The 57,671-nt window shown below is 38.2% G+C and carries 62 protein-coding genes, 3 tRNA genes, 1 other RNA gene and 1 other annotated feature (1 of these 67 running past the window's edge); of the genes, 26 read left to right on the forward strand and 40 right to left on the reverse strand.

Going from position 1 to position 57,671, the window contains the following annotated elements; genetic code table 11:
• Positions 1-251: 251 nt before the first annotated feature.
• The 6 genes from AC5WOC_RS10675 to ffs form a co-directional block, all read right to left on the reverse strand.
• Entirely contained in the window at positions 252-524 is a 273-nt protein-coding gene (locus AC5WOC_RS10675; RefSeq protein ID WP_496055408.1) for a pro-sigmaK processing inhibitor BofA family protein, read from the reverse strand.
• 366 nt (positions 525-890) lie between these two features.
• Entirely contained in the window at positions 891-1,487 is a 597-nt protein-coding gene (gene recR / locus AC5WOC_RS10680) for a recombination mediator RecR (protein ID WP_496055409.1), read from the reverse strand.
• Between the two features lie 14 nt (positions 1,488-1,501).
• The gene (locus AC5WOC_RS10685; RefSeq protein WP_496055833.1) at positions 1,502-1,813 is read right to left on the reverse strand and encodes a YbaB/EbfC family nucleoid-associated protein; all 312 of its coding nucleotides are present in this window, start codon (positions 1,811-1,813) and stop codon (positions 1,502-1,504) included.
• A gap of 18 nt (positions 1,814-1,831) precedes the next feature.
• Positions 1,832-3,424, reverse strand: a complete 1,593-nt coding sequence (gene dnaX, locus AC5WOC_RS10690; RefSeq protein ID WP_496055410.1) for a DNA polymerase III subunit gamma/tau — start codon at positions 3,422-3,424, stop codon at positions 1,832-1,834.
• Positions 3,425-3,504: 80 nt separating this feature from the next.
• The gene (locus AC5WOC_RS10695; RefSeq protein ID WP_496055411.1) at positions 3,505-4,659 is read right to left on the reverse strand and encodes an ATP-binding protein; all 1,155 of its coding nucleotides are present in this window, start codon (positions 4,657-4,659) and stop codon (positions 3,505-3,507) included.
• A gap of 314 nt (positions 4,660-4,973) precedes the next feature.
• Positions 4,974-5,238, reverse strand: an RNA gene (gene ffs, locus AC5WOC_RS10700) — signal recognition particle sRNA large type.
• Positions 5,239-5,371: 133 nt separating this feature from the next.
• Here ffs and AC5WOC_RS10705 point away from each other — a divergent pair.
• From AC5WOC_RS10705 to AC5WOC_RS10715, 3 genes are read left to right on the forward strand one after another with little or no spacing between them, the layout of a single operon-like run.
• Positions 5,372-5,974, forward strand: coding sequence for a winged helix-turn-helix domain-containing protein (locus tag AC5WOC_RS10705; RefSeq protein WP_496055412.1), 603 nt, complete (start codon positions 5,372-5,374; stop codon positions 5,972-5,974).
• Positions 5,971-6,204: a hypothetical protein gene (locus AC5WOC_RS10710; protein ID WP_496055413.1), complete on the forward strand. Its 234-nt coding sequence runs from the start codon at positions 5,971-5,973 to the stop codon at positions 6,202-6,204. Before AC5WOC_RS10705 ends, AC5WOC_RS10710 begins: the two co-directional genes overlap by 4 nt.
• A 26-nt stretch (positions 6,205-6,230) precedes the next feature.
• Entirely contained in the window at positions 6,231-6,821 is a 591-nt protein-coding gene (locus AC5WOC_RS10715; RefSeq protein ID WP_496055414.1) for an ATP-dependent Clp protease proteolytic subunit, read from the forward strand.
• Between the two features lie 482 nt (positions 6,822-7,303).
• Here the strand turns inward: AC5WOC_RS10715 and AC5WOC_RS10720 are convergent.
• Positions 7,304-7,393 (reverse strand) — tRNA-Ser (locus AC5WOC_RS10720).
• A gap of 171 nt (positions 7,394-7,564) precedes the next feature.
• Here AC5WOC_RS10720 and AC5WOC_RS10725 point away from each other — a divergent pair.
• Positions 7,565-7,900: a hypothetical protein gene (locus tag AC5WOC_RS10725; protein WP_496055415.1), complete on the forward strand. Its 336-nt coding sequence runs from the start codon at positions 7,565-7,567 to the stop codon at positions 7,898-7,900.
• 71 nt (positions 7,901-7,971) lie between these two features.
• Here the strand turns inward: AC5WOC_RS10725 and tadA are convergent, their stop codons facing one another.
• The 8 genes from tadA to asnB form a co-directional block, all read right to left on the reverse strand.
• Positions 7,972-8,454 carry a tRNA adenosine(34) deaminase TadA gene (gene tadA / locus AC5WOC_RS10730; RefSeq protein WP_496055416.1) on the reverse strand — a complete coding sequence of 161 codons (483 nt, stop codon included), beginning with the start codon at positions 8,452-8,454 and terminating at the stop codon, positions 7,972-7,974.
• A gap of 10 nt (positions 8,455-8,464) precedes the next feature.
• Positions 8,465-8,881 carry a Fur family transcriptional regulator gene (locus AC5WOC_RS10735; RefSeq protein ID WP_496055417.1) on the reverse strand — a complete coding sequence of 139 codons (417 nt, stop codon included), beginning with the start codon at positions 8,879-8,881 and terminating at the stop codon, positions 8,465-8,467.
• Between the two features lie 2 nt (positions 8,882-8,883).
• Positions 8,884-9,750 (reverse strand): metal ABC transporter permease, encoded by an 867-nt coding sequence (locus AC5WOC_RS10740; protein WP_496055418.1) that lies wholly within the window; start codon positions 9,748-9,750, stop codon positions 8,884-8,886.
• 14 nt (positions 9,751-9,764) lie between these two features.
• Positions 9,765-10,520 (reverse strand): metal ABC transporter ATP-binding protein, encoded by a 756-nt coding sequence (locus AC5WOC_RS10745; protein WP_496055419.1) that lies wholly within the window; start codon positions 10,518-10,520, stop codon positions 9,765-9,767.
• The gene (locus tag AC5WOC_RS10750) at positions 10,513-11,412 is read right to left on the reverse strand and encodes a metal ABC transporter substrate-binding protein (protein WP_496055420.1); all 900 of its coding nucleotides are present in this window, start codon (positions 11,410-11,412) and stop codon (positions 10,513-10,515) included. The genes AC5WOC_RS10745 and AC5WOC_RS10750 overlap by 8 nt, the downstream gene beginning before the upstream one ends.
• Before the next feature lie 179 nt (positions 11,413-11,591).
• Positions 11,592-11,667, reverse strand: a tRNA-Arg gene (locus AC5WOC_RS10755).
• Between the two features lie 594 nt (positions 11,668-12,261).
• On the reverse strand, positions 12,262-13,752 hold the full coding sequence (gene gltX, locus AC5WOC_RS10760) for a glutamate--tRNA ligase (RefSeq protein WP_496055421.1): 1,491 nt from the start codon (positions 13,750-13,752) through the stop codon (positions 12,262-12,264).
• Positions 13,753-13,862: 110 nt separating this feature from the next.
• Entirely contained in the window at positions 13,863-15,707 is a 1,845-nt protein-coding gene (gene asnB, locus AC5WOC_RS10765; protein WP_496055422.1) for an asparagine synthase (glutamine-hydrolyzing), read from the reverse strand.
• Between the two features lie 216 nt (positions 15,708-15,923).
• On the opposite strand from asnB, the gene AC5WOC_RS10770 reads away from it, so the two are divergent.
• Both AC5WOC_RS10770 and AC5WOC_RS10775 read left to right on the forward strand, forming a co-directional pair.
• Positions 15,924-16,238 carry a DUF3817 domain-containing protein gene (locus AC5WOC_RS10770; protein ID WP_496055423.1) on the forward strand — a complete coding sequence of 105 codons (315 nt, stop codon included), beginning with the start codon at positions 15,924-15,926 and terminating at the stop codon, positions 16,236-16,238.
• A gap of 118 nt (positions 16,239-16,356) precedes the next feature.
• The gene (locus tag AC5WOC_RS10775; RefSeq protein ID WP_496055424.1) at positions 16,357-16,602 is read left to right on the forward strand and encodes a hypothetical protein; all 246 of its coding nucleotides are present in this window, start codon (positions 16,357-16,359) and stop codon (positions 16,600-16,602) included.
• Positions 16,603-16,786: 184 nt separating this feature from the next.
• Here the strand turns inward: AC5WOC_RS10775 and AC5WOC_RS10780 are convergent, their stop codons facing one another.
• The 5 genes from AC5WOC_RS10780 to AC5WOC_RS10800 all read right to left on the reverse strand — a co-directional run bounded on the left by AC5WOC_RS10780 (position 16,787) and on the right by AC5WOC_RS10800 (position 20,514).
• Complete coding sequence (locus AC5WOC_RS10780) at positions 16,787-17,023, reverse strand: hypothetical protein (protein WP_496055425.1); 237 nt, start codon at positions 17,021-17,023, stop codon at positions 16,787-16,789.
• 235 nt (positions 17,024-17,258) lie between these two features.
• The gene (locus AC5WOC_RS10785; protein ID WP_496055426.1) at positions 17,259-17,891 is read right to left on the reverse strand and encodes a response regulator; all 633 of its coding nucleotides are present in this window, start codon (positions 17,889-17,891) and stop codon (positions 17,259-17,261) included.
• Complete coding sequence (locus AC5WOC_RS10790) at positions 17,888-18,934, reverse strand: sensor histidine kinase (RefSeq protein ID WP_496055427.1); 1,047 nt, start codon at positions 18,932-18,934, stop codon at positions 17,888-17,890. The genes AC5WOC_RS10785 and AC5WOC_RS10790 overlap by 4 nt, the downstream gene beginning before the upstream one ends.
• Positions 18,935-19,627, reverse strand: a complete 693-nt coding sequence (gene liaF, locus AC5WOC_RS10795; protein WP_496055428.1) for a cell wall-active antibiotics response protein LiaF — start codon at positions 19,625-19,627, stop codon at positions 18,935-18,937. It abuts the gene before it with no gap.
• 11 nt (positions 19,628-19,638) lie between these two features.
• Entirely contained in the window at positions 19,639-20,514 is an 876-nt protein-coding gene (locus AC5WOC_RS10800) for a DUF4097 family beta strand repeat-containing protein (protein WP_496055429.1), read from the reverse strand.
• A gap of 247 nt (positions 20,515-20,761) precedes the next feature.
• Between AC5WOC_RS10800 and AC5WOC_RS10805 the strand changes: the two genes are divergently transcribed.
• The 3 genes from AC5WOC_RS10805 (at position 20,762) to AC5WOC_RS10815 (ending at position 21,590) form a co-directional block, all read left to right on the forward strand.
• A complete protein-coding gene (locus tag AC5WOC_RS10805; RefSeq protein WP_496055834.1) occupies positions 20,762-20,908 on the forward strand; it encodes a hypothetical protein in 147 nt (48 codons plus the stop codon).
• Between the two features lie 118 nt (positions 20,909-21,026).
• Entirely contained in the window at positions 21,027-21,374 is a 348-nt protein-coding gene (crcB, locus tag AC5WOC_RS10810; protein WP_496055430.1) for a fluoride efflux transporter CrcB, read from the forward strand.
• Positions 21,375-21,455: 81 nt separating this feature from the next.
• Positions 21,456-21,590, forward strand: a complete 135-nt coding sequence (locus AC5WOC_RS10815) for a hypothetical protein (RefSeq protein ID WP_496055431.1) — start codon at positions 21,456-21,458, stop codon at positions 21,588-21,590.
• 65 nt (positions 21,591-21,655) lie between these two features.
• Here AC5WOC_RS10815 and AC5WOC_RS10820 read toward each other — a convergent pair whose 3' ends face one another.
• On the reverse strand, positions 21,656-22,309 hold the full coding sequence (locus AC5WOC_RS10820) for a DUF2306 domain-containing protein (protein WP_496055432.1): 654 nt from the start codon (positions 22,307-22,309) through the stop codon (positions 21,656-21,658).
• Between the two features lie 21 nt (positions 22,310-22,330).
• The gene (locus AC5WOC_RS10825) at positions 22,331-23,110 is read right to left on the reverse strand and encodes a TrmB family transcriptional regulator (RefSeq protein WP_496055433.1); all 780 of its coding nucleotides are present in this window, start codon (positions 23,108-23,110) and stop codon (positions 22,331-22,333) included.
• 250 nt (positions 23,111-23,360) lie between these two features.
• On the opposite strand from AC5WOC_RS10825, the gene AC5WOC_RS10830 reads away from it, so the two are divergent.
• On the forward strand, positions 23,361-23,897 hold the full coding sequence (locus AC5WOC_RS10830; protein WP_496055434.1) for a PadR family transcriptional regulator: 537 nt from the start codon (positions 23,361-23,363) through the stop codon (positions 23,895-23,897).
• A gap of 4 nt (positions 23,898-23,901) precedes the next feature.
• Complete coding sequence (locus AC5WOC_RS10835) at positions 23,902-24,108, forward strand: hypothetical protein (protein WP_496055435.1); 207 nt, start codon at positions 23,902-23,904, stop codon at positions 24,106-24,108.
• A 115-nt stretch (positions 24,109-24,223) separates the two neighbouring features.
• On the opposite strand, the gene AC5WOC_RS10840 is transcribed toward AC5WOC_RS10835, so the two are convergent.
• Together AC5WOC_RS10840 and AC5WOC_RS10845 are read right to left on the reverse strand one after the other, a co-directional pair.
• Positions 24,224-24,808, reverse strand: a complete 585-nt coding sequence (locus tag AC5WOC_RS10840; RefSeq protein WP_496055436.1) for a hypothetical protein — start codon at positions 24,806-24,808, stop codon at positions 24,224-24,226.
• Between the two features lie 1,230 nt (positions 24,809-26,038).
• Positions 26,039-26,197 carry a hypothetical protein gene (locus tag AC5WOC_RS10845; protein WP_496055437.1) on the reverse strand — a complete coding sequence of 53 codons (159 nt, stop codon included), beginning with the start codon at positions 26,195-26,197 and terminating at the stop codon, positions 26,039-26,041.
• Positions 26,198-26,501: 304 nt separating this feature from the next.
• Between AC5WOC_RS10845 and AC5WOC_RS10850 the strand changes: the two genes are divergently transcribed.
• Positions 26,502-26,729, forward strand: a complete 228-nt coding sequence (locus AC5WOC_RS10850; RefSeq protein ID WP_496055438.1) for a hypothetical protein — start codon at positions 26,502-26,504, stop codon at positions 26,727-26,729.
• Positions 26,730-27,158: 429 nt separating this feature from the next.
• Here the strand turns inward: AC5WOC_RS10850 and AC5WOC_RS10855 are convergent, their stop codons facing one another.
• Positions 27,159-27,857: a MarR family transcriptional regulator gene (locus AC5WOC_RS10855; RefSeq protein WP_496055439.1), complete on the reverse strand. Its 699-nt coding sequence runs from the start codon at positions 27,855-27,857 to the stop codon at positions 27,159-27,161.
• Positions 27,858-28,070: 213 nt separating this feature from the next.
• Between AC5WOC_RS10855 and AC5WOC_RS10860 the strand changes: the two genes are divergently transcribed.
• Positions 28,071-29,657, forward strand: a complete 1,587-nt coding sequence (locus AC5WOC_RS10860) for an FAD-dependent monooxygenase (RefSeq protein WP_496055440.1) — start codon at positions 28,071-28,073, stop codon at positions 29,655-29,657.
• A 131-nt stretch (positions 29,658-29,788) separates the two neighbouring features.
• On the opposite strand, the gene AC5WOC_RS10865 is transcribed toward AC5WOC_RS10860, so the two are convergent.
• Positions 29,789-30,499 carry a tyrosine-type recombinase/integrase gene (locus AC5WOC_RS10865; protein ID WP_496055441.1) on the reverse strand — a complete coding sequence of 237 codons (711 nt, stop codon included), beginning with the start codon at positions 30,497-30,499 and terminating at the stop codon, positions 29,789-29,791.
• 95 nt (positions 30,500-30,594) lie between these two features.
• Positions 30,595-30,684 (reverse strand) — tRNA-Ser (locus AC5WOC_RS10870).
• Positions 30,685-31,007: 323 nt separating this feature from the next.
• Between AC5WOC_RS10870 and AC5WOC_RS10875 the strand changes: the two genes are divergently transcribed.
• A complete protein-coding gene (locus tag AC5WOC_RS10875) occupies positions 31,008-31,295 on the forward strand; it encodes a hypothetical protein (RefSeq protein WP_496055442.1) in 288 nt (95 codons plus the stop codon).
• Positions 31,296-31,480: 185 nt separating this feature from the next.
• Here the strand turns inward: AC5WOC_RS10875 and AC5WOC_RS10880 are convergent, their stop codons facing one another.
• The 6 genes from AC5WOC_RS10880 to guaB all read right to left on the reverse strand — a co-directional run bounded on the left by AC5WOC_RS10880 (position 31,481) and on the right by guaB (position 37,720).
• The gene (locus AC5WOC_RS10880; protein WP_496055443.1) at positions 31,481-31,648 is read right to left on the reverse strand and encodes a hypothetical protein; all 168 of its coding nucleotides are present in this window, start codon (positions 31,646-31,648) and stop codon (positions 31,481-31,483) included.
• Between the two features lie 124 nt (positions 31,649-31,772).
• Positions 31,773-33,047, reverse strand: coding sequence for a serine--tRNA ligase (gene serS, locus AC5WOC_RS10885; protein ID WP_496055444.1), 1,275 nt, complete (start codon positions 33,045-33,047; stop codon positions 31,773-31,775).
• A gap of 39 nt (positions 33,048-33,086) precedes the next feature.
• Positions 33,087-33,283, reverse strand: a binding site (T-box leader).
• 28 nt (positions 33,284-33,311) lie between these two features.
• Positions 33,312-33,908 carry a pyridoxal 5'-phosphate synthase glutaminase subunit PdxT gene (gene pdxT / locus AC5WOC_RS10890; protein WP_496055445.1) on the reverse strand — a complete coding sequence of 199 codons (597 nt, stop codon included), beginning with the start codon at positions 33,906-33,908 and terminating at the stop codon, positions 33,312-33,314.
• Positions 33,898-34,782 (reverse strand): pyridoxal 5'-phosphate synthase lyase subunit PdxS, encoded by an 885-nt coding sequence (gene pdxS, locus AC5WOC_RS10895; RefSeq protein WP_496055446.1) that lies wholly within the window; start codon positions 34,780-34,782, stop codon positions 33,898-33,900. Before pdxS ends, pdxT begins: the two co-directional genes overlap by 11 nt.
• A gap of 129 nt (positions 34,783-34,911) precedes the next feature.
• Entirely contained in the window at positions 34,912-36,138 is a 1,227-nt protein-coding gene (locus tag AC5WOC_RS10900) for a D-alanyl-D-alanine carboxypeptidase family protein (RefSeq protein WP_496055447.1), read from the reverse strand.
• Between the two features lie 118 nt (positions 36,139-36,256).
• Complete coding sequence (gene guaB / locus AC5WOC_RS10905; RefSeq protein WP_496055448.1) at positions 36,257-37,720, reverse strand: IMP dehydrogenase; 1,464 nt, start codon at positions 37,718-37,720, stop codon at positions 36,257-36,259.
• A gap of 260 nt (positions 37,721-37,980) precedes the next feature.
• Between guaB and AC5WOC_RS10910 the strand changes: the two genes are divergently transcribed.
• Both AC5WOC_RS10910 and AC5WOC_RS10915 read left to right on the forward strand, forming a co-directional pair.
• Positions 37,981-38,913 (forward strand): YaaC family protein, encoded by a 933-nt coding sequence (locus tag AC5WOC_RS10910; RefSeq protein ID WP_496055449.1) that lies wholly within the window; start codon positions 37,981-37,983, stop codon positions 38,911-38,913.
• A gap of 117 nt (positions 38,914-39,030) precedes the next feature.
• Positions 39,031-39,513: an NUDIX hydrolase gene (locus AC5WOC_RS10915; protein WP_496055450.1), complete on the forward strand. Its 483-nt coding sequence runs from the start codon at positions 39,031-39,033 to the stop codon at positions 39,511-39,513.
• Between the two features lie 530 nt (positions 39,514-40,043).
• Here the strand turns inward: AC5WOC_RS10915 and gyrA are convergent.
• From gyrA to dnaA, 7 genes are all read right to left on the reverse strand, one after another.
• Positions 40,044-42,476: a DNA gyrase subunit A gene (gene gyrA / locus AC5WOC_RS10920; RefSeq protein WP_496055451.1), complete on the reverse strand. Its 2,433-nt coding sequence runs from the start codon at positions 42,474-42,476 to the stop codon at positions 40,044-40,046.
• Between the two features lie 64 nt (positions 42,477-42,540).
• The gene (gene gyrB, locus AC5WOC_RS10925; protein ID WP_496055452.1) at positions 42,541-44,445 is read right to left on the reverse strand and encodes a DNA topoisomerase (ATP-hydrolyzing) subunit B; all 1,905 of its coding nucleotides are present in this window, start codon (positions 44,443-44,445) and stop codon (positions 42,541-42,543) included.
• Entirely contained in the window at positions 44,442-44,672 is a 231-nt protein-coding gene (gene remB / locus AC5WOC_RS10930) for an extracellular matrix regulator RemB (RefSeq protein WP_496055453.1), read from the reverse strand. The genes gyrB and remB overlap by 4 nt, the downstream gene beginning before the upstream one ends.
• Before the next feature lie 14 nt (positions 44,673-44,686).
• Positions 44,687-45,802, reverse strand: a complete 1,116-nt coding sequence (gene recF / locus AC5WOC_RS10935) for a DNA replication/repair protein RecF (RefSeq protein ID WP_496055454.1) — start codon at positions 45,800-45,802, stop codon at positions 44,687-44,689.
• Positions 45,803-45,817: 15 nt separating this feature from the next.
• The gene (yaaA, locus tag AC5WOC_RS10940) at positions 45,818-46,027 is read right to left on the reverse strand and encodes a S4 domain-containing protein YaaA (RefSeq protein ID WP_496055455.1); all 210 of its coding nucleotides are present in this window, start codon (positions 46,025-46,027) and stop codon (positions 45,818-45,820) included.
• A 17-nt stretch (positions 46,028-46,044) separates the two neighbouring features.
• Entirely contained in the window at positions 46,045-47,178 is a 1,134-nt protein-coding gene (gene dnaN, locus AC5WOC_RS10945; RefSeq protein WP_496055456.1) for a DNA polymerase III subunit beta, read from the reverse strand.
• Positions 47,179-47,415: 237 nt separating this feature from the next.
• On the reverse strand, positions 47,416-48,801 hold the full coding sequence (gene dnaA, locus AC5WOC_RS10950; RefSeq protein ID WP_496055457.1) for a chromosomal replication initiator protein DnaA: 1,386 nt from the start codon (positions 48,799-48,801) through the stop codon (positions 47,416-47,418).
• 983 nt (positions 48,802-49,784) lie between these two features.
• Between dnaA and AC5WOC_RS10955 the strand changes: the two genes are divergently transcribed.
• The 10 genes from AC5WOC_RS10955 to rsmG all read left to right on the forward strand — a co-directional run.
• Positions 49,785-50,432: a peroxiredoxin-like family protein gene (locus AC5WOC_RS10955; RefSeq protein ID WP_496055458.1), complete on the forward strand. Its 648-nt coding sequence runs from the start codon at positions 49,785-49,787 to the stop codon at positions 50,430-50,432.
• Between the two features lie 230 nt (positions 50,433-50,662).
• Entirely contained in the window at positions 50,663-50,923 is a 261-nt protein-coding gene (locus AC5WOC_RS10960) for an NAD(P)-binding protein (protein ID WP_496055459.1), read from the forward strand.
• A gap of 116 nt (positions 50,924-51,039) precedes the next feature.
• Complete coding sequence (locus AC5WOC_RS10965) at positions 51,040-52,083, forward strand: RNA polymerase sigma-70 factor (RefSeq protein ID WP_496055460.1); 1,044 nt, start codon at positions 51,040-51,042, stop codon at positions 52,081-52,083.
• A gap of 304 nt (positions 52,084-52,387) precedes the next feature.
• A complete protein-coding gene (gene rpmH, locus AC5WOC_RS10970) occupies positions 52,388-52,522 on the forward strand; it encodes a 50S ribosomal protein L34 (RefSeq protein ID WP_028778273.1) in 135 nt (44 codons plus the stop codon).
• A gap of 75 nt (positions 52,523-52,597) precedes the next feature.
• A complete protein-coding gene (rnpA, locus tag AC5WOC_RS10975; protein WP_496055461.1) occupies positions 52,598-52,969 on the forward strand; it encodes a ribonuclease P protein component in 372 nt (123 codons plus the stop codon).
• Positions 52,969-53,178, forward strand: coding sequence for a membrane protein insertion efficiency factor YidD (gene yidD / locus AC5WOC_RS10980; RefSeq protein WP_496055835.1), 210 nt, complete (start codon positions 52,969-52,971; stop codon positions 53,176-53,178). Before rnpA ends, yidD begins: the two co-directional genes overlap by 1 nt.
• A 38-nt stretch (positions 53,179-53,216) precedes the next feature.
• On the forward strand, positions 53,217-53,969 hold the full coding sequence (locus tag AC5WOC_RS10985) for a YidC/Oxa1 family membrane protein insertase (protein WP_496055462.1): 753 nt from the start codon (positions 53,217-53,219) through the stop codon (positions 53,967-53,969).
• A 264-nt stretch (positions 53,970-54,233) separates the two neighbouring features.
• Entirely contained in the window at positions 54,234-55,610 is a 1,377-nt protein-coding gene (mnmE, locus tag AC5WOC_RS10990) for a tRNA uridine-5-carboxymethylaminomethyl(34) synthesis GTPase MnmE (RefSeq protein WP_496055463.1), read from the forward strand.
• 48 nt (positions 55,611-55,658) lie between these two features.
• Positions 55,659-57,536 (forward strand): tRNA uridine-5-carboxymethylaminomethyl(34) synthesis enzyme MnmG, encoded by a 1,878-nt coding sequence (gene mnmG, locus AC5WOC_RS10995; RefSeq protein ID WP_496055464.1) that lies wholly within the window; start codon positions 55,659-55,661, stop codon positions 57,534-57,536.
• Positions 57,533-57,671, forward strand: partial view of a 16S rRNA (guanine(527)-N(7))-methyltransferase RsmG gene (rsmG, locus tag AC5WOC_RS11000; protein ID WP_496055465.1) — the 5' end (the start) only. Its footprint extends 557 nt past the window's final position; the window shows 139 of its 696 coding nt (coding positions 1-139); its start codon is at positions 57,533-57,535; its stop codon lies off the right edge, out of view. The genes mnmG and rsmG overlap by 4 nt, the downstream gene beginning before the upstream one ends.

A 57,671-nucleotide genomic window follows, 5' to 3' on the forward strand; every position in this document is an offset into this window, starting at 1 on the left:
CAAGCTTGAAAGCTCATTTTGCTATCGCTAGCTTTTTTAAAAAATTAACAGGTTTGTGATCTCACTCTTCAGTTTTCAAGGAACAACTTTGTTTTTTGTGTCTGTCCGCTACTGTCGCGGCGACAAGAAATAATATAACATGCTCCATTATAATAAGTCAACACTTTTTTTAAATTTATTCTTCCCTGTTCTTTGATAGATTACTCCGACAATGGAAAATCCCGCTTCTCGATTGAAACGGGACGTTTCGTCTACGGCAAAACAAGCAGTTTTACTGCAATGAGATATAGAATCCCTGGGATACGTAACAAGCCTAACACTGTTGCTGTCATTACGTTAATAGGTAATTCAAAATGAAAAGATTGTCCAATATAATTGATTAAAAAAATAATCAAACTCCCGATAGCAGAATAGAGAAGCCCTTGCCAAATCCATACCATTGGTTTCTTCACTGAACGAGTGATTATCATAAACAATACCACTCCACCAACACCTGCAAACACCCACCATTTTATATCTAACACTTACCCATCCCTCATCCCGATAATCACTTTACTCTATCTTATGGGACAAGAATCAAATTCATTACATCAAAAATGAAAAGAACCAGTAGTACCACTACCTCCAAGAAGTTGTAGTGACTGCATGGACTGGCATCCGCTAAGTCATCCAGATACCAAAAAACCTCAGGACCCTATTAAACATTGACTCTTCCCATCCAATCCAAGTGTAAGTCCACATGACACTGAATACTATCTTCACCTTGTTGATGAAAACCTATCTTACTCTCAGTACATTCACCTTTGATCTGAGAGCCTCTGCTCCCTATGCAAATCACTAGTTTATATTGTTTTAAAACAAAAAAGCAGGGATATCCCCTGCTAATACCACTATACTTCTCTTCTTCCTTCTAATGCTTTTGTTAATGTGACTTCATCCGCATATTCCAAATCTCCGCCAACCGGCAGACCATGTGCAATTCGTGTAACTTTTATCCCAAATGGTTTTACAAGGCGAGACAAATACATAGCAGTTGCCTCTCCTTCCATATTTGGATTGGTCGCTAATATCAATTCTTTTACTTTTTCATCTGATAAACGTTCTAACAATGAGGGGATTTTCAACTGTTCGGGGCCAATACCTTCAATCGGAGATATGGCTCCTCCGAGTACATGGTACAGGCCATTGAATTCTTTCGTACGTTCCATCGCTATTAAATCCTTTGTCTCTTGTATCACACAAATGACGGACGTATCTCTGCTTTTATCTTGGCAAATATCACATATATCCTGATCAGAAATATTTTGACAGACAGTACACACCTTTAGATCTCTTTTTACTTGAATCAGTGCCTGAGCGAATTCAGCAACATCTTCATCATCCATTTTGAGAATGGTAAATGCTAGTCGTTGTGCTGTTTTAGCCCCAATACCTGGCAAACGTTGAAACCCTTCTATGAGGTTAACAATAGGTTCAGGCAAATACAATGTTATTCACCATCCTAAAAAAGTCCAGGAATATTCAATCCGCCAGTCAATTTTCCTAAATCTTTGGATGCAACGTCATCCACTTGTTTTTGCGCTTCATTAAATGCTGCGATAATGAGATCTTGCAGCATCTCTACATCATCTGGATCTACTACTTCAGGCTGAATTGTCAGTGTAACTAATTGTTTTTTTCCATTAACAACTACTTTTACAACGCCCCCGCCAGCTGTTCCTTCGAATTCTTTTGCTTCTAATTCCTGCTGAGCTTTCATCAGTTGATCTTGCATTTTTTTCATTTGTTTCATCATTTGATTCATTTGTTTCATATCCATAATCCTCTCCAGTTATTTTTCTACAGAAACTAACTCTTCACCAAAAATATCAATCGCTTTTTTTACTATATCATCCGTCGACTCTGGTTTCGAGGTCGTGATGGAGATTTCATCTTTGCCTCGTTGTCCTTCCCATTCTTCCTTTGTAAATGCTTTAATTTCGTAGGAATTATGTAAAAACTTTTCTAATTCTTTTTCAATCAGCTGTTTATTTTCCGGTTTTAATACCGTATCGCGGTGAAATGCACCAATGAGCGCGATCGAAATTATATTGCCAGTTGTTTCTACAATTTCCCCGTCTGCTAACCATGCATATAAAGTAACCCGCTGTTGTTTGATTGATTGTAAAACAGATGGCCATATTTGATTAACAGCAGAATTTACATCTGTCTGTTTATTATTCGACGGTGTAGTAGATGAATGATTTTCGACTGCTTGTTTTGGCGCTTTTTTTCCGCCATCACTTTTTTGCGGAGCAGATGGTTTTAATGTCTGTGGTCTAACTTCAGGTATAGATGTTTGTGTATTTTGCTGAAATCTGTTATCACTTGTTTGTTGAAAAATAAACAATTCGAGTAATATCTGAGGATGATTTACCCATTTTAGTTGCTGTTGAATAAGGATAAGCTGATCTATCCAGCTCATTAATTCTTCTATTTCAAACAAAGACGCTTTACTTTTTACTGCATCTGAAATACTTGCTCTTTCTACAGATGTTTTTGTCAGCAAACTGTCTCTTATTACTAACAAAAGATCTTGCACAACTTGATCCATTTCAATTCCATACACCATAAATTCTTCTATTTGCTTTAACGCTGATGTTCGATCTTTGTGATGGAGATGTTCCAACAAAGCAAGTAAGGAGTGCTCTGATACCCCTCCGATAATAGAAAGTACTACTTCTTCTGTCAAACCTTCCTCGGAAAATGAGATGGCTTGATCTAACAGACTCAGTGCATCGCGGAGCCCGCCATCTGCAACTCGAGCAATTTGTTCCAATGCTGTTTCTTCTGCTGTAACGCCTTCTTGTTCCACTACATGTTTTAACCTATCTACTACTCGTTGATGGGGAATTCTACGAAATGGAAAACGTTGGCATCTGGAAATAATAGTGGCAGGTAATTTATGAGGTTCGGTTGTCGCCAATATAAAAATAACATGGGCAGGAGGCTCTTCTAGCGTTTTCAATAGTGCATTAAAAGCTTCCGTTGTTAACATATGGACTTCATCGATAATATATACTTTGTAGCGAACCTCTGTTGGAGAATACTTGACTTTGTCACGCAGATCACGAATTTCGTCTACACCACGATTGGATGCAGCATCAATTTCAATTACATCTAGTAATGATCCTTCTGTAATAGCCTTACAAGCCTCACATTCATTACACGGTTCCGCAGCGGGGCCATGAACACAGTTTACTGCTTTAGCAAATATCTTAGCTGCACTAGTTTTCCCTGTACCTCTTGGACCACTAAACAAATAAGCATGTGAAATTTGCCTACTTGTTAGAGCGTTTGCTAATGTTGTGGTAACATGCTCTTGACCCACTAAATCGCGGAAATGTTGCGGTCTCCAAACACGATACAATGCTCGATAGGACATAGGGAACACCATCCTATTATTTTAAAGTCAATACCAATCATACTACATAATGCAAAAGGTTTTCAAAAAAACAACCCATCTCATGAAGAGCGGGTTGCAAGTGGTAAATAAATATGGAAAGTCGTTCCATCATCATTTGAATTCACTTCCATCTTACCATTTAGTTCTCTCAAGATCTGTTTACATATTGGTAAACCTAAACCTGTCCCATTTTCTTTTGTAGTATAAAATGGATCGAAAACTTTTTCCATCATACATTTTGGTATCCCCGGACCTTGATCTGCTATTTTGACAACAGCATAAGTGTCTTCATCATCCAGTCCTATCGAGATGGTTAACAGTCCGTCTTCTTCCATTGCCTCTATTGCGTTTTTACATAAATTTAAAAATACCTGTTTAATCAATTCACTATCTGCATCAACTACAAGCGGGACCGCTACCGCTTCATAAAATTGCACCTCAATATTATGTAACGTCGCTTCCCCTTGTACAATTGGCAACATATCTTCAATTACATCTTGTAAAGAAATAGTTGTTGTACTCCGAGAGACCAATCTTGGTTTGCTCAATAAAAGAAATTCACTGACTAGACTGTTTATTCGATTTAATTCCTTTAACATGATATCAATATAAGCCTGCTCTTTTTGTTGGCCTATTTCTTTTAATTTATGACCGATCACTTGTAAAAATCCACGAATGGAAGTCAATGGATTTCTTATTTCATGTGCCGTGCCTGCTGCTATTTGTCCGATTGTGGCTAGTCGATTACTCAGCTGTGCTTGTTTAGCTAAAAAATCGACCTCTGTTTTATTTTCCATCATGAAGAAATCACCGGAAAAACCGGATTCTTTATTATTTATTCGTCTCTTCCGAATCAGAAAAAGATGTCTACCTTCAGCAGTTTCCCATTCTAGTTCCATTTCATTTTGCTGTGGATGTGTATTGGTAAGGAAAGAAATAAAAGTATTGTAGTTTATTTGAGAGGGATCGAGTTGTGAAATGACGTAGTCAATGGGACGATATAAAACTTCATCACGTTCTAAACCGAGAAATCGACAGGAAATACTATTCAATTCTACAAGAGAGCCCTGATGATCGATTAACCAAATACCAATCTGCATCTGAGTAAATAAATCAGTTATATGCTCATAGTGCGGAAATGGATAGGAATCCATCATTGAATAAGCAGGATGATCATCTGACCTCCTCACTACACTAGCGTCTAAATGGAGCATTGATTCCACCACACTATCACTTTCCTTGAAACCATACGAACAACCACCAGTCCAGAAAAGAAATTATTTATCACTATTGATAGATGGATCATGACAGAGGATTTTTCTACTAGTTAATTTCTCTATTTTTCCTATACTTCCTTCTTTTTTGTATATTTTTCCCAATAAAAAAGAGAAACAAGTATAGTTTATTTTGCTAATGACATCATTTTCGATGAAAAGAAATTATTGTGTGAACAACTTTATTACTACTGCTAAAGAAAATAAGAAAAGGAAGGCCAGTATCTGGCCTTCCTTTTCTTAAAATATGTAAGCCGGCACCTATCTTTGACTTATCTGTCCAAGCGGTAACTTCCCTTTCAGCTCAAATCAGGCAACCCTACGGCACACGAGTGATCTTCCTTAGTGCTGCTTCCGTCAGGACCTGACACGGTTCAGAAGTACTCGTTGCGTAGGACCCAATCGTCAACACTGTCCAGCAAGACCAGTCCTTACACAGAATAAGCCTCAGATAGGAATTCAACCCCGCTAAGGCGGATTGCGAGTTACAGGGCACCGCCACCTCCCCATCTAGCACGGCAAAATTCATCATACCATAATTCGAGATAAACAACAACATGGAACAAATTGCATATCATTTATTGACAAATTAATTTTTATGTAATAAATTATTTTTACGTAGAAGATATATTGTAAAGAAGGTGATCAAAAATTGAAGCAATCGATCCAAGAAACTTATTTGGTTGAATCACCTGAGCAAGCCTCTGCATTAATCAATCCATTACGTGCTGAAATAGTGGCTCATTTAAAAGAACCAAGCTCTGCAACCGAAGTTGCAAAGAAAATGAGCGAAACACCACAACGAGTGAATTATCATCTGAAGACATTAGTAAAAGTAGGACTTGTCATAAAAGTAGGAACTCGACAAGTCAGAAATTTGGTAGAAGTACTATACCAAAGCATCGCTCGTACATTTCTACTAGCAGAATCACTTTCCATCGGAAAAGAGACCATTCAAAAAATAAAAGACCAAGGTTCCTTACTACACCTTATCCATACTTCCGAAAGAATAAAAAAAGATGCGCTGCATTTAATGGAGCGTTCAGATGAAAACGAAACAATACCAAGCGCTTCACTCCAAATGCGAGTAAACCTTGCAAATGAATCCGTTAGAGAACAATTTGTTGAAGATTATGTCATGTTAGTTGAAAAATTAGTTAAGAAATATCAAACCAAACCAGCACAACTTCATCCTTATCAAGTTTTATTGTCCGTTTATCCTGATCCAGATCATGGGAGTGATGATACAAAATGAATAAAAAACAAGTTTCTTCTGAGAAAGTCAACTCTACTATTGTATGGCAAACAACTGCCAAATCGAATACAGCTGGAAATGTAGTTAAATTTCCAGTAAAACTTCAAGAAGCTGTCTACCAGGAATTAGTCATTCAAACAGAAGCTGAATCAGTAAAACTAAAAGTCATTTCTTCTGGATTTGGCAGAACACAAAACTATTCTTCTGCCTTTATGCAACTTGCTGCATAAACAAGCAAAAGGGAGGGTGAGAAAACATGCAAATTCCTTATATTATTGAGCAGACGAAGTATGGAGAAAGAACTTATGACATTTACTCCCGAATGCTAAAAGATCGAATTGTTTTTATCGGGTCAGCAATTGATGATCAAATAGCAAATGCCGTTATTGCTCAATTACTTTTTTTAGCTGCTGAAGATGAGGAAAAAGACATTCAGATGTTTATCAATTCACCAGGCGGTTCTGTAACTGCTGGACTTGCTATTTATGATACGATGCAATATATCAAACCTGATGTTTCGACCATCGCAGTTGGGTTTGCCGCATCAATGGGTGCAACCATTTTAATCGGCGGAGCAAAAGGGAAACGCATGGCACTGCCAAACACAGAAATTTTGATTCATCAACCTTGGGTTCAACAAATACAAGGTCAAGCAACAGATATTGAAATTCGGGCGAAAAATATGATGAAAACAAGAAATACATTAAACAAAATTTATGCGGAAAGATGCGGAAAGACGATCGAGGAAATTGAACGAGACACTGATCGGGATAATTATCTGGATACGGAACAAGCACTTGCATATGGGATCATCGATAAAGTGATCGAACAAAAAGCAATTGCATAACAAAAAGCGGCTTACACATAGCCGCTTTTTTTGTGCGCAAAAAATGTCTGCACTATCTTAATAAGAGAAGTATAGATATTTATAACTGCATTAACTACAATAAAATTAGGTTTACAAGAAAGGAATAGACATGCATTACAAAATAAAGCAGTTGCAAGAGGCAAAGACAAGTGAGCAATAATTTAACTTTTTGAAAATCTCCTGATCAGCACAAGTTCGCTATAAAAAATCTACTGAAAAACCCAGCACTATGTCATTGCACTACAAGGGGCAGAGGTACATTTTCACAGTGTTCCACAACATGAATCAGAGTCATGTTGCGAAAATAACTGGAGCGCAACGGAGCAAACAAACACAGAACTGGGAATAAATAAAAGAGGAGCTATCCCCCTAGCAACTGATACCTTTCATGTACCTTTTTGATTTATTAATTTGATCTAAAAATCCCCCTTTTTCATCGAAAAGGGGGGCAAAGGTTTATATGGCAGAGAGGGTGGGATTCGAACCCACGGTAGCTTTGAAACTACACTGGATTTCGAGGCCAGCTCCTTCGACCACTCGGACACCTCTCCATAAAATTTATGTTGTTTATAAATCAATAGGCTTTAAAGCAAGTATATTATACTATTGTCTATAGATTTGTCAAGATGTCGCCAATAGCTACTTGCTCTTAGCTATGTCAACAGCTACTATAAAAATAAGGATGAAACAGCATTCATCCACAAATCACTTAGGAGAAAACATTGACCCAGAAACAGCAGTTTGAGGAACAGATGAACACAGCGATCGAAACACTGAAGAGAGTAAAGTTTAAGGACAACTATGACTCAGGTATTGAGTATGCGATACTTGAAGTTCATGATGAGTTCAAGAAAGCTTTTAGAAAAATCACCCCTATTCCACCTGTCATCGCCAAAGATATAAAAGAAGCGATGGGTATCCTCTTTGCTCTTGGAGTCCTTCATCTGCGCAATGAGCTGCCGATTTATGGACACTATTCGATGGGAGAGCGTCCCCAGAGTGATCTTGCAAAGTTGATCGAACGATTTGAAAAGATCAAGGATTCACTCCTCACATAGTCTACTAGGTGATTGTGGGGTGTTGCGTAGTTTTTCACCAGCATCCCACCCTAACTATTGAGATTAGGATATTATGATAACGTTTTTTTAGTTCTTTTTTTCTGTTCCCGTAACTCTCGAAAAAAAGAAGTCAGCATGGTACTGCAAGTTTCCTGTAAAATCCCTGATACAACTATTGTTTGATGATTGAATCGCTCGTCTTGTAAAAGGTTATACAAACTGCCAACACAACCAGCCTTTGGATCTGTTGTAGCATACACCAGAGTAGGAATGCGTGATTGTAAGATCGCTCCTGCACACATCGGACATGGTTCTAATGTTACATATAGAACACAGTCCTCCAATCTCCATGTTCCAAGACGTTCAGCGGCTTCCCGAATAGCAATTATTTCTGCATGGGAAAGTGGATCTTGATTTGTTTCACGCAAGTTATACCCTCTGCCTATGACTTCGTCCTGATAAACGATAATTGCGCCAATTGGCACCTCTTTCAATAAAGCAGCTTTCTTTGCTTCTTCGATCGCCAGGAGCATATAATCTTCATGATTTAGCATATATTCACTCCTAGCTTTTCATGCAATCTCCACAATTCCCATAAATCTCAAATTTATGTCCTGTGATTTCAAAGTTCTTTGGTTCACCTAAAATAGCATTCATCGGACAAAGATCGATTGCGGTTGTTTTTCCACATGTCGTACAGATCAAATGATGATGATGGGAATTCGAATTGCACGCTAAACGGTACTTTTTTTCTCCAGACCACTCCGTTACTTCTAATATTCCATATTGTTCGAACAAGGAGAGGTTACGATATACCGTATCAAAACTGAGTCCTGGGTAATCTTTTTGCATGTATTCCAACATTTCTTTTGCACTTAAATATCGACCTTCTCGTTCAAAAATATGAACCATTTGTTCACGTTTTCCAGTGTATTTATAGCCTTTTTTCTTTAAAACTTGTAAGGCTGTTATTGTATCCATTATCATTCGCCTCGCACATTTGCTTTCCTATATTGTATCACAGAAAATAATCGTTTACCGCCGATTACACATAACAACAAAGCAATAGAGACTAGGACAATCGCCCCTCCTGATGCAATATCTAAAGTATAAGCCAACAGTAGACCAAACATTATAGAAACTTCTGCTAAAACAACAGATAAAATAGCGGTTTTACGAAAACTAAGGGACAGCTGCATACTTGTAGCAACGGGCAATGTCATCAGTGCAGATACGAGCAATATCCCAACTACTCTTATTGCAACAGAAATGACCATCGCCACTAAGATAATAAACACAAGATGCAAAAATCTACCGCGAATTCCAGTCAGCATCGCATGCTCTTCATCAAACGCAAGAGCAAATAGTTCTTTGAAAAATACAAGTAAAAAACCGATTACGAATATAGCAACCATACCAATAAGCCATAGATCTTGAACTTGGATAGCCAAAATATTCCCAAACAATAAACTCGAAATATCCGTGCCGAATCCATTTCCTAAACCAATCAAGACAACTCCTACAGCAATTCCACCAGACAAAAGAATAGGGATAGCCAATTCTTGGTAGGAACGATAAAATTGCCTGATCCGCTCCATGAATACAGAACCAACTACAGCAAAACTCATGCCCGCAAAAAGGGGGCTAATCCCCGCAAATATTGGGAAATTTTTTTGCAAGAGCAGACCAGCTGCTACTCCTGATAACGTAATATGTGATAATGCTTCCGCTATTAAGGATAAACGACGAACTACCAAAAAGATTCCTACAAGAGGTGAAACCAATCCGATAATCACCCCAGCAATGAGTGCGTGTTGCAGGAAAGCATACTGAATAAAATCATGAAACAAGTTCTTCTCCCCTCTCAATGCTGATGATTCATAATTTGAACATCATAATGATACGATTTTGATAATAGAGCATTTTCCTGCCGGGCAAACTCTGATCTTTCCCCATGAAAGAATAATGTTTTATTCAAACAAGCTACTTCATCAACTAAAGTAGAAACAGCCCCAATATCGTGAGTAACCATAATCAATGTAAGACCCTGTCTTTGATGTAATTGATGCAATAAATCATAAAATTGCTTAGTCGATTCTTGATCAATCCCAACGGTTGGTTCATCGAGAATGAGCAATTTTGGATTACTAATCAGTGCTCTGGCGATAAATACTCGCTGTTGCTGTCCTCCTGATAGTCTGCCTATGCTCCTATCTTTTAGATTCCTTACGCCAACTTGATCTAACACTTGTTCTACTAGTTCGAAATCCTTTTTATTATATCTGCGGAGAATTCCTTTTTTCGATGCAAGGCCGGCCGCCACTACTTCTTTTACTGTAGCAGGGAAATCCCGTTGAAAACTATTTGATTTTTGTGAGACATAGCCAATATTATATTTCTTTTTTTGATTTCGAATAGAAGTTCCAAAAATGGATACTTTTCCGAATTGCGGGTGCAGCACACCCAGTGCAATTTTTAACAGAGTAGACTTACCTGATCCATTGGGACCTACAATTCCTAAAAAAGTCCCTTCCCTAACAGATAAAGATACATTTTCTAAAACAGATTGCTGCTCATAAGAATAAGATACATTTTCCAGTTTCAAAACTACATTACTCATTTTTACCAGCACCTAGAGCTTTCTTGAGATTGGATAAATTTGCTCTCATCACAGAGAAATAATCTTCTTTTTTTGCTAATTCTTGATTTGACAACCCTTCTAATGGATTTAACACCTCTGCTTGAGCATGAATTTCGTTTTTGACTGTATTGGCTAATTTATTATTAACAAGTGTTTCGAAAAAAACGACTTTCACTTGATGTTTACGCAGTAAATCTACTAATTTGCTCACTTCTTTCGGGCTTGGTTCATCTTCCGGACTCAATCCAGAAATTGCAATTTGATTGAGGTTATACTGCTTCGCCAAATAGTAAAAAGCAGCATGCGCTGTTACAAAATCATGTTTAGGCGTTTTACGAAGGCTTTCATATTCCTTTTCTAAAGCAAGAAACTGACTATTAAGCTTTTGATAATTCGCAGTAAATTCTTTTTTGTGGGTCGGATCAATCTTCACCATCGATTCATAGATTGTTTTTGCTTGTTGATGTGCTAAATATGGATCTAACCAAATATGTGGATCTTCACTAGTTGGATCTACTTTATGTAGTTTCAACTTTGCAGACGTATTAACAACAAGCGTTTGCGATTGATCTATATTTGGAATGGTTTGATTAACCCATGCTTCCAAGCCGGCACCATTGTATAGAAATAAGTCAGCTTGACTCAGTTTGATCATGTCTTTTGGTGACGGTTCAAAATCATGAGGTTCTGTTCCAGGAGGCACGATATTGATCACATCTACATTTGAACCACCGATTTTTTGCGCAAAATCTTGGAGCGGATACAAAGAAACAACAATTTGGGCTTTCGATGAATGGGACTCATTTCCGCATCCAACCAAAAATAATAACAAACAACTAATACCAAGAAGCGTAATTATTCTTTTTTTCATCTCCATCCTCCAAGCAATATACTTATTATTTCCTATCTAAATACAATTATAACGACAAGCCTTGATATTGTAAATCGTAAATATTACGTTTTATGATTTTAATAAATATATTCCTTATCAGTATAAAACCAAAAAAAAGAGCAGCTTGAGCTGCAACTAATGATGTACTCTTCCAATTGTGGCGCACCCGAGAGGACTCGAACCTCCGACACATCGTTTAGGAAACGATTGCTCTATCCGCTGAGCTACGGGCGCATAATCGTAACTTTTATTATACATTGGATTGACAAAGAAAAAAAGAGGAGCTTTTCCCTTTTTCACGGCATATCAAATTATGATGTCACTGCAAAGTAATTCGAAGATTTATGATTTATTAACCAGATTCTTATCAACAAATCGTCAAAAGTCTTGCTGTGATATATGTAACAAACTATTATTAACTTGTATCCTAAAATACTCTAGGGTCGTATCATGCCAATTTCAAGGATGAACTTCTTCGTAAAATCAATAGGCATATTGACACTGAACAAATGCATTTCAATCGTATCTATCTCCCTGATCGAGAAGTTAGTGAACTGCATGGGAATGAAATGATTTTTTATCAAGTTATTAAAGATCTAATTGAAACATCTGTTCCCTGACAAGGAATTCCTCACGCCAAAAAGATGTACAAACTTTTCTCAAAGGCCGTGTTAAAAACAAGAAAGAATCTCAGAATCCGTTGGAGAATGAAACTGCTGAATATTTGAGGAACCTCAAGCAGGAGAACGGATGTAATGCGATTAGTGCATTACACCCGCCGTATTTAAAAAACCGCTCCCAAAAAAAAAGCTCCCGCAGGAGCTTCTCTTATGACACCACTTGCTTTAATACATGATCAATGCGAGCCAGCACTTTTTCTTTCCCTAGTAAATATAAGGTCTGATTGAGGTCTGGTCCATGAATTTGACCAGTAGCTGTCGCGCGAATAGGCATAAACAGTTGTTTCCCTTTAAAGCCTGTCTCTTTTTGTACAGCTTTTAATGTCTTCTTGATTTCAGCAGGACTATAATCAGCAAGCTGTTCTATCTTTTCAGCAAATGCGGATAAAACTGTTGAAACTTGTTCTTGCCTTAAGACTTCACTAGCTTCTTCTTCATATACAGCATCTTCTATCGTAAATAGTTTAATCAGAGGGACAATATCTCCAAGTGTGGCCATGGCAGTTTGGAATAAAGCTACTAATTCACGAGTTCGGTCTTTTGCTTGTTCTCCATCCAACTCATTCTGTTGCAAATATGCCTGATAATCAGCATCATTATCCAAATACGGTTTAGTAAGCTCGATTAACTTATCCAAATCCATCGCTTTAATATATTGACTATTGACCCAGCTCAGTTTTTCTTGGTTAAAAATAGCTCCAGCTTTGTTAATCCGATCAAGAGAGAACAGCTCAACTAACTTTTCAAGCGAAAAGATTTCTTCCTCATTGTACTCTCCACCTGGTGACCAGCCGAGCAAAGCCAAATAATTATTCACAGCTTCCGGCAAATAGCCAAGATCATGATACTGCTCAATGAATTGCAAAATGGTTTCATCACGCTTGGACAATTTTTTGCCGTTTTCATTTAAAATCAAAGGAATATGAGCAAATTCAGGGATCTTATAACCAATTGCCTCAAATAGCAAAACATGTTTTGGGGTATTTGATAAATGCTCTTCTCCTCGAATAACATGTGTTATTTCCATCAATGAATCATCAATTGTCACTGCAAAATGATAAGTGGGAATGCCATCTGATTTACATATAACGAAATCTTCGATATCCGTTCTTTGGAAGCTCATATCTCCACGAATGTGATCATGGAATGATATTTCATCATCACCTGAAACCGCAAAGCGAATGGTATAAGGCAGACCTGATTCTATTTTTGCTTGCCGTTCTGCAGAAGTAAGATGGCGGCACTTGCCTGAGTATCGAGGTGTTTTTCCTGTTTGCTGTGCTAATTCTCGTTCTGCTTCTAATTCTTCTTTTGTACAAAAGCATGGATATGCTTTCTGTTCAGAAAGGAGTTTGTCCAAAAAAGGCTGATAACTATCCAGTCTTTCCATACTTCTATAGGGTCCGTATTCTCCTCCTACATCCGGGCCTTCATCCCAATCTAATCCAAGCCAACGAAAAGCGCGAATCAATTTTTCTTCGGCGTCATCTTTATTCCGTGCAGTATCTGTATCCTCAATTCTTAGTATGTACGTACCACCTGTTTTTTTAGCAAATAAATAATTAAATAATGCGGTCCGCGCCCCACCAATATGCAAATGTCCAGTAGGACTAGGCGCAAAACGGACTCTTACAGTCATCTTGAAACCCCTGCTTTCTGCTCTATGAGTGCTAAAAGTATACCATTTTCATTTGGATAGTTCCAATCTACTAAAAATATCCCCTCTGTTGAAGGGGATAATATAATTATTTATTTAATGGAGACTCTATATTCCTTGAACCATTCATTCAATTGATACCAATAGGCTAAAAGTGCTGGGACATTCATTAATTGACCAAACCAAGGAATATGCCTGCTTTTCAGATCCGTTTCTAAAAATTGTTTTACTTTACTCCTGTCAAGCAACTGAAAAATTGGTGCATTTGCATTCGTCAATAATTCTTTTATCTTCTGTATTCCAAAAGTCAAATATCCAGGATGATGGGTTTTGGGATATGGACTCTTTTTGCGTTCCATCACTTCTTGCGGAAGTAAATGGGAAACAGCTTGACGAAGCAGTCCTTTTTCTCGATTTCCAATAAATTTTATGGACCATGGTACATTCCAAACATACTCAACCAATCGATGATCACAGAAGGGAACACGTACTTCTAGACCTGCTGCCATACTCATCCGATCTTTTCGATCCAACAACGTCGGCATCCAACGTGTTAAGCTTAAGTAAAAAATTTCCCTCATTCTCGCATCTTTTGCACTTTCTTCTTGTAAACGCGGGACTTCTGATAGGGCTTCTTGGTAGCGATTATCGATATAATCAAGTGGTTTTATGTGTTCTACAAGTTCATTTTTTAAAAATGGAATCCGTAAATTCGTTAATCTTGCCCATGGGAATGTATCCGCATTCACTAATTCATCGCGATGAAACCAAGGATAACCGCCAAATACTTCATCTGCACACTCACCAGAGAGTACAACAGTCAAATCTTTTTTTATTGCTTTGGAAAATAGATACAACGAAGCATCCACATCTGTCATTCCTGGTAAATCCCTAGCACGCATGGCATGTATAAGCGATTCATATAATTCCTCATTGTCCAACATCACATTTGTATGATGGGATCCAATATGATCTGTCATCACTTTTACCCATGGTGCATCCGGATTTGGCTGAAATTCATTTTGTTTAAAATATTTATCATTATCTATATAATCTACAGAAAAGGTTTGCAGTGTACCACGGTTTTCTTGTTCAAAATACTTAGCAGCATACGCAGAGAGTGCGCTAGAATCTAAGCCGCCCGAAAGCATTGTTCCAATTGGCACATCAGAGACAAGCTGTCGTCCTACTGCATCTTGGAAAAGCTCTCTTACCTTTGCGATAGTTGTTGGTACATCATCTTGATGGAAGTCGCTAACCAGTTCCCAATAGGGGCGGATCGTCAATCCTTCTCGATTAAACCGAAGCCAATGTCCCGGTTTTAACTCATGAATATTGCGAAATACACCAACACCAGGTGTACGGGACGGCCCCATTACCAACAATTCATTTAGTCCTTGATCATCGATTTCCCGTGGCACATCCGGATGAGCTACTATCGATTTTAACTCTGATGCAAACAAAAAAGAGTTTCCTATCTTTGTATAAAAAAGTGGCTTTACGCCAATACGGTCCCTTGCAATAAACAATTCTTCTTTGGATTCATCCCAAATAGCAAATGCAAAAATACCATTTAGTTCTTTTGGAGCACCTTCACGCCAAGCTGAAAACGCAGCAGGCAGCAACTCGGTATCACATTTCGTAGCGAAATTATATCCTTTTATATCTAATTGATCTCGTAATTCATTCATGTTATACAACTCACCATTGTATACCACCACATATTTTCGATCTCCGATTTGTTTCACCATCGGTTGAGTCCCATTAGCTGGATCGATGATAGACAGTCGACGATGTCCAAGCGCTACATGCTCTGCAATCCATGTACCAGTTGCATCCGGTCCCCGATGTTCTTGCTGAATATTCATTGCATCCAATATTTCTTTTTGTTTGCTTATATCTTCCTCGAAATTCACCCACCCCGTTAATCCGCACATCTACGTCCCCACCTTTCGCAATAGGCAACTGTCTATACAGACTATGACAAAAAAACGGATTGGTGACCAACACTTTTAAAAAGACTGCGGTTTACCACTTCAATATTGTAATTTGTCTTCTTTCGTAACTTTTTGTGTTTTTCTTTCAAACGTTTTTTATTGTGTTACGATCCAAGTGAAGACATCTCAAACTGGTTACGATCGGAGTAGATCACAATGCTAAAAACAGCTCTTGGAAGATTTCGCATAACTGGGTTACTGGAAGGTATTTCTTATCTTTTGCTGCTAGGTTTCGCTATGCCGCTCAAATATTTAGCTGATATTCCAATAGCAGTGACAATTGTTGGGTCCATCCATGGTGTATTATTTATTCTCTATCTCGTTACACTCGCGAATGTTTATTTTGCAGATAAGTGGAAATTCAGCCAAGGTTTTTTCGCTTTCCTCGCTTCCATCATTCCATTTGGAACTTTTTATTTGGATGCAAAAATAAGAAAAAATGAAAAACCAATGGCTGTACTAAAACATTGACAATGTAAACAACCCAGCAAATTCCAAGGATATGTTGGGTTTCTATTTTAAAATTTTCTTAAAAGCAGGATTATTTTATGATACAATTTTATTCGCAGTCACAAGAAAGGTTGCTTCCATGACTAGTATCTCATCATTGACTGATGATCTCTACACCATCAAAAATATATCGAGCGGGCCGTATCATCACCGTAAGACCGGGGAACATCTAGCTCCGCCATATGACCCAGATGAGATTGCTTATATAGAAAATGGAGAGGTGCGTAATCTTCCAAAAGAGGAGAAAAATGTTTTCCTCGTTGTTGATCCTGTCGTATATGAGAAACTTAAACGTCAGCGAACTGATTTGGTAAACAATCCGTAAAACCAAAGAATGACTGTAAAAAATAGACGCCACTGACAACCAGCAGTGAGCGTCTAAAAATATTTTTTCTTCTTGAGATATTAAACATCCCCATCTAGTAATTGATAAAATAGTCCCACAATACGAAAAAAGCGCTATTCTTTTACAGGATTGGAATCGGAAAGATTCTGAAAACCGAAGTGACTCAATGCCTTCTTCTTCTGATAAATTTTGCAGCAACATAAACTAAAACAATGAAAGCAAGAAAAAAATATACAATTATACCAGTAATTCCACTATCCCCATCGATGTCATTGCCATGAGAAATACTAGAAGTATGATGGGAGTGATGATGTGATGCAGCATAGCTGTGTTCTGTTTGAAACAAAAATAGAACAAAGACAAGAGTTAAGGAGAGCAACAAGGATGTAATTCGTATCAATAATAAACCTCCCATTAAATAGAATATAACTATTCTACATGAATAAAGGAAAATAAAAAGCCATAAGAACATCATTATATAGAAATTTCTATTCAAATAGATCCATGCAAAGATATCAAACAAGAACGGTTGAATTTCCATTTGTAGCTTGATAATGAACAATGGCTCCTTCTTTTATCCCAAGTAAAAAGGCTTATCTCTTTTTTAGAAATAAACCTAAAGTGATTTCTTCCATTTATTTCACCAAATTATTGCGGTATGCATAAATGGCTGCTTGTGTTCGATCATCTAATTCTAATTTTGATAAAAGATTGGTAATATGCGTTTTTACTGTTTTTACAGTAATAAATAATTTATCAGCTATTTCTTGATTGGTATTGCCGTCTGCAATCAACTGTAACACTTCCATCTCGCGAGCAGTCAGTGATTCATGCGGTTTTTCTTTATCCGATCCACGCATTTTAGAAATCACTTTATTAGTCACTTGAGGCTCTAAAACCGATTCCCCTTTGGCGGCACTCCGAATTGCAGCCGCGATTTTGTCAGCTCGAGATGTTTTCAGAAGATAACTGAGAGCACCTGCTTCTAGAGCAGGGTACACTTTATCATCATCAAGAAAACTAGTGAGAACAATGATTTTCGGTTTTTTCACTACTTTTACTATCTCTCTGGTCGCTGTTATACCATCCATTCCTTCCATCAATAAATCCATCAATATCACATCAGGCTGGGTTTCCATCGCAAGCTGAACTCCTGCTTTTCCATCTGAGGCTTCTCCTACTATTTCGATATCTGCCTGTGTAGTAAGATAAGCAGATAAACCCATGCGCACCATCTCATGATCATCGATTAGTATTACTCTTATCATTTTTTTCCTCCTTGCTGCAAGATGGGGACTTTTACATTGATTTGAGTACCTTTGCCAGGAAGTGATAAGACTTCTCCTATCCCTCCAATTTCATTTGCACGTTCAGCAATCGATTTAAGCCCATAGCTGGACATCTTCATTTTCGATTCATCAAATCCAATACCATCATCAATAATTTTCAAATGCAGATATTTTCCACGAATAACTAAACGAATATGAACTTTCGTCGCTTTGGAGTGACGCAATACATTTGATAGAGCCTCTTGAACAATTCGAAACAAATGATCTTCAATTCCACGCGCTAATTCGGGCATTTCTTCCAATTCCCAAGATACGAACAAGGACTGTTTATCTTGTAATTCTAACAACAATTCTTCCAGACCTTGCTTTAAATTCTTTCCTTCTAGGGTAACAGGCCGTAAATGCATCAATAATGCACGCATTTCTTGTTGGGATTCACCTGCTAACTTTTCAATAAAGCCTACTTGTTTTGCAACTTCACTTGTATTTTCTAAATTACTTGCAGATATAGCAGAAGACATCATCGATATCGCAAATAATTGCTGGCTGATCGTATCGTGTAACTCTCTTGCCAAACGTCCTCTTTCCTCTGTTATCACTTCTTGTTTCATTTCTGTCTGCCACTCGGATCGCTCAGTAATTAGTTTTTGCAAAGACGCAGCTTGTGCTTCAACTCGTTCCGCTACTTGATTCATTCTTGAAGTAATCTTTCCTATCTCATCATCTTTTGTCAGAGGAATTCGATAGGAAAAATTTCCCCTTTCCCACTGGATTAAAGATTCTTTTATTGGCGAAAATCGATGGTTTATTTTATTACCATATAAAAAGCCTATTACCCACGCCACAAATAATACCCCGATGATAGGGGCAATTGTCCATCCAAGCGCAAACAGAATAACGAGATGCAAATGATAATGCAGAAGAATGGTTGCAACCATCACAACCAACACTGCTAATGCAAGAAAAAAAGAGTACCATGCAACATTCCAATTTGTAGTATCAAAACGCTTGTTTTGTTTCATTTAAAGATACCTCACCTGAATATCTGCTATTAAAAATGAAATAGATATCTTTACTTTTCGATTTGCTTCTTCATATGTTTGGGAAGATACCTGTACTTGATTGCGAATACCATGCTGTTTTTTTTCTAGAACATCACATTCTCCTAATGTAGTCGAAGCTGCGATCGATACATCTAGGTCTGCCGGGAGATACAAACTTACCTTCCCTGCTATACCATTCAAAATAATATTAGTTTCCCCTTCAGGAATAATGGCTCTAGACAAATCGATGTATATATTTTGTATTTCATTTGTCGCATGAATATCATATAGCTCATACTGTAAATCACCCAGACGGAGCTTTCGGATGAAAGATTGATTTTGAATGGCAAATGTTTTATCCCAATTCAAGTTATGATGGCCCTTATCATCCGGTACTTCTTTGGATAATTTATTATTTTTCGACCACAACAGTTTGTATCCAACATAAAAGAGAAGCAGTGAGAATAGTAATGCCCACAATTTAACGTCAATCATCGCAAGAGCACCAATAGTGAGAAAAAAGACAGCAATTCGGCGATAATAAAACCACCAGCATACCATGCCTGCAAGTATCAAGATGACAGGACTGACGAGTAGATCGTTTAGGCCTAGTGCAGTGAAAAGCAATAGAAATGCTACAACAAAAAATATAATTCCGCCTGTCCGACGCATGAAATCACCACCTAATCATGAATGATCAAATCACCACTCATTATTTCTGAATTAATTTTGTATTTTCCACTTCCTGCTGTTCCAGTTATTTTGGAAGCACTTGTTTTTTTATTTTTTAATGGATAATCGACATTCATTTTCCCGGACTGCACTTCCGCATTCAAAGCAAAGGATGCCGCGTCGGGAAGATACATGCTGATATTCCCAGATAACATTTCGGTTTTTAAATTCCCTACTAGTTTATCTATTTGCATACGTATATTACCACTAGTCGATGATATGTGTAAGGGACCAGTGTAATGGCTTATATTGATATTTCCTGAAAAAGTATTAATTAATGATTGTTTGGATTCAACCCGATCTACAATCACATCTGTTGATGTTCCATCGTATACCAAATTGTTCACAATCACATTTTTTAAGTAAGCTGAACCATCTACAATTTCGGCTTTCAAATCTTCAATGTTCCATTTTAACCCTTGGTCAGTACCAATTTGTACTACTCGAGAAGTCGCATTCACATCTAATCGAACTACTTGTTTTCGAGGGACATAGACTAGTAGTTTTAGTTCGTTTGTATTAGAAAAAGAATACCATTTTGGAGATAAATCAATTTTCAAATCATGATGTTCTCTATTCATCGTAAAATTTACGTTGTTTAAATCTCTCCCAGTAACAACAACACTTACTTTTTCATCGTCTGTTGGTAAAATAGTAACATTCTCGCTTGTTATATTCATTTCAATCAAATCCCCATCGTCTATGGCAATCTGATTTTTTAAATTTGTCGTATGAGGTACAAAAAAATTAAATGGACTCCACCAAATAGCATGAGCAAATAACATAATTCCTAAAATAACAAGGATAATTCCTGCTATTTTTTTCATAAAAAGCCTCTCCCTATTCAAACTGTAACTACAGCATACACAAAGACTGTGAAAAGTGACAGAAACAATAGAAGGAAATAAATCTAAGACTAGAGTCGTATATGTAATCCACAATAAAAAGGGAACAGTAATTGATTTATATTTTTATAGGGATTTTGGAAATAATCGGCTCCTTGCTTCAGTATGAAAAACGAGTTGTTTATTCCTTCAACTTATTATAATGGTTTTCCTGTTAGTACATTAAGTAATTAATCTCGCAGCATGTTTATTCTTATGTTGGTTCTTCACTTTGCTCACTCGTTATCCTAACTTCCCCATTTGGGCTAGTGGTGCGATTAGCACTGGATTTATTGGAGCATTTACTACTTTTTCAACCTTTCAAGTGACCTCATAAAGCTTGTTGAAACAAACAAATGGTTATATGCTTCTCTTTATTTTGTATTGAGCATAGCAGGAGGGTATCTATTTACCTTTCTCGGTTATCGATTTGTTCAAAAAGGTGGGAGCGAAAGGTGATTTATATAGCTCTTGGAGGGGCTTTAGGGGCTGTATGCCGGTATCTGATCAGTAGAATATTAAACAGGACAGCAAACTCTTTTCCATATGGCACTTTTTTTATCAACATGATAGGGACGCTGTTACTAGGGGGATTAGTTGGAATTCATGCAAATGAAACTTGGATGTTATTGCTTGGTGTCGGCTTTTGTGGTGCTTTCACCACATTTTCTACTTTAAATTGGGAACTATTTCAACTGCATCAACAAAAACAGCAGGGTATTTTTTTTATCTATGGTTTACTGACCTATTTGGCAGGAGTTTTATTTAGCATTACTGGATATTTCATTGGAAAGGCTCTGTGATTCTTAAATAACTCATCACAACTTCCATAAAAAATCATAAAATAAATTAGCGATATATACAGATAAAGGAGGACAAATCCTATGTTCATTCAACGTCAGCGAAGAAAATGGGACTTTGTTGCTCGGGTTACAGCACTTTGGGGCTCGGCTTTGTTTTTTATTAGTTCTGTTATTCTTTTTATCTTATTCATGTCAGAAAGAAGAAGTTTTGTTTAAAAGCCAGCAGATTTTCGGCTGGCTTTTATCCTTAATAACAAGTAATGAAATACCATAAAGACGAATCAAATCGCTGATACTGGTTGTCGCTTTTTCTTTCTATTTAAAATAAACCACTCTACTACGATTACATGCAGTCCAATTGCAAGCCAGACTCCTGTCTCCAATAAACCATCAAAAACAGCTGGAGTAGCTGCTACATCACTGGAAACATCACGCAATAAGCAATATACAGGTACTAATAGCTGTGCTAAAATTCTTGCACTAATCGCAACAACTGTAAGAGCATAGTTACGGATCATCCATTGCTGGTGTTCCTGTACTCTTTTTTTCCGAATAGTAACATAAGCCATCCAAGCAGAATACAACCAACAAATATTTAGAAATATGAAACCAAGCTCTCTTGTAAATGTTTCTGTATATAAAGCAACGCCAAAACCAGTAATCCCGCCAGCTAAAATACCAATGAGATATATTCGCCCAAGTACCCGATGCAACTTTACCTTTTTTACCCGTATATTTTTGGAAAACTGAAACGGCCCGATCGCCATTGCTAGAGCTGCAAAAAAGATATGCACGATTAACAATGGATATTGAACATCAATGGAAGTAATTACTACGCGACTTTGACTATCGTCCAATAATACATAAGGTTGAATAAAAAAGACAGTTAAAGCAAGTATCGCCAGTATTGCCAATGATCCCAGCACTTTTTTCATATGATCATCCCTCTGTAAATTCTATGGTGTGAAAAATTTCTTTGCTTCTTCGTCTATCCAATTTTCAAATCCATTTTGTTCTTTCATTAATCGATTAACTAAAATGTCATGCCAAATATAATCTTCCAACAAGTAGGCATGTGTTGGATCATTTGTATAAAAAGCTTTTGCATCATGATGACTGGTGTGACCATAGAAAATTTCTTCTCCATCAATAGATAAAATAAACCAGTTGTATTCTTTTCTCTCCTCCAAAAAGGAAGTTTGCCGATGTATAGTCAGCTCTGGAATTACTTTTTCTTTTCCAAATATAATCCCCTTTATCTTGCATGTATCCGATTTATCCAGTAAAAGTTCAGCTAATTGATCATACATAGAATCCCAAAGCGAAACGATAATCCTTTGCTTCGCTTTTGAAATTAGATCTTTCGCAAATAATAGAACCTTCTCTTCTCCTGATATGGAAGTAACATAAAATTCCTTTTTAGGTAGATCATTTTCGATTTTATTTAATTCGCTTTCTACATAAGAATAGGAATCTTTCCAAAAATCGTTAATTGATCGGAGAAATACATCTACCGGTAAGGAAGTATATTGAACGTCTCCATTTATTTCTTCTTTTAAAATCATTCCCTTAGTTACGAGATTCTCTAATACTTCATATATTCTTGACCTTGGAATTCCAGAATCTTTGCTAATCCCGTAACCATTTGATGTTCCAAGCCGTAATAAAGCAATATAAGTTTTTGCCTCGTATTGTGTTAATCCAAACTGAACTAGGTTTTTTATTAATTCCTCCACGAATAACCTTCTCCCTCACCCATTGTAGTAACTACTATAGTAGTTACTACATTTGATAGTTACTATTATAGTAGTTACTAAAAGAAATCGCAACATATTCCGATGTATTTATTAAAAATAAAATAATCTATCTATTTTGTTGATCTAATAATATTTATCTGGATTTTAATTCGTGAAAAGTATTGTTCAAATAAAAAAATAAATGTACCATTATGATAGATCACAATGAACTATTAAAAAAGGAGATACCATGTACGAACTCATTATTTTAGGATTCTTGTATCATCAACCTACTCATGGCTACACGATTGTAAAAATCATTAATGCAATTATTGGGCCTTTCGCGAAGTTTAGTAAGGGACGACTCTATCCACTATTAACGAAATTAGAACAGGATAAAATGATCGAGATTGTACTCCTTCAAGAAAACCTAGGAAAACGAGGTCAGAAAACTTATCGCATTACGGAAAAAGGAGAAGAACGCTTTCATGAATTAATGCTGGATACAGCGGCAAATTTAGGAGAATACCAAAAGTTATTTTGGCAAAAAGTTGCTTTTTTTCAATACTTAAATGCGGAAGAGCGATTGTTTTTAATCGATCATTATATCCATTACTGCCAAGCGCATATCTATCATGACAGGAAGCAGACAATTGAATTTAGACAAGGATTTATGAACACAGGCAGTAAAGATACTGCAAATTACTATAAAAATTTTTGGAAATTTGAACTATCTCAAGTCCTCGAATTACGTAAAAAAGAGACGAATGCACAGCATGAGGAGTGATTATATGAGACATCAAACGGGAGTCGAATTTTTTAGTCGCCGCGTAAACCATCCCGAAATACAAAAAAATTTATACGAACCATTTTCTTGGTATCGTCATATGAGAACAAACTACCCAGTTTTCTATGATGAAGAACAGCAATTTTGGGATATATTTTTATACGATGATGTAAAGGAAGTATTACAGAATAGTCGTGTTTTTTTCGTCTAATCGACAGGGGAATGACCCTATCTCACAAAGTATGATCAGTTTGGATCCACCAAAGCACACTTATTTTCCTACATCGGTCAACATAAAAACAGACTCATCTCCCAGAGCATAGACTTTAATGTTCGTGGCAGCTTTGAAGCATCATAACCCAAAACTTCCGATCATCCCCAATGCTCATGCTATGAATGTGTTTCCAATCCCTTACCTGAGGATTAAAGCAAAGAATGTTTGTGTCGTAGTAGATGTATGGCAACACAAGATACAGTAAACCTAAATTTCCAATCTTTCTGCCTGTTCCGTATTCCTGATATAGTGCACGAACACTATCAACGAAAGCTCTGGAATAAGATATCTTGCCTTTTTTAGCTTCCTTGTTGAGCTCTCCTTTATTGAAATAGTCCTTATTAAAAAGAATGTAATCACCACAATCTCTCATGATGCCAAGCTCAGTTACAGACTTGTAAAAAGTTCTGTATGTCTTATCAGATACAGATAAAAGCTTTGCTAAGCCTTTTTTCTTAATTGGTTTAGAGTTATCATACATAAGTTTATTGTCCTCATAATCAAGGTACGTTGCTAAAAATAGGAGCCTTGCAATATCACTATTTTTTAGTTTTGTAGCCTGTAATCTGTAATATGCAAAGACAAAGCCTCCATTTTCTGATGCAAACTCTTGAACATCCTTAATATGGTGATACATCTTTACTTGCTTTTGAGTTGTCTTGATTTTAGGACTAACATCATATATTTCTGTCAGTCTTCCCCGGTTTCTCTATCAACAACAATCATCTGGTTCATTTTTTTCTTTGATTTAGGTGTTAAACTACTCCAATGTTTAGAACTCATAGGCCTCATCATTCCTTTGCAAATTAGTGTTTATTTCGTAATTTTTTTCACCCTCACTTATATAATCGTTTATTGCATTCGTAATATTCTTACTTTTTAAGGCCTATTTCAATTAAATTCAATGTTTACAGGAGTTTTTCAAAGATTAACTAAGGAACGAAACAAAAATGACAAAAAGAGATATTTATCTTTTTTGAAATGTTCCTTTATAGAATAAGTACTTTTCAGAGTTTAACTTAACTTTTATTACCGCTTTTTTGCCTTAAACTTGACTTTTCGTACCAACACAAAAAACGTAAAAACACTTGATATATAAGGGTTTACCAAGCGTTTAGGAAATTTGGTGCCTATAATATAGTGGTCTTTTTAATTGAATCTTTTAAAGATAAAACATTGCTCTAAATCAAAGATTTATCGCTATCTTTCTTACTGCTTCGCAGACACACAGAAGAAGAGCACTTCTGTATGTGTAGATATTTTTCTTTAATGATTTATTCTTTCAGTAAAGGCTTTTCAGAAAAAGAGTATGTATTACTATATCTATCTGATTATCTTTTATTGAAAAGAAATACTTATAAAAAAATAGTATACAGACGCAGAGCGTTCTTTGCTCTGTGGATGTTCACCTGAAAGGTGATAAGGAATACAACAGACAAAACCGCTCTTTGTTTTGGATGTAATGTTTTTAAAGTAATTAATAACTTAATTGCTTAAAGAAGATTAATCCCCTCAAGTTATTTTTAGAGGGATTTCTTTTATTTGGATGGTTAAGAATCCTAGTATCAAATTTTATATTTCATTTATCTGCTTATCTACTAAGTATGAAACAAATTCCTTTAAATTACGTGTATTATACTCGCCCTTTGGAGAGATTACTTTATAATCAAACCCATACAATGAAGTACCTTTAACTAGTAATAAACATACATTTTCTTCTTTTTTTATTTCTTCAATTGAAGATACTTTTTTATAGTCTATATATAGTGTCCATACTCTATCCTCCAGCGTTATTGAACATTCCAAGTATAAAGTTAGAATATAGGATTCGAGCCTGATACTTGGGTAGCACCAGACTCATCCTTAGTTACGGAATAACTACAACCGTTACCCCGATGTCCAGAAGCCGGAACTCGCTATAAGAAGTAGTCCTTGCATGGGCAATGGCATTCCCATCCTTATCGTGAATCCAAATACCGTCTATTGAATCGACAACGATTCTCAGAATTCCATCAACGTAGTACATTTCAATAGAGAAGGACTCATTGCCATCTTTCTTGACTCTGTATCGGTGAGTTGGAAGGTTCCTCACTCGGACGCTGGGATTAAGCTTGGACGGGCGGTACGGCATGGTAGGCTCCGATGCTAGGAATTAATAACTTACCTTAATTTAAAAAGTATCAGAGTGAGGGGTTTAAATCAATGGAAAGGGGGTGTTTTGATGAAACGACTTGAAGAAAGGCAAAGTATCGATTTATGGAAAAGCCTTAACACAATAAAACGTTATATCAGTAGATATCATTTTTGATAATGAAGGGAAGTGACATGCGATGAATGCTCGAACAATAAGTACCTTTGCAAGCTTCTTAAACAAGGATAAAAAGAAGAAAACAAAGGAACAACCCTTGTCATATAGTAGAAAAAAGTTTAACAAACTGGTCCTTTTTCTAGAAGCAAAGAGACAATCTGGCCAAGAGTATTGTAATTTGACAGAGCTACTCCTATTCATTGCCCATGAATACAAAATACCAATGCAAGAAGACAAAAAAAACAATTAAAGAGGATGATGTGAAAATGGATGAATTACAACAGGACTTAAAGAGAGTCAAATTAAATGAATTATTAGAAAATAATGGAACAGTTACGAAAACGGACCTTGTGCATGCAAAGCATCTTGCGAAAAATAAATATAGTAGCAATATCACTCAAGATGGGGTCCCCGTATCATTTCGGGAAAATTGTACGTTTAGACATATTTTAGACACAAAAAATCGACTACCTGTACGCTAAGCAGTTGGTTGTTTGAGATTACTTTATAAACGAGTAAAAAATTGCCTTAAAATCAGCAGGGCTCCTCGTAATGTCTTCGAATGGAGGATCAGAGGACACAACCGACATCAGCACATGTGCAGTATTAGGGTCCTTTTACCTCTAGTAGGTTATATAACTAACAAGCCACCATGAAATTTCACCAACAGACCTTTAGATTAATCCTCGTACACTGAAAAAAATACATCATTAAGAATCGCTTTTGCTTTCTTTAAGTTACCGGAATCTAACTTATCAAGCATCTCATTAACTTCCTTCATTTCTTCGGATACTTCTGTTTTGTCAGTGTCAACCTGTACTTTAATATACATATCTCTCTTACTTAGTGCGATTGATTCTTCGTCTGTCACCGCATGAATCCACGATGTATGCAAAGTCTCCTGAAGGGTATTGACGAGAAATTGCAATTCATTTTCGTTATACCTATGCAAGAAATGTTTGACCCCAATATCTATTTGATCATGTAAAGCTTGATGCACACGGTTAATCTCTCTTCCTAATGGAGTAGTGCGGAACAGAACTTCTTTTTTATTATCAGGGATATATTCAAAATTAATAATATTTTTATCTGCAAGTCTTCTCGTGATTTTCGAAACATTCCCTTTTGAGAAACCGAATTGCTTTGAAATAGTTATACCGTTGACGGGCTCAAGCTTACCAATGGCACTAAGTACATGCAACATGTTAACAGTCATATCTTTCATCAGCTCAGCAATAAGTGGTGTAGGACTATTCTGGATGAGCCATTGTTTCTCTTCGTCATTTTCTCTTTGGAATTTATGTTGTAAATCGTTTACTGACAACATCAAAGCCTTTATTAAGCGATCCTTATTTAGCTTTCCTAAATCGTTGTTCATCTCTCTCCTCCGATAATTTTCAACTTAAAGTTAGTATATCAAGGTAAGGGGGATAAATAAAGTTTCGAGGAAACGATATTGACACAAGAGTAAAGTTATTATATTATTGTTTCTAAGAAACATAATATTTCCTAGAAACAATATTGCGTTTTGTTGAATCCAAAAGACAAGTAACTATATGAATTATATATTTCCCTAAGAGGAGAACAAACAATGACAGACAGATTATCCAATCAATCAAAAAGCAAGTCATCGATTCTCTTTGCCGAACAATTAGAAATTGATGTACTAATCGCCGGGGCGGGTCCTACAGGATCCACGCTAGCTGCAGACCTACTCCGACGCGGCCTTCGTGTCCGTATAGTTGATAAGTCACCTCATGCCTTCAAAGGCTCTCGTGCTAAAGGGGTTCAACCTCGGACCCAGGAGGTTTTCGAGGATCTGGGAATACTTGGTGAGGCACATAATGAAGGTGGCCCATACCCGCTTGCAGGACTTCATTTTGGACCGATTATCGTGCCATGGCGTATGCAAAGCCAGAATAAGAAGACACCTGACATACCTTATCCAAACATTTTGTTGCTGTCTCAACATCGCACGGACGCTATCTTACATCGCTTGATAGAACGACAGGGTCTAAATATCGAGTATAATACAGCGGTGGAAGGTTTCGAACAGGATGATGACGGAGTGACGGTTACTCTCTCATCAGGGGAGCAGGTTCGCAGTAAGTATCTGGTCGGCGCAGACGGTGGTTCGAGTACAGTCCGGAAAGCAGCAGGCATTCAGTTTGTCGGAAAAACGGATGACTCCGACCGCATGCTCATTATCGATGGAACAATCGACGAACTTTCGCGCAATCGCTGGCATATGTGGCCTCGAGCTCACGGCAAGTCGGTCGCAGCATGCCCGTTGCCCCACTCCAACCAGTTCCAAGTCATGATCAAGCTGTCACCAGGAGAGACGCCGGACCTTGACGAAAACGAAATAGCAGCCTATTTTCACAAGCTCACCGGTTTCAGTCTTTATGACATCACTTGGAAATCGGTTTTTCGGCCAAACGTTCGGCTTGCTGAGCACTATCGTGTAGGGCGAGTATTCATAGCTGGCGACGCTGCTCACGTCCACACTCCAGCTGGCGGACAAGGCCTCAACACTGGTGTTCAGGACGCGTACAATCTTGGTTGGAAACTCGGTCAGGTCATAGCTGGCACCTCAGACAGCCTGCTTGAAAGTTACGAAGCCGAACGGCAGCCAATTGCAGCACATGTTCTCGGTAAATCCAGTGAGCTGTACGCTGGTCTCAAGAAGCATCGCCTGTCCGGTCTCAAGAGAGGTGACGAGGAGCGACAGCTTGGAATCACGTACCACGGTGGACCTCTCGCGCCAGACACTACGCCTGTTACCAAGACTTTGCGTGTGGGCGACAGAGCACCAGACGCACCTTGTATCGGTCCAAATGGGGCACGACGACTTTTTGACGTATACCAAGGACCCCATTTCACTCTTCTTGCCTTCGGAGAAAATGCAGCACAGGCTCTATCCGAGCTGACTTGGCCATCTGCAGGTGCCGAATTGCGCAGCTACATTGTAATCACCGAGGGTAGGGTTGACGTTAATTGCATTAATGACAGCACCGGTAAACTGACCAGAATCTACGGTATTACCAACGACACGTTGGTATTGATCCGACCTGACGGTTACATTGGAAACATCATCACGACAAACTGGTTGACAGCTTTCGAAAATATGATCAAAACAATTACCCCGAGACAGTCCAATGCGATCCACTCAACCTAGGTATCCTCAGAACTTCATTTCAATACCCTTGATTTAAGGTACTTTCATTACATTAAGAAATATGTGAACGATTCTGGTAATGAGAGGCCACATCTGAAGATTTTCCAAAAAAACAGTAAACTCGTCATAGTCTATAGAAGAATATGACGAGTTTTTGTATAATAGTGATATTGGGCCCTATCAAGTTCTGTAATTAATCTCATTACTTTTACTGAGAGAGGGATTGTTCTACTTCTTCGATTCTTGGCGATAGGTGCAGGGATTGTTAAAGTAAGGCGTTTTTCGTCTATATCTTTCATCCTTACATTTACTAACTCATTTACACGAATACCAGTATCTAAGAATAGAGATATAACCACCTTGTCACGAAAGCCACTGTATTGCAGTACATCCAATGAAAGAAAAAACCTCTTTAGTTCATCCTCTGTGTATCCTCTCAAGTTGTCTACATTGTCAATTTTCAACAACTTAATCAAACTCATAGGATTACTATTGATATACCGTTCTTCTGCCCAAAATCTACACATGACTCTCAATGTACGAAGTCTTATATTAATCGTGTTTGGGACCAATCCCTTAGTTGTTATCATGTAGTTGATATAGTCTCTAATTACATCTGGGGTTAATTCTTGAATGGTTGTTACTTTGGGGTATGCATTGGCTAAAAATCTTCTAAACCAGTCCATATGACGGTAGTAATCATATATGGTTCTATCTCGCATTCCTTCTGCTTTCTTCACATTGACAAAGAGTTCTAGAGCTTCGGGAATTGGAAGTTTGGGGGTATACTCGGAGGTAACTATATGTCTATCTCGAATTTGGTTCTTACCTTTTCTACGCAAAAGAAAACACCTGTCTTTCCCGTTAATTCCAACGGTTTAGACAAGTGTTTTCCACAAGTTTAATATATAAACTTTTGAGTTTTCGTTCAAACATTTGGCAGAGAGGGTGGGATTCGAACCCACGGTAGCCTCACGACTACGACGGTTTTCAAGACCGTTGCCTTCAACCACTCGACCACCTCTCCAAAATTCAAGACGAAACATATTTCATTATACATTTATATTAGGAAATGTCAAGAACCTGATATAGTCCTATTCGATTTATATATTCGAATAGGACAGCTTTACTATAAGATCTCTACAAAAAAGCCTTACATAATAATTGGTGTATATCCCTCCTTGATATGTTCTACAAAACTGAAATGTCCATCTTTTGCTCCACCTACCATGAATACTCCAGCTGTGTTTACGTCTTCTTCTATATCAAAGAAACTTGTACAATATCCACATGCTCCTTTAATAATTCCTAACTTTTGAACTTCTTTAAATACAGAATGGAAAATATGTGATGGATTGTCAAACTCCTTTATCCATTGAGTTCCCATCCCATAATAAGGTCGAAGTTGAAGGTAAGTTCGAAGTTCGAGAGGTCCGAACAGACACATCTCGATCAAATGATGAAAAGTTGGGAACCGCTATTGCTGTTCTGACGGGATTTGCTACTACTGAAGACTGTGATATCGTAACTTGGGGTCGGCATAAACTCGAAATCTATCGTGAACGGGTAGTTTTTGACGGAAAGCAACTCCGACAGGTCGCAATGAAAATGGAAGAAGTAACTTTCTATATTCGGTGAGGAAGGCCTCAGTATGTGGGATACCCCATGTACTGGGGCCATAATTTTATTGTATAAAAGTTAGCTGCCCCACCCTTCACAAGAAGAGTGGGGCATTCGGACTGGAGATAGATAACGTTGCCGTTATTAGAGCTCCACTCGCCAGCAGCATTCTGCTACTTGCGAATCATCCGAGATGGAAAGAGTTACTTACTGGCCTTTCGCAGAACAGCACGAATCCATTCAGGATAGTGCCTGCTCTTCGAAAGATCCTTCAGCGTCTTCTTGTCGGTGTTCATGGCGAAACTTTCAAGAGCCTCCATATCCCCACTGGCAAGAATACTATCCAGTGCGGTGTGCCGCTGAACTGCCATTTTACTCCCTTTCCTCGTGGATCCTGGGTAAGAATCCTCACTTCTATTTTACCAAAATTCACATAGAATTCAAATAATAAATAAATTCTTTGTCCAATACGAACAAAGAATTTATAAGTTACTTTTATTGAATTATGTCTCTTCCCATGTACGGTACTAACGCCTCTGGAATGCGAATACTTCCATCTGCTTGTTGATTGTTTTCTAGTATCGCAGCAACAGTTCTCCCAATCGCCAGACCAGATCCATTTAATGTATGAACAAACTCCGGTTTGTCTTTAGCACTTCTGCGAAACCGAATATTTGCCCGTCTTGCTTGGAAATCTTCAAAGTTACTACAGGAAGAGATTTCTCGATATGCACCAGAACTCGGCAGCCATACTTCCAGATCATATTTCTTTGCTGCAGTAAACCCAAGGTCACCTGTACACATCGACAATACACGATAAGGCAATTCCAATAACTGCAATACTTTCTCTGCATTCTGCACAAGTTTTTCCAGCTCATCATACGATTCTTCTGGACGGACAAACTTTACTAATTCAACTTTATTAAATTGATGCTGACGAATTAATCCTCTCGTATCACGGCCGGCCGACCCTGCTTCAGAACGGAAGCAAGCGCTATAAGCTGCATAGCAGATAGGCAGTTCCTGATCAGCAAGAATTTCTCCTGAATGAAAATTAGTAACTGAAACTTCTGATGTGGGGATTAAATAATAACCATTTGTATTAGCAAGTGCAAAAGCGTCTTCTGCAAATTTGGGAAGCTGCCCTGTTCCCGTCATGCTTTGGCTGTTGACAATATACGGCGGAATCATTTCTTTATAACCATGCTCAGTTGTATGCAGATCAAGCATAAAGTTCATCAAAGCACGTTCTAAACGAGCACCCAAGCCAGTATAAAATACAAACCGAGAGCCTGTCACTTTACTTGCACGTTCAAAATCCAAGAGCTTAAGATTTTGTGCCAAATCCCAATGAGCGACTGGTTCAAAATCAAAAGAAGGGACTTCGCCCCAATGGCGAATTGGCACATTTTCCTCTTCTGTAAGCCCAATAGGTGTAGATTCGTGTGGGATATTCGGTAAAGACAACAGTATTTGTGAAAGCTGCTCATCCAATTCACGAATTTCATCGTCCAATTGTTTTATTTGTTCGCCAACTTGACGCATGTTGGATATTAAGTCTTCTGCATCTTCTTTTGCTTTTTTCTTGCGCGCCACCTCTTGGCTTACTTGGTTACGTTCGCTTTTTAATTTTTCGTTTTTGGTGATCGCTTCTCTGCGTCTTGCATCGACAGCTTCAAATGAATCAAGTCCACTGATATCTTCGTTGCGGGAGGCCAATTTCTCTTTTACCTCCACAAAATTACTTCGCAACAATTTGATATCTAGCATAGAAAATCCTCCTCAAAATAAAAAATAGGAACCCCATCCCTAAGGGACGGAAGTTCCGCGTTGCCACCCTTGTTGACCATTTTAGAAGAAAAAAACAGCCCACTCCATACGTAAATAACGGCACGCAACCGTGGTTCGCTCTGAGGCGGATTCTCATAACAAATCTTAACGATTTTCACCAACCATCGTCTCTCTAAAAAGATTTGTTTTGATACTTTTCTCTTCATCGCAATCCTATTTGTATTATCGCTCATTATACAGAGCTTACCTTTGCTTTTCAATCGATTTTTCCACCATATCAAGAAAAAAAGCATGCAATCGCTTATCATCTGTCAGTTCTGGATGGAAAGAAATACCTAATAAATTCCCTTGTTTTACTGCAACGACTTGATCATGAATCGTGGCTAAAACTTCTACTTCATCTCCAATTGATGTAATCAGAGGGGCGCGAATGAAAACAGCATGGAAATCTTCCGCAACTCCCTCGATTGGCAAGTCTGCTTCAAAACTATCCACTTGTCTCCCAAAAGCATTGCGTTGCACCGTTACATCCAATAATGGTAGATGAGGTTCATCATTTTCTTGAATATGCTTTGCAATGAGAATAAGACCTGCACACGTTCCAAAAACAGGATTACCAGCATCATAAAAATCGAGAATCGGCTGTCTTAGATCATATTGACGAATCAATTTACCAATGGCAGTTGACTCCCCACCAGGAATGACTAGTCCATTTATTTCTTCCAGTTGTTCTTTTCGTTTTACTGTAATGGTATCTACACCAAGATTTTCTAATATTTTTTGGTGTTCTCGAACAGCTCCTTGCAGAGCCAAAATACCTACTTTTCGATTACCAGCCACGTTCTTGCATCCGTTCATGTGCTTCTAGTTTTGAAATTTCAATCCCTGTCATTGGACTTCCTAGATCTTTGGATAACTCCGCAATCAGTGCAAAGTCTTCGTAGTGCGTAGTTGCTTCTACAATTGCTTTCGCAAATTTTGCTGGATTCGAAGATTTGAAGATACCAGATCCAACAAACACCCCTTCAGATCCCAAATGCATCATCAAAGCAGCATCTGCTGGAGTAGCAACTCCACCTGCAGCAAAGTTAACAACTGGTAATTTACCTGTTTCATGTATTTGAAGTAAAAGCTCATAAGGTGCACCTAATTCTTTCGCTTCTGTCATCAGCTCATCTTTTGACATTCCTGTCACTTTGCGAATCTGACTTTGCATCATTCGCATATGACGTACCGCTTCTACAATGTTACCTGTTCCTGGTTCCCCTTTGGTACGAATCATAGAAGCTCCCTCACCTATTCTGCGTAGCGCTTCTCCTAAATTTCGAGCACCACAAACAAAAGGAACGGTAAAAGTAGACTTGTCAATATGATAGACTTCATCTGCTGGTGTCAAGACTTCACTTTCATCGATATAGTCAACACCCATTGATTCTAATAGACGAGCTTCTACAAAATGACCGATTCTTGCCTTTGCCATAACGGGGATAGAAACAGCTTTTAAAACTTCTTCTACAATGGTAAGATCAGCCATTCTAGCTACTCCACCTGCAGCACGGATATCAGAAGGAACACGTTCCAGAGCCATTACAGCAACTGCACCAGCTTCTTCTGCGATTTTTGCTTGTTCTGCGTTTACGACGTCCATGATGACGCCACCTTTTTGCATTTCTGCCATACCACGTTTGACGAGATCTGTTCCTGTTTGTGTCATTCTATATCCTCCTAGAAAAGCATGTGAATGTCATTTCATTTTAGTCAATTAGCCAATAACATTGTAATAGAATAAATGTAAATTTACAACATAAGCCAAATAAACAGCTAGGATTGTTTGAAAACAACTTTAGTTCATCCAAGCATTTATTGTGTCCCATGTACTACGAAAAAATAAGCGAATAAAGCTTCCTTTTTCCATTGTCTGCTGAGCAACAAGAGGAACGGCTTTTACACCTGCTATTGGTTTTCCTCGATAATAAACAGATACTTCACCTACAACTGTTCCTTTTGCAATGGGTGCTTGTAAATTCTTTTTCAACGAAACTTTGTATGTATAGGATTGTCTATCTGTTTTTTGCTCTGCCAATTTTAACGAGTCCCCTGCAACCATTGGCACAGTACGATTTACCCCATTTACCACTGGGTAATTTAAATGTCCAACGATTGGTTTTCCGTTTGTTACTGCTTGCACCATCTCATAATTATCATACGTATATTTTAATAGCTTTTCGGTTTCATGAAAACGAGCATATTCGGAATTAGTCCCCATTACTACAGAGATAACACGCAGACCATTGCGATCAGCTGTCCCTGTAAAACAAAACCCTGCAGCATTGGTATGACCTGTTTTTAATCCATCTACTCCTTGAAAATAGTATTTCAAAGTCGGTAACATCAAATTCCAGTTTGAGATGTTTTGTTGATTTGTTTGATTCTTATGAAATGTATACTTTGGAATACTTGTATATTGTAAAACTTCTGGATATGTTTTTAAAAGGTATCTGGCCACAACAGAAGTATCTTCCGCAGACATAACATGCTCTCCTATTTTTATAGTGCTAGGAGGGTCTGGATAAGACTCTGTATTTAGACCAGTACTATTTTGATAATGAGTATGTTTTAATCCTAATTCTTTGGCTTTCTCATTCATTTTTTCAACAAAACCTTCTTCGGAACCACCAATATGTTCCGCTAAAGCAACCGTTGCATCATTTGCTGATTGCACAAACAAAGCAGTAAACAGTTCTTTGACTGTTTGTTTCTCCCCACCGACCAAACGTATTTCAGCCTCATTGATAGCTGCGGCTCTTTGGCTGACCTGAATCTCATCATCCCAGTGAAGATTACCCTTTTTTATTTCGTCCAAAATAATAATGGCACTCATCATCTTCGTCATACTAGCAGGAGGTCTTGGGTCTTGCGCATGTTTTTGAGCAATAATTTCCCCTGAAGTAGTATCTACTAAGAAATAAGATTTGGCATTAACTTTTTCTAGTTCATCAGCAAAAGCAGGAGTTGCAACTATAAATAGACTGACAATACTGAATAAAAAAACGAAATATTGACGCATCATCTTTTGCTCCTCCGATTACTCAATCCTACTCATTTTCACATTTTCCCAGAAACAATACAAGCTGTTTTATGTTAAAAAAAAAGAAAAATAGCACCCATCGAAAGGGTGCTATTAACTATTAACCACCTAACTGATAGTTCGGTGCTTCTTTTGTGATTTGCACATCATGTGGATGGCTTTCGCGTAGAGAAGCAGAAGTGATACGAATAAACTGTGAGTTATCTTTTAAATCCAAAATTGTTTTTGATCCAGTATATCCCATTCCGGAACGAATCCCTCCAACCAACTGGTAAACTATATCTACAATCGGCCCTTTGTAAGGGACTCGTCCTTCAATGCCTTCAGGGACTAGTTTCTGCTCATTTTCTTGGAAATATCGATCTTTACTCCCTGCTTGCATCGCCCCAATGGAACCCATTCCACGGTAAACTTTGAAACGGCGTCCCTGATATATTTCAGATTCACCAGGAGCCTCTTCTGTACCTGCAAATAGACCGCCAAGCATGACAGCATCTGCCCCAGCTGCTAATGCTTTTACAATATCACCAGAAAAGCGAATTCCACCATCAGCAATAATCGGCACACCATAAGCTCGAGCTACACTAGCAGCATCATATATCGCTGTTATTTGCGGAACACCAATTCCTGCAACGACACGAGTTGTACAAATGGAACCAGGTCCAATCCCTACTTTGACAATGCTCGCTCCAGCTTCAATTAAATCCCTTGTACCTTCTGCAGTTGCAACATTCCCAGCAACAATTGTTAAGTTTGGATAATTTTGTCTTACTTTTGCAACTGTCTCTAAAACACCTCTAGAATGACCATGAGCAGTATCGATGACTACCATATCCACTTCGGCTTCGACTAATGCTGCGATTCGTTGATCTGTATCTTTGGATACCCCAACTGCTGCTGCAACCAATAAACGACCTTGATCATCTTTTGCTGAATTTGGAAACTGAGTTGCTTTCTCAATATCTTTAATTGTAATTAATCCTTTGAGTACACCATTCTCATCAACAAGTGGTAATTTTTCAATCTTATGAAGCTGCAAAATATGTTCTGCTTCTTTCATTGTGGTACCAACAGAAGCAGTGACAAGGTTATCTTTTGTCATTACTTCAGAGATAGGAGTACTGTAGTTATGGACAAAGCGCATATCACGGTTTGTAATAATACCGACCAAACGTTTTTCCTTGTCTACAATTGGCACGCCAGAAATCCGATATTTTGCCATTAGAGCCTCGGCGTCATGTACTTGGTGTCCAGGATGTAAGTAAAACGGATTGGTAATGACTCCACTTTCTGAACGTTTTACACGATCTACTTCCTCTGCCTGCTCTTCGATCTTCATATTTTTATGAATAACACCAATACCGCCTTGTCTTGCTAGAGCAATAGCTAATGAGGACTCAGTAACGGTATCCATTCCTGCACTAATTAACGGAATATTTAACCTTATTTTTTTTGTCAACTGTGTGGCAACACTAACATCACGAGGTAAAATCTCTGATCGAGCTGGTAACAATAATACATCGTCAAAAGTGAGGCCAGTTTTACTAAACTTCTCTTCCCACACGGCGTATCGCCCCTTATCATTGGTCTCCAGTTTTTTGCAAGTGTATCAAAATAAAAAAAGCGAATCAAGAAAACCGCTATTGTTAAATAAATTATTATTTTTAAAGCAAACTTTCTATTTGCAAACATCAACGAAGCTGAACACGAAAAAACGATCCATCATAAAATTATCTACTTTTTCGGTTATCCACAGTTTTTCTGTGTATAACTTGTGAATAATTGTGGATAAGTCACGAATAAGTCATATTTTTCGGAGGAACAATGAGCATTTCCACATTTTCTTTACTAAAAAACGAAAAAACCGCAATTAATTATTTAGAAAAAAAATATACAGGACCAGATACAAAAACATTGGCATATCGCAATGTATATGCGTTTACTTCATATGTGAAGCAAGGGCTGGCCTTATTTCAAACTGCTGAGCAAAGTGACTTTTGGTCTAAACCGCTGTTGGTGTATTATGGAATGATGAGTTTACTTAAGGCATACGCATTGAGTATAGACTCTAGTTATCCACAAAGCACACTCGTCCTGCAACACGGTTTGACAAGTCCAAAACGAAAAAAAGAACCTTACCGTTTTTATCGTGATGAAGTAAGAGTCCAAAAAGATGGCTTTTTCCCTTATCTTTGTCGTTTATTCGATCATCCAGTGGCTACTGGTGAACGTTTCAAAATGGAACAACTATGTTCTTTTTTGCCTGATTTAGAACCGCTATTCAGGCGGCTTGGACAAGGATCCTCTTTCTGGAATGTAACACACCAGCACGGCAACATCATCCTTGAAGATAACATATTAGATGAGCTCTGTATCTCAGCAAATTCCTTTGTCACTTATTTGAACCAAGCGCAACCAGCTATTCAGTTAACGTTACATCAACAAATAGATAAGCATATAGTATTGGATTATAAAAAAAATATATTGCAACATCCATGGTTCGTGCGAAACAAACAAGGCGAATTGTTACTCTGGAAATGGAATCAGACAGCTCAAAATCTCTTGCCTGAAGTACTTACTTATTATGCATTGTTATTTTCTCTGAGTATGCTGTGCCGGTATGATCCGCCTGTTTGGCGAGAACTATACAATGATTCAGAGAAAGAACAACTCATTATAGAGGAAAGCATTTCCCTTGTAATAAGCAATTTTCCAAGCTTAATCTTAGCCTTATTGTTCGACAATAGTACTCAATAATTATCCTATTTTAACACATTTTGTAGTTTTGTCTATGGGACTTATGTTCTTTTTCTAAAGTGTTTTGGTAAACTAGAGATATATTCCGTTTCATCCCCGACATCTGAGGAGATTGGTATGGCACGGAAAAGGCAAGTTGCGATTGTCATCGTGATCGACCCGAACACCGAGAAAATCCTCATGCTTGAGACTAAACCACCAGAGCTGCCTCGGGATTACCCTAAATCCTCAATCAAAGTAAGGGATCCTCATGAGTTCCCTGGTGGAGGCAGAAGGAATGGGGAAACTGGACCTGAAGCTGTAGTCCGTGAGACATGGGAGGAGACGGGACTCCGTATCACCCTTCTTCCTAAGCCAATTTCCGAACTCAGCAATGAGTCGATGGAATGGTATGTCGGACTTGCAGAAGAACAGGAAGTAAAACTGACAGATGCCCACATCGGTGCTGGATGGTATCTCACACCAGATGATGTACCTCTTACCGATGGACGGGTACTCCCCCGTTCCTATGAAGGACAGTTCCCGCCAAAAAGTATGTATAAGGAATTCGCATTGACAAAGGATGCTCTGAGGAAGTACAAGACAAGCCTCACGTCCTGATTGATTCCATCGGGCAGTTTGAACATCGTTCTTGCTGCCTGCCAAAAATGATATACATTTATGATAAAATAAAAACTCCTTACAACAGTATAAGGAGTTCGATGCTTTGACGACTCCATACGGCTAAAGCCGTTGGATTCTTGGGACGTTAGCCTCATGACTATTTCATTACAAGCTAACCCCGTGCGCCCCGCGGTTTATGTTTGTTGATTTCTTCTTTGCCGCGAGCAAACTTGGTTTTCGTCTTCTAAAATCAATCTATGTTAACCGATAATTTACGATTCCCTCTCACAGGAATATCATAAATTTAATTAGCTTTTTGGGACAACAGTCCTATGAGAGGGGATGACCCTTAGGTCATCGGCGGCAGCCAAACGCACGACGGGGCCAGCCGATGTCACGCTTCTTGTTGTTGATCTTCACAAGATCCTCCAAAGGGGACAGTAGGGTCAATTACTCCCATATTATAGATTAAAGAATAATATTATTCAAATAACAAATACCCCTGTCTCTTTCGACAGGGGTATTTGTTATTCTTCTTCATCTGTAATCTGGACTCTAGCAACGGTTGCAACCTCTTCATCTTTCGCTAACTTAATCAAGCGCACACCTTGGGCATATCGTCCCAATGTGGAAATGCCTGAAATATTCATGCGAATGACAATACCTGCTTGGGTCACAATCATCAAGTCTTCTTCTTCTGAAACCATCGTATGACCAACAACTGGACCATTTTTCTTCGTGATATTGAGCGTTTTGATACCTTTTCCACCACGAGATTGCGAACGGTATTCTCCGATCGGAGTCCGTTTTCCATATCCTTTTTTCGTAACAATCATTACGTCTTTACCAGGTTCAACGATATCCATATCGATTACATAGTCATTGTCCGATAGGGTAATTCCTTTGACACCTGTTGCAGAGCGTCCCATTTCCCGAACGTCCAATTCTGGGAAACGGATAGACATACCAAGACTTGTACCAATAATTACTTCTTGATCTCCATCGGTCAGACGAACACTTACTAATTCGTCTCCTTCACGAAGATTGATCGCAAACAACCCATTTTTACGGATATTTTCAAAATCCGACAACTTCGTCTTTTTCACAACACCATTGGAGGTGGCGAAGAATAGATTAAAGTCGTCCGTAAATTGCTTAACAGGTATAACTGCCTGTATTCGCTCATTTTGCTCGATTTGTATTAGGTTGATGATCGGTGTCCCTTTTGCAGTTCTTCCTAATTCAGGAATCTCATAAGCTTTTAAGCGGTATACTTTTCCTTTATTGGAGAAAAACAAAATATGATTATGACTGCTGGTGACAAACAAGGTCTGAATAAAATCTTCGTCTCTTGTGCCCATTCCTGATACACCTTTCCCACCTCGACGCTGGGCACGGTAAGTAGATAAAGGCATGCGCTTCACATAACCGCGATGTGTCAGCAGTACAGCTACTTCTTCCTCAGGAATCAAGTCTTCATCGACGATACTGTCCACATTGATCATAATGGACGTTCTTCTGTCATCACCAAAACGCTCTTTTACCTCATTCAATTCTTCGCGAACAACTCCGCGTATCTTTGCTTCATCTGCAAGGATCTCTTTTAACTTTTTGATGGTGATTTGCAGCTCTTGGTATTCATTTTCGATTTTATCGCGTTCCAGCCCTGTCAAACGTTGCAAACGCATATCCAAAATCGCTTGTGCTTGTTTTTCACTCAATCCAAACTGCTCCATCAAACCGTCTCTTGCCTCAGAAGTGGTTTTAGATCCACGTATTAGTGCAATGACTTTATCAATTTGATCAAGAGCAATTCGATATCCCTCTAAAATATGAGCACGTTCTTCTGCTTTGTTCAAATCAAATTGTGTTCTTCTGCGTATAACTTCGATTTGATGGTCAAGATAATGAGACAGCGCTTGATGTAAATTAAGAACTCGTGGTTGTCCATTCACTAATGCAAGCGTATTTACACCAAAGCTAGTTTGGAGCGTTGTATGCTTATAGAGATTGTTTAAGATAATTCGAGGATTCACATCTCTGCGCAGCTCAATTACTACACGCATTCCGTTTCGGTCTGATTCATCCCGAAGATCAGTAATACCATCAATTTTTTTATCGCGAACCAATTCAGCAATCTTTTCTACTAGTTTGGCCTTATTCACTTGATATGGAAGTTCTTCCACGATAATACGCATTTTGCCATTTTGAGCCTCTTCTATTCGCGTTTTGGCACGAATTTGAATGCTCCCGCGACCAGTCCGAAAAGCTTTGCGAATCCCTTCATATCCTAAAATAATTCCACCGGTAGGGAAATCAGGCCCTTTTACAATCGGCAAAAGGTCTTCCACTGTTGTCTCCGGTTTATCGATGATGAGCAGCAATCCATCAATAATTTCTCGTAGATTGTGTGGTGGGATATTCGTCGCCATTCCTACTGCGATCCCTGATGCACCATTAACTAACAGGTTGGGGAATCGTGCTGGTAATACATGAGGCTCCAACTGCTGACCGTCATAGTTAGGGCCAAAATCAATGGTGTCTTTTTGGATATCTCTCAGCAATTCTAGCGTGATAGGAGCCATTTTTGATTCTGTATAACGCATCGCAGCTGGGGGATCACCATCTACAGAACCAAAGTTACCATGTCCGTCTACCAACATGTAACGATAGGAAAAATTTTGTGCCATTCTGACCATTGCTTCGTATACCGCTACATCTCCATGCGGGTGATATTGAGCAGTTACATTTCCTACCGTCCTTGATGATTTTTTGTATTGTTTATCAGGAGTCATCCCCAGTTCATACATGGTATATAAAATACGTCGGTGTACTGGTTTAAGTCCATCACGTACATCAGGCAATGCTCGGCTAACGATAACACTCATAGCATAGTCAAGAAAAGATGATTTCATCTCTTGGCTAATATTCACTTCTTCTATACGTTCTATATTTGCCATCCGTTTCATCAACTCCAACTAACGGACTAGATTTATTCCTGATTCATTTTTTGGTCTCTTACTGTTAAACATCTAATGTTGCCTGTTTCGCATATTCTTGAATAAAATCCCGTCTTGGTTCAACACGATCACCCATCAACATCTCCATCACTTGATCTGCATCCATTGCATCTTGGAAAGAAACTTGACGAAGAGTTCTGCTGTCAGGATCCATCGTTGTTTCCCACAACTGTGTAGCGTTCATTTCACCTAAACCTTTGTAGCGCTGAATTTCAATTTTCCCTTTTCCTTCTAGTTCTTTCACAATTTTATTTTTCATCGCATCAGAATAAGCATAGCGGATAACCTTGCCTTGAGATACTTTGAACAAAGGAGGCTGCGCAATGTACACATATCCCTCTTCAATCAAAGAGCGCATGTAGCGAAAGAAAAAGGTAAGCAGTAAGGTACGAATATGAGCACCATCAACATCCGCATCTGTCATGATAACTACTTTGTGGTAGCGGGCTTTATCGATCTGAAAATCATCTGCAATTCCGGTTCCAAGTGCTGTAATGATTGTCCGAATCTCTTCATTGGACAAAGCCTTATCCAAACGTGCCTTTTCGACATTTAGAATTTTTCCGCGTAATGGGAGAATCGCTTGGAACATTCGGTCACGGCCTTGCTTTGCTGTGCCGCCTGCAGAGTCACCCTCAACAATAAATAATTCACTGATGGAGGCATCCTTCGTTGTGCAGTCTGCTAATTTTCCAGGCAAAGAACTTACTTCGAGAGCACTTTTTCTCCTCGTGAGTTCTCTTGCTTTTCGAGCAGCTTCTCTGGCACGAGCGGCTGTCACAGATTTATTAATTATTTTCTTTCCAACTGCTGGATTTTCATCCAGATACGATTGAAAATAATCAACAAACAATTGCTCTGTTGCAGAGCGCGCTTCACTATTTCCGAGCTTCGTTTTGGTTTGACCTTCAAATTGTGGATCTGGGATTTTTACACTAATAATTGCTGTAATACCCTCTCGAACATCGTCTCCAGTCAAATTACTTTCGCTATCTTTCAACAAATTATTGCGACGAGCATAATCATTGATTACTCTGGTAAGCCCTGCTTTGAAACCAGATTCATGGGTGCCGCCTTCATGAGTATGAATATTATTGGCATAACTATAAAGGTTAGATGAATAAGTATCGTTGTACTGCAAAGCAACTTGTACTTGAATATTGTCCCGTTCACCCTCAAGGTAAATAGGAGGTTCGTGTAAAGCTTCGCGATTACGATTCAAATATGCTACAAAAGAAGCGATACCGCCTTCAAATTGGAATGTTTCTTCTTTTTTCTCTTCTTCTCGTTGATCTGACAAAACAATTGTCACACCTCGATTAAGAAAAGCAAGCTCACGTAAACGATTTCGCAAAGTATCGTAGTCATACTCTAATGTTTCGGTAAAAATTTCCGGATCTGGTTGAAAAGTAATCGTTGTTCCTGTTGTTTCGGTCGTACCAATGACTTCTAAATCCATTTGTGGAACACCACGAGAATACTTTTGACGATGAATTTTACCATCTCGTTTGACGATAACCTCTAATTCGCTCGACAACGCATTTACGACGGAAACACCAACACCGTGTAATCCGCCGGAAAATTGATAACCTTCTCCGTCAAATTTTCCGCCTGCATGAAGTACTGTCATTACTACTTCGACCGCTGGTCTTCCTACTTTTGGCTGTATTCCGACTGGGATACCACTACCATTATCCACAACTGTAATGCTGTTTTCGGGATTAATCGTAACTTCGATCGTATCACATCGTCCAGCTAGAGCCTCATCAATACTGTTGTCAACCACTTCCCACACCAGATGATGTAATCCTCTGCTTGATGTGGAACCGATATACATCCCAGGTCTCTTTCGAACAGGTTCCAATCCTTCAAGAACCTGTATCTGCGTTTCATCGTATCCAGTTGTCATAGCGTACTCACCACCTTTAATCCTGATTGAGATCTTTTGAGTAAGGTATTCGAAGATATTGGTGATGTATAAATTTGATTTGCAGTGATAATAAATGACTTCACTTCTTCATCAGAATGAACCGGCAGGGGAATACTTGATGAAGATTTTACAGCACCAACCGCATCAATAATCGCAACTACATCACTTAATCTTATCATCTGGTTTCCACCAAGGTGAATAAACAATAATCATCACCTCATTATGCTCGAGTAACTTGACCATGTTGTACATGGTATACAACTGCCTGTTTTTGTGTTTGTAAATCAATTCCATCTAAACCCGTGGCCGTTACAAAAGTCTGGACTCGCCCACGTATTGATTCTAGCAAATGGGTCTTGCGTGAATCATCTAATTCAGAAAGGACATCATCTAACAATAATACGGGATAATGTCCAGTTGTTTCTTTGACAAGCTGCAATTCTGCTAACTTTAAGGAGAGGGCAGCAGATCTTTGCTGCCCTTGAGAACCAAATATATGATAATCCAAATTATTTTGCTGGAGAGAAAAATCGTCACGGTGAGGGCCAAACATGGTATTTCCAAGAATAATTTCTTTTTTCCTCACAGATTGGAGTGCTTTCTTCATCTCATCTTTCATTTCTTGATCTGACATTTGAGAATAAATAGGCACAGATGGAATATATTCTATTTGGAGTCTCTCTTCTCCTTTCGTGATAGAAAGATGAATTTCTTCTGCCCAATTTTGTAATCTAGCTAACGAATCCAATCGTTTTCGCCAAATAGATACGGATAACTGGATGAGTTGTTCATCAAGAACATCCAAGAAATCGAGCGGAAACTGATTGTTTTTTGACAAATTTTTTAAAAGTTGATTTCGCTCTTTCAACAAATTTTTCAACTGGGTCAACTGATGAACATAGGTAGGACTTATTTGACCGATTTCCACATCTAGAAATCGCCGTCTTACATGCGGACCGCCTTTTACCAGTTGTAAATCCTCGGGTGCAAACAAAACAACTGGCAATGTGCCAATATACTGGCTTAGTTTTGCTATCTCCAGACCATTTTTCTTAATCTTCTTCCCTTTAGGGAGGAGGGTTAATTCCAACCGTGCTTTTCTTGTCTTATCCTCTGTTCTTGTTCGAATCATAGCAGTTTGTTGACCAAATCGAATACATTCTTGCAAAGATCTCGTGCGATGGGATTTGCCAAGGGAAATAAGATATAAAGATTCCAATAAATTTGTCTTCCCTTGCGCATTAGCACCAATAAACAGATGTAAATCTTCAGGACAATTCAATTCTAGTTCTGGGATATTGCGAAATTGTTGAAGTTGTAACGATGTTACATGCAATGCGCTATCCCTCCACTATACCAAATGAATCTTACCATATCCTTCAATCTCAACTTTATCTTGCGGATATAGTTTACGTCCTCTTCGATCATCGACTTCACCATTTATTAATACTCTGTAGGATTGTAGGAAGATCTTTGCTTCTCCACCACTTGCAATGAGATCAATTGATTTTAGTAATTGTCCAAGAGTCATATATTCACCATGGATAGGAATTTTCTTCATGGATAATCCTTTCTGCCTTAACGGGTTCGAATTGGCACGATTAGGTGGAGTGAATCATTACGATCAGTAGGTTGTATGAGGAACGGTGTCATGGAACCTGTAAATTGAATGTGGATTTCCTCACTATCAATCGTACGAAGTGCTTCTATCATGTATCTTGCATTAAAAGAAATCGTTAATGATGGACCTTTTACATCTGCTTGGATCTCTTCTACAACACTTCCTATTTCCTGTGAAGCAGAAGTGATCTGTACTTGATTATCACTCACAGTCCATTTTATCACATTATCTCTGCCATCCCTGCTAATAAGTGACGCACGCTCAACAGATTGTAACAATTCTTTTGTTTTTGTAGTAACCTCAACATCTCCTGTCTGCGGTATCACACGGTTCGTATCAGGATAACTCCCTTCTAGCAATCGTGTATAAAAAGAAAGATGTGTTGTTTTGGCAAGCAGCTGATTTCCTGCAACTACTAAATCTACTAATTCAGATTCATCTGCAAATGTTTTTGCGAGTTCACTCATACTTTTACCAGGGATAATGACATTTTTCATCTGCAAATCTGGTAAACTTTCGACATTTGTTCGTTGCCGAGATAAACGATGACTATCTGTTGCAACACAAGTCAATAAACCATCCTCCAACTGGAATAAAACTCCAGTGAATACACCGCGTGCTTCATTAACAGCAACAGCAAAACTCGTTTTACGAACTAGTGTACGAAGCAACTCAGCTGATAAAGAAAATACTTGTTCTTCATAAAGCTGTGGTAAAGATGGATATTCCTCACTTGTTAAGCCATGTAGTTGGAATTCGGCTTTTCCGGAGCGAATCGTAATTGCATTTCGTTCACCAACAATCCACTCTACCTCATTTCCAGGAAGTTTGCGAACAATTTCTGCAAAAATTTTACCAGGAACAACTACACTCCCTATTTTTTCCACAAATAACTGTTCTTTTTCATCTTTCACACTGGGAATTCTGGTTTCAATCGTTATATCAGAATTACTACCAGTTAAAATCAATTGATTTTCTTCTGCGGTTACTTTAATACCTGTCAAAATAGGAATAGTAGTTCTAGTGGAAACTGCTTTTATTACCTGTGATACAGCATCTACCAACACACTTTGTAAGATTCGTAATTTCATAAGATCCTCCTCGAACATTTCTGTAAGATAATTTTTCACTTTTTTTCGTCTCAATTTTTATTCACAAACTCTATTATTTATTTAATTAATTATTAATAAAAAATAGTAGTAGTAGTAGTAGTACCTGTGGATACTGTGGATAAGTGGGTTGGGACAAGCAACAAAGCCTATACACGTTGTGGATAAGCTGTGTATAGGCATGGGTGAGTTGTCCACAGTTTCCACATTAGGCTGTGATTAACTGTTTCGACTAAGACGATTTTTTAGTTCCAAAATCACTTGTTCTAACTCTTGATCTTGATTCAACATGCGACTTATTTTTTCATGAGCATGAATGACCGTTGTGTGATCGCGTCCGCCAAAATCTTCCCCGATTTTTGGTAAGGAACTCTCCGTTAATTCACGAGATAAATACATGGCAATTTGTCTTGGGTATGCGATTGTCTTGGTACGTTTTTTACTCTTTAAATCTTCCACCCGCAATTGATAGTAATTTCCCACTACTTGTTGAATCTCTGGTATTCCTATTTTCTTTGGTTGATTAGGTGAGACTAAGTTTTTTAATGCTTCATGAGCTAGATCTATCGTTATTGCTTGGTTAAGCATAGTAGAATAAGCAACTACACGTATAAGTGCGCCTTCCAATTCACGAATATTATTTGCAACTTGATCAGCGATATAATACAGCACTTCGTTCGTTACTTCTAAGTTGTCTGCAATAGCCTTTTTGCGTAAAATGGCGATTCTAGTTTCCAAATCAGGCGGCTGAACATCGGTGATTAGTCCCCACTCAAATCGAGAGCGAAGACGGTCTTCTAAAAAAGGAATTTCTTTTGGAGGCCGATCGCTCGAAATAATAATTTGTTTATGGCATTCATGCAATGCATTGAAAGTGTGGAAAAACTCCTCTTGTGTCCCTTCTTTTTTCGCTAGAAACTGAATATCGTCTATTAACAGAACATCTACGGAGCGATATCGATTGCGAAAAGGTTCAACATTACCACTGACAATTCCATTGATGAATTCATTTGTAAACTTCTCAGAAGATATGTAGCAAATACGGCTCTCAGGATTTTGCTGCTTTACGTAGTGTCCAATGGCATGCATTAAGTGCGTTTTCCCCAAACCAACACCGCCATAGATAAACAATGGGTTGTAAGTATTTGCAGGTTGTGCAGCTACCGCAAGGGAAGCAGCATGGGCAAATCGATTGCCAGGTCCAATAACAAATGTTTGGAATGTGTACTTAGGATTCAGTTGGGAAGAGGATGGGTCTTCTTCAGTCTGCATTTGTATTTCTGGTGTTAACACTTCATCCAATGAAGTAGGGGAGACTTCATCAGGTGTGTCATTGGTGCTTTTTACTTCTGTTTCATCAAGTGAATGCAGCACAAAATCGACTTCCATTGGGACACCTGAAATTTCCCTTAACGCCAATAAAATCTTACTCTTTGCTCGATGTACAAGCCAGTCTCTTGTAAAAAAATCAGGCACTGCTATGAGTAAAAAATTTGGTTTACTCTCCACCACTTTTGTTTGAATCAATAGCTGTTCTACATCTGCCGATTCATCGGAGCAAGCTGATTTCAATGCATGTAGCCATAGTTCATCAGCAGAATACATGTACGAAATCCTCCTCTCTTTTTGGATTTCAAAATAGTTATCCACAAAACAGAAAGTATAAGAATGAAGTACTCCACAGAGTTATACACATTATCCACAATCTGTGGATAACTTAGTGTTAAACAGTTCTAATTATTCACATCTAAACTTATCCACAATCTGTGGATAACATGAGAAATAAAAAAACTTATCCACGGAGAAAACAAAATAAGAATATCAAAATGAACTAGATATGACAAGGACTTTTAAACAGTTATCCACTTATTCACAGCCTGTGGATAACTACTTATCCACAGGCCGAAAATCTGTGTATAATCCGTGGATAAGTTGTTGATAACTTGAAAAAAGTTACCCACAATGATCCAAATTTTTCACAAATCAGACGAAAAATCAGCTGGATAGAATAAAATCTGTGGATAACCTGTGGAAAAGTTGTTGATAACCTGTTAATAAGTTGTGGAAAAAAAGTGGATAAGTGGGGGAAACCTAATATTCTCATAACAGTATAATTCAATACATAATATGCATGTAAATCTATTCTTAACAAAAATAAAAACCTATTTACATCCATTCCAGTCAATAAATACCAATAAAATGAGTATATTTGACTTTTTTGAATCCCCTTTTTTGCTCGCCTGTGGATAACCTGTGGAAAAGTTGTTGATAACCTGTTAGTAAGTTGTTGATAAAGAGTGGATAAGTGGAAAAAACGCTGTATTTTTAGGCATAGTAGAATTTATTAGGAAATCATACTACTTTTCTACTGTGTTTTTTGAAAATAAGGAACAAAAAATTACGAAACATCATTTCTAGTATGACAAAGATAATACCAAAGGTTTTTTATAGATTGCATATCTCGTTTTATTATTTTTTTTGCAGAAAAAGTATGGATGTCTGTCACAATTTCACACTCTTATTTGTCTCAGTTTATGAAAGGCAAATCAGCACATGGATAATATGGAGAAAATCTAGAGGTGAAAACAATGACAAAATTAGTTGATGATATCCGGAAATTCGAAGAAAGCGTTCAGAAAGAAGCCATGACCGAAAACAAAAAAATGATTGCCCAAGCAACAAAAGAATTGAGTGAATCGAATGTAGCAAAGGGATTATCGATTGGCGAACAAGCTCCTGATTTTACGTTAAAAGATGCTGCAGGTGCTTCCGTTATCCTTTATGAAGAATTGAAAAAAGGACCTGTTATCTTAACTTTCTATCGAGGCGGATGGTGCCCGTATTGCAATCTAGAATTGAGAGCTTACCAACGAGTTTTAAAAGATATAAAAGCAGCAGGAGGACAATTAATTGCTATTAGTCCTCAAACACCTGATTCTTCACTCTCGACGAAAGAAAAAAACGAGTTGGAATTTCTTGTTTTAAGTGATACGAATGGAAGCGTTGCTGAAAACTACCATTTACTATTTAAGCTACCTGATTATCAAATTGAAATTTATAAGGCATTTAGTGCGGATCTAAAAAAATATAATGGGAATGATGAATGGAAGCTCCCAATTCCAGCAACTTATCTTATAGACCAATCAGGAAAAATTCGGTTCGCGAGTGTAGATCCTGATTTTACAAAAAGAGAAGAGCCTACAAGAATGGTAGAATTGTTAAAAGAGATCTTGTAAGGGTACAGAACCAAATGAAAATGGGCTCACTTGCTTTATCCAAAAGAAAGACCGATTCAGTCGTGAATCGATCTGATTTCTATTTATAGGAACTGTCACCTCTCAGGCGGCAGATATGCTGGTTCTGAACTGCAAATTAACTGATATAGAAAAGGTGATGAACAAATGTCACAAATCCATCCCTTTCCTTGTCTAAGTGTATGAAAGACAAATAACGAGTGAAGGTAAGGATGGTGAAACAGTTTGATGTTGCAATCATTGATGGAGCCATTGCAGGTTTAGTTGCAACATTTGATTTGGCCCAAGCAAGGAAGTCTGTTTTTCTTTTCGAAAAGGCCAGCCGACTAAGTGACCGGGCAATATCTATCATGAAAAACGAGGCTGTCTTCGATCTTGGCGCTCATGCAATAGTCAAGGGAGGGGCAGTGGATGAAATCTTTCAAGATTTAGGTATCAGAGTGGAAGGTAGACACATCAGTTCTATGGGATAATAGGGTAAACCATATGTTTAAATTTTTAATCTCTTGAAACTTAAGCTGGTCAGTTAAGATGGAGTTTAACACGCTGACAAAAATTGATGCAGTTGCAGGGCTGTATGTGCGGGAGAGTGGGCCACCCATGGAGAAGATTTGCAGATGCTGCGGCGGCAAGTGGAAGACGTGCGGCGCTTTGTATGTTAAAGGATATGGAAACAGGCTGTAAGGGTAGGCAAGAAACCATTGTAGTGCGAGTAACAGGAAGAAAGAGGGTAGCTGACATCTTGGAAAACATAAAAACAGCAGAATTCTATACCGAATACAAACCACTATTGTTCTCTCTTGCTTACCGTATGCTGGGCAGTGTCGTGGATGCGGAAGATATTGTTCAAGAAGCCTTTTTAACCATATATAAATCTAATTCTGATCACATTCAAAATATGAAAGCATATTTATGCAAAATTGTAACGAACCGCTGTCTCAATCTGCTTCAGTCAACGAGAAAACAGCGGGAAAACTATATCGGAACTTGGCTGCCTGAACCGCTTGTGACAACATCAAGTGACGAAATGGATCCATTGGAATCATACTTACAGAAGGAATCGGTATCCACCGCTTTTGTGCTGTTGCTGCAACAATTATCCCATGTGGAACGAGCTGTTTTCTTGCTGCGCGAAGTGATGCAGTACGATTATGAAGAAATAGCTGACATTGTTGGCAAGAGCAATGCGAACTGCCGGCAAATATTTCTTCGAGCAAAACGCAGTCTCAGCGTAACATATGATCCGGATTTGAAGCCCTTAGATCAGGATAAAACTACACACTTGGTGGAGCGATTTATGAATGCTCTTTCCTCAGGAAATAAGACTCAAATCTTGAAATTTTTATCAACTGATGCGGTACTCTTTGCAGATGGAGGAGGAAAAGTTAGGGCACGATTGCAACCTCTTCATGGTCATATATCAATTTTTTCCGGCTTGACAACAAATTTCCAAAGTTTGCCTTCGAGTGTAAATTACTGTATCACCACAGTAAATGGCCTACCTGGAATTCTTTTATATACAGATAAAAAAACGTTGACTGTCATTTCATTCCATGTCATGGATGATCGCATTGTTAATATTTTTATCGTCGCAAATCCTGATAAATTGACACATGTGCATTATTCTAAATGATCCCATATAAAAGATTTTGTATTGATATGTTTTTTTAAATAAGCATAGCTATTTAATAATACTGCTAAGAATTTTTTCAATCAAAGAATACACTACTACTTCAATTTGACTATTAAGTAAATTGGTTTGTTGGAATATCAGATGTTCCTTCATGGGATCAGTTGAGATATTTGTTAAACGATCCTTTCCTCCTGTTTCTTGACACTATACCCTTCAGATAGCTATAATAGGGAGGATTGTCGACTAGAGCGACTTACTATGGGAATAAGAAGGGAGGTAACCTTGAATTTCAAGGTGAATATAGATGAAGAGAACTTACCAACCAAGTAATCGCAGACGGAAAAATGTACATGGTTTCCGCGCGAGAATGGCTACGAAAAATGGACGTAAAGTATTAGCTGCACGTCGTCGTAAAGGAAGAAAAGTGCTATCTGCTTAATCCTGGGACCACTTACATACTGTGGTCTTTTTTTCCATATAGATATATCCTCACTGGAGAAAGGAAGCCTATCTTGTGCAAAGACCTTTTCGCTTAAAGAAACGCAAAGATTTTCGCAGAGTTTTTCGGGCAGGTACATCGGTAGCAAATCGCCAATTTGTCCTGTATACTTTCAAGCGAATGGATGATGATGTTCCTCGCATAGGAATTTCCATAAGTCGCAAGATAGGGAAGGCCGTAGTGCGAAACCGGATCAAACGGCTGATCAAGGAGGTTGTTCGGCATTGGGTTGATCACATTCATCCACAATTCGATCTTATCTTGATTGTTCGTAATCCAGTAGTAGGATTAAAATATAATGAGATTGAATCAAGTCTTCGTCATGTTATGAAACGTGCGAACGTTTTCAATCATGTCCCAAAAGTGACAAAGAGGAGTGAGCAATGATGAAATATCTAGCTATTCTCTTTATCCGCTTTTATCGGAAATTCATCTCACCGCTACTACCTCCCAGTTGCCGTTTTTACCCAACTTGTTCACAGTACGGATTAACTGCAATTGAACGACATGGTTTTTGGCGCGGTGGTTACTATACAGTAAAGCGAATTTGCAAATGTCATCCATTTCATCCTGGTGGAATTGATCATGTTCCATAAATAAGGAGATTTGGCTTTATCTTGAGGAGGAGTTATCGTTGAGTAAGCGGCGAAAGTATTTTCTATTTGCTCTGATCGCCCTTTTTGCCGTCTTGATGTTGAGTGGTTGTTCTACTAACGGCGCTCATTATGCTAAGTTAGATCCGGCTCACGCAGGTATTTGGGATAAATATTTTGTCATTCCATTGGCTCATTTGTTGGATTGGTTCTCAAAACAACTTGGAAATTATGGACTTTCTATTTTAGTTGTAACCTTTTTAGTGAGGCTTATCATATTTCCATTAACATACCGTCAACAAAAAAGTATGCAAGAGATGCAAAAAATTCAACCGCAAATGGTTAAAATACGCGAAAAATATAAAAAAGATCCGCAAAAAATGCAACAAGAGACTATGAAGTTATATCAAGAACATAATGTAAATCCGATGGCGGGCTGTTTTCCAATCTTGATTCAGATGCCTGTACTCATTGCTTTTTATCAGGCGATTGTACGAGATGCAAATATCGCTAAATCTTCTTTCTTATATTTGCAATTAGGACAACCTGATCCCTATCATATACTGCCATTATTAGCGGCGATTACTACATACATTCAATTTGTGTCATCGGGTAGCGGTGATAATCCTCAAATGCGGATAATGGTATGGATTTTCCCAGTAATGATCTTTGTCTTAGCATTTAGTTTCCCTGCTGCTATGGCTTTGTATTGGGTATATGGTAACATCTTTACTATCTTGCAATACCAACTAATTTTAAAGCCAATGTTAAAAAAACCATCGGAAGCAAAGTAAAGTCTCCTTTTAGGAGGCTTTTTTCATCTCTATGTGATCAACTTATGATCTTCCCGATGCTATGAATATTCCGGGAATTGTAAATGAATGCCGATGGGAGAGTGATTTCCCTACAAATCTCGTTTTTTCGGTTAATCAATCTCAGTTACACGAAATGTTTGTATTGAAAGTAGTTTTTCTCATCTATTTTTGGGGTATTCCTTGACTAGCAGTTTTCTTTGTGCATTTGTGTTAAGATTAGTTATTAGTTGAGAGGTGGATGATGTGGAAAACGATACTATTGCTGCCATTGCAACCGCAATGGGTGAGAGCAGTATAGCAATCATACGTGTGAGTGGGCCAAGTGCACTAACTCGTGTGGATCATATATATCAGGGGAAAACTAGCCTTGTCGAAGTAGAAACTCATACGGTGCATTATGGACATATCATCGATCCAAGTACCAAAGAGACGATTGATGAAGTATTGGTAACTGTCATGTTAGCCCCGCGTACTTTTACACGAGAAAATGTAGTAGAAATTAGTTGTCACGGTGGATTAATAGCAGTTGAAAAGACACTGGAAGTACTTCTTAAAACAGGAGTTCGTCTAGCCGAACCTGGGGAATTTACCAAACGTGCATTTTTAAACGGTAGAATCGATCTTTCGCAAGCGGAAGCTGTCATTGATTTAATTCGTGCAAAGACAGATAAAGCAGCAAAAGTAGCTATCCGCCAATCGGAAGGAAAGCTTTCTTTGCATATTCGTTCCTTGCGCAATGAAATCGTGGAGACGCTAGCTCATCTTGCAGTAAATGTAGATTATCCTGAATATGATGCAGATGTTCTAACAGGTCAGTATGTGTTGGAGCGTTGTGAATCGATCGGTAGAGAAATTGATCAATTGTTGCTTACTGCTCGACAAGGAAAGATACTGCGTGAAGGAATTGCTACTGCGATTATCGGGCGTCCAAATGTAGGAAAGTCATCATTGATGAATGCTCTAACACAAGAGAATAAAGCAATTGTTACGGATATACCTGGGACAACAAGGGATGTAATCGAGGAATATGTCAATGTTCGTGGTATTCCTCTGAAACTATTAGATACTGCTGGTATTCGTGAAACAGAAGATATTGTTGAGCAAATTGGTGTTCAGCGTTCAGAAGAAGCCTTGCAAAATGCTGATTTGGTATTACTTATGTTGAATTACTCGGAGCCGTTGCAGACCGAAGATTATCGATTGCTTGAAAAAGTAAGGGATCTGCCTACTATACTGATAATCAATAAACTGGATTTACCAAAAAAGATTGACTATGAAGAAATAAGACAAAGAAGTGGCAGTAAACCATTTATCCCCTTATCTGTAAAAACAGAAGAAGGATTAAGTTTATTAGAAGAAGCGATAAAAAACATGTTTTTTGCAGGCGAAGTAGAAATGAATGATCAAACATATGTCAGTAACGCCAGGCATATTCAGCTTTTGGAGCAAGCAAAACAAAATATTAAAGATGTAATAGAAGGAGTGGAGCAGGGTGTTCCACTAGATATGGCTGAAATTGACATGAAAAATGCATGGCAGTCGTTAGGTGAAGTCATTGGCGAAGCAGTGGCAGAAGATTTAATCGACCAAATTTTTTCTCAGTTTTGTTTAGGAAAGTAAATGGCTTAATGAATCGGGTAATACTAGAAAGAGAGAGGTTGTGAAAAAGTGAGTTACCAAGCAGGTTCCTATGATGTTATTGTAATCGGGGCTGGACATGCTGGATGTGAAGCGGCTTTGGCAGCAGCACGAATGGGTTGTCAAACGTTGCTTCTGACGCTAAGTCTCGACACCATTGCGTATATGCCATGTAACCCCTCGATTGGTGGTCCAGCAAAAGGACATGTTGTTCGTGAATTGGATGCACTTGGTGGAGAAATGGGGAAAAATATAGATAAAACGCATATTCAAATGCGAATGTTGAATACAGGAAAAGGGCCAGCCGTGTATGCACTGCGTGCACAGGCAGATAAAGTCCTTTACCAAAGGGAAATGAAAAAAGTAATAGAAGAAGAACCCAATTTGACCCTGCATCAAAATATGGTAGAAAAATTAATTGTCGAAGATGGAATTTGTAAAGGTGTCCTTACCCGAACAGGTGCAGCTTATCATTCGAAGACAGTGGTGCTGACTACTGGAACCTATTTACGTGGAAAAATCATCATCGGTGATCTCCAATATGAAAGTGGTCCTAATAACCAACAGCCTTCTATTAACTTGGCACATCATCTGCAAGATTTAGGGTTTGATATGGTTCGGTTTAAAACAGGAACACCACCACGAATTAATAGTAGAACCATTGATACAACGAAAATGGAAATTCAGCCAGGCGACGACGAGCCGCGTGCGTTTTCTTTTGAAACAAAAGATTATATTACAGATCAGCTGCCTTGTTGGTTAACATACACCAATGAAAAAACACATCAGTATATTCAAGATAATTTGCATCGCGCTCCGATGTATTCTGGGAAAATCGAAGGAAGAGGACCGAGATATTGTCCTTCTATAGAAGATAAAATTGTTCGTTTTGCAGATAAAAATCGTCATCAAATTTTTATCGAGCCAGAAGGCCGAGAGACATTAGAAATGTATGTACAAGGTTTATCTACTAGTTTACCAGAAGACGTACAGCAAGATATTCTTCGGACGATCGATGGTTTGGAAAAAGCAGAGATGGTGCGTACTGGTTATGCAATTGAATACGATGCAATTGTGCCTACTCAACTATGGCCAAGTCTGGAAACTAAGCTAGTCCCAGGTTTGTTTACGGCTGGTCAAATAAATGGAACATCTGGATATGAAGAAGCGGCTGCACAAGGTATTATGGCTGGCATTAATGCAGCTAGAAAGGTCCAAGGGGAAGAAGCTGTTATTTTGGATCGATCAGAAGCGTATATTGGCGTTTTAATCGATGACTTGGTGACCAAAGGTACAAATGAACCTTATCGTCTGCTTACATCACGTGCAGAATATCGACTATTGCTTCGTCATGACAATGCAGATCTCAGATTAACGGATAGAGGATTTCAAATTGGATTGATCAAAGAAGAACGTTATCAACGGTTTGTGGCAAAACGCGAAGCGATTGATAAAGAAATCGAGCGATTACGCCAAACAAAATTGACCCCTAATGCAGAGGTACAAGCCAAATTAATCACATTAGGTACAAATGAATTAAATAATGTGATGGAATTAGCTAATTTGATCAAACGTCCGGAACTTTCTTATCAACATATTATGAAACTCTCACCATCTCCAAATAAATTAACGGAAGAAGAAATGGAGCAAGTAGAAATTCAATTAAAATATGAAGGATACATTCAAAAATCATTGCAGCAAGTGGAAAAAATGAAACGAATGGAAAAGAAAAAAATTCCTCATTGGGTAAATTATTCTACGGTCTCTGGATTATCATCAGAAGCAAGAGAAAAATTACAACAAGTGCAACCAGTATCATTGGGACAAGCTTCCCGCATATCTGGAGTCAATCCCGCTGATATTTCTATTTTGATGATTTATATTGAGCAGGGTGGACGTACTGCATGATAAGTTATTTACAAGAGGAATTTCAATTAACGCAAGATCAAATGGATCAGTTTCAGTTATACTACCGCTTACTTGTAGAAAAAAACAAAGTAATGAATTTGACTGCGATTACAGATGAACAAGAAGTATATATCA

Source organism: Shimazuella sp. NTD247 (assembly GCF_059510415.1).

What these genes read in the sequence shown, in the direction of transcription:
- AC5WOC_RS10685 (WP_496055833.1), bottom strand. Translation starts at nt 1,813, where the DNA reads ATGAAACAAATGAATCAAATGATGAAACAAATGAAAAAAATGCAAGAT.
- dnaX (WP_496055410.1), bottom strand. Translation starts at nt 3,424, where the DNA reads ATGTCCTATCGAGCATTGTATCGTGTTTGGAGACCGCAACATTTCCGC.
- AC5WOC_RS10695 (WP_496055411.1), bottom strand. Translation starts at nt 4,659, where the DNA reads ATGCTCCATTTAGACGCTAGTGTAGTGAGGAGGTCAGATGATCATCCT.
- AC5WOC_RS10710 (WP_496055413.1), top strand. Translation starts at nt 5,971, where the DNA reads ATGAATAAAAAACAAGTTTCTTCTGAGAAAGTCAACTCTACTATTGTA.
- AC5WOC_RS10715 (WP_496055414.1), top strand. Translation starts at nt 6,231, where the DNA reads ATGCAAATTCCTTATATTATTGAGCAGACGAAGTATGGAGAAAGAACT.
- tadA (WP_496055416.1), bottom strand. Translation starts at nt 8,454, where the DNA reads ATGCTAAATCATGAAGATTATATGCTCCTGGCGATCGAAGAAGCAAAG.
- AC5WOC_RS10735 (WP_496055417.1), bottom strand. Translation starts at nt 8,881, where the DNA reads ATGGATACAATAACAGCCTTACAAGTTTTAAAGAAAAAAGGCTATAAA.
- AC5WOC_RS10745 (WP_496055419.1), bottom strand. Translation starts at nt 10,520, where the DNA reads ATGAGTAATGTAGTTTTGAAACTGGAAAATGTATCTTATTCTTATGAG.
- AC5WOC_RS10750 (WP_496055420.1), bottom strand. Translation starts at nt 11,412, where the DNA reads ATGAAAAAAAGAATAATTACGCTTCTTGGTATTAGTTGTTTGTTATTA.
- gltX (WP_496055421.1), bottom strand. Translation starts at nt 13,752, where the DNA reads ATGACTGTAAGAGTCCGTTTTGCGCCTAGTCCTACTGGACATTTGCAT.
- asnB (WP_496055422.1), bottom strand. Translation starts at nt 15,707, where the DNA reads ATGTGCGGATTAACGGGGTGGGTGAATTTCGAGGAAGATATAAGCAAA.
- AC5WOC_RS10770 (WP_496055423.1), top strand. Translation starts at nt 15,924, where the DNA reads ATGCTAAAAACAGCTCTTGGAAGATTTCGCATAACTGGGTTACTGGAA.
- AC5WOC_RS10775 (WP_496055424.1), top strand. Translation starts at nt 16,357, where the DNA reads ATGACTAGTATCTCATCATTGACTGATGATCTCTACACCATCAAAAAT.
- AC5WOC_RS10785 (WP_496055426.1), bottom strand. Translation starts at nt 17,891, where the DNA reads ATGATAAGAGTAATACTAATCGATGATCATGAGATGGTGCGCATGGGT.
- AC5WOC_RS10790 (WP_496055427.1), bottom strand. Translation starts at nt 18,934, where the DNA reads ATGAAACAAAACAAGCGTTTTGATACTACAAATTGGAATGTTGCATGG.
- liaF (WP_496055428.1), bottom strand. Translation starts at nt 19,627, where the DNA reads ATGCGTCGGACAGGCGGAATTATATTTTTTGTTGTAGCATTTCTATTG.
- AC5WOC_RS10800 (WP_496055429.1), bottom strand. Translation starts at nt 20,514, where the DNA reads ATGAAAAAAATAGCAGGAATTATCCTTGTTATTTTAGGAATTATGTTA.
- AC5WOC_RS10815 (WP_496055431.1), top strand. Translation starts at nt 21,456, where the DNA reads ATGTTCATTCAACGTCAGCGAAGAAAATGGGACTTTGTTGCTCGGGTT.
- AC5WOC_RS10820 (WP_496055432.1), bottom strand. Translation starts at nt 22,309, where the DNA reads ATGAAAAAAGTGCTGGGATCATTGGCAATACTGGCGATACTTGCTTTA.
- AC5WOC_RS10830 (WP_496055434.1), top strand. Translation starts at nt 23,361, where the DNA reads ATGTACGAACTCATTATTTTAGGATTCTTGTATCATCAACCTACTCAT.
- AC5WOC_RS10835 (WP_496055435.1), top strand. Translation starts at nt 23,902, where the DNA reads ATGAGACATCAAACGGGAGTCGAATTTTTTAGTCGCCGCGTAAACCAT.
- AC5WOC_RS10840 (WP_496055436.1), bottom strand. Translation starts at nt 24,808, where the DNA reads ATGTATCACCATATTAAGGATGTTCAAGAGTTTGCATCAGAAAATGGA.
- AC5WOC_RS10845 (WP_496055437.1), bottom strand. Translation starts at nt 26,197, where the DNA reads ATGTACTACGTTGATGGAATTCTGAGAATCGTTGTCGATTCAATAGAC.
- AC5WOC_RS10850 (WP_496055438.1), top strand. Translation starts at nt 26,502, where the DNA reads ATGAATGCTCGAACAATAAGTACCTTTGCAAGCTTCTTAAACAAGGAT.
- AC5WOC_RS10855 (WP_496055439.1), bottom strand. Translation starts at nt 27,857, where the DNA reads ATGAACAACGATTTAGGAAAGCTAAATAAGGATCGCTTAATAAAGGCT.
- AC5WOC_RS10860 (WP_496055440.1), top strand. Translation starts at nt 28,071, where the DNA reads ATGACAGACAGATTATCCAATCAATCAAAAAGCAAGTCATCGATTCTC.
- AC5WOC_RS10875 (WP_496055442.1), top strand. Translation starts at nt 31,008, where the DNA reads ATGGATTGTCAAACTCCTTTATCCATTGAGTTCCCATCCCATAATAAG.
- AC5WOC_RS10880 (WP_496055443.1), bottom strand. Translation starts at nt 31,648, where the DNA reads ATGGCAGTTCAGCGGCACACCGCACTGGATAGTATTCTTGCCAGTGGG.
- serS (WP_496055444.1), bottom strand. Translation starts at nt 33,047, where the DNA reads ATGCTAGATATCAAATTGTTGCGAAGTAATTTTGTGGAGGTAAAAGAG.
- pdxS (WP_496055446.1), bottom strand. Translation starts at nt 34,782, where the DNA reads ATGACACAAACAGGAACAGATCTCGTCAAACGTGGTATGGCAGAAATG.
- AC5WOC_RS10900 (WP_496055447.1), bottom strand. Translation starts at nt 36,138, where the DNA reads ATGATGCGTCAATATTTCGTTTTTTTATTCAGTATTGTCAGTCTATTT.
- AC5WOC_RS10910 (WP_496055449.1), top strand. Translation starts at nt 37,981, where the DNA reads ATGAGCATTTCCACATTTTCTTTACTAAAAAACGAAAAAACCGCAATT.
- AC5WOC_RS10915 (WP_496055450.1), top strand. Translation starts at nt 39,031, where the DNA reads ATGGCACGGAAAAGGCAAGTTGCGATTGTCATCGTGATCGACCCGAAC.
- gyrA (WP_496055451.1), bottom strand. Translation starts at nt 42,476, where the DNA reads ATGGCAAATATAGAACGTATAGAAGAAGTGAATATTAGCCAAGAGATG.
- gyrB (WP_496055452.1), bottom strand. Translation starts at nt 44,445, where the DNA reads ATGACAACTGGATACGATGAAACGCAGATACAGGTTCTTGAAGGATTG.
- yaaA (WP_496055455.1), bottom strand. Translation starts at nt 46,027, where the DNA reads ATGAAGAAAATTCCTATCCATGGTGAATATATGACTCTTGGACAATTA.
- dnaN (WP_496055456.1), bottom strand. Translation starts at nt 47,178, where the DNA reads ATGAAATTACGAATCTTACAAAGTGTGTTGGTAGATGCTGTATCACAG.
- dnaA (WP_496055457.1), bottom strand. Translation starts at nt 48,801, where the DNA reads ATGTATTCTGCTGATGAACTATGGCTACATGCATTGAAATCAGCTTGC.
- AC5WOC_RS10955 (WP_496055458.1), top strand. Translation starts at nt 49,785, where the DNA reads ATGACAAAATTAGTTGATGATATCCGGAAATTCGAAGAAAGCGTTCAG.
- AC5WOC_RS10960 (WP_496055459.1), top strand. Translation starts at nt 50,663, where the DNA reads ATGGTGAAACAGTTTGATGTTGCAATCATTGATGGAGCCATTGCAGGT.
- rpmH (WP_028778273.1), top strand. Translation starts at nt 52,388, where the DNA reads ATGAAGAGAACTTACCAACCAAGTAATCGCAGACGGAAAAATGTACAT.
- yidD (WP_496055835.1), top strand. Translation starts at nt 52,969, where the DNA reads ATGAAATATCTAGCTATTCTCTTTATCCGCTTTTATCGGAAATTCATC.